The sequence below is a fragment of the Sphingomonas sp. GW821-FHT10F11 genome (assembly GCF_058809095.1).
The window spans coordinates 1-57671 of the sequence record NZ_JBXASH010000015.1; the positions used below are offsets into that span (position 1 = coordinate 1).

The window sequence follows — 57671 nt, forward strand, 5'->3', positions numbered from 1 at the left end:
TCGGCAAGCTGCCGAAGCTTCGCCGCAGGAAGGGCCCTCAGATCGGCGGGCGTGTGCACCGTGTCCAGCAACGGCGTCTTGAAATCGGGATTCATGTAAAACCGGATCTCCTCTTGCTCCTTTCCTAGTCGAAGCGATTGCAGACGCAACGCAAGAGGTCGTTCCCGGACAACGATCGAGCGCAGCGGCTGCTCCCGGCATCGCGTCCCCTTGCCGAATTTGGCGACTCCACCCTAACCTTTGGCATTGACAACCCGGACAGATTTCGGAGTTCGCACATAAGTGGTCCGGCGCGGCGACTCGGTCGCCAGCGCGCCTGACCGTGACCGGATGCTTGCGGAGTAAGAACGATGTTGCGCTGGGAGCGAGAGCAAAGCCTCGACAATGCCGAACGGGCATTCAGCGGCGATCTCTGCGTCGGGATGATCGGCCCATTGAGCCACGCGCCCGGCGCATGGTGGTACACGCTCGATGGTGTCGTCATGAACCGGCTGGCACGATGCGACGGTCACGTCACAAGCGCGGTTGAAGCCCGAACCGAAGTGGAAAAAGGGTGGAGCAGATGGTGCGCAGCAGCCTCCCTCGCCCCGCGCCCCGGGTCGCCCAGCGGCTGAGCCGCAGCGCTATTCGGCTGGCTTCACGAAACCCGGATCGTAGCGTTCGTGACAGCTGTCGCAAGCAACGTCGAGATCGCCTCCCGCCTTGAGAAAGGCGGCCTGATCGTGCTTCTCGGCGGCGGCCGCCGCCTCCAGGGCGACGTTCCGTACGCGCTTGACCGCACCGTCCCACGCCGGTTCTTCCACCCGCCTGCCCGGGACCAGCAGCACATTGGTGATCTCGGCCATGGTCAGGCTCGCGCTTTCCGCTTCCTCCCATTCGGCGTCGTTCTTGGGGAAGAGCGAGTGTTCGCCGCCTTCATTGCTGACCCAGCCCTGACGTTTCCAGATCCCATCTCCCGAATATTGCATGACGTGGAGCATGAACTCCTTGGTCGGCAGGGAGGTGTGAAAGGGCGCCGAAATGGTCGAAGCAGCGACCTTCGGCTCCTGTTGCCGAGACTCCTCACTCCCCGAACAGCCTGAAAGAAAGATCGTGAGCAGAGCTGCGCGTGAAAGCCGGGCTTTCTTGCGATACATTTCTTTCAATCCCGCTCTCGTGCTGCACGCAATATTTTGACTCCGCGTGTCAGCATCTTCAACATGGGAAAGATGGAATACAATATATTTATTAGATTATCATAATATAGCAAAGATCACTTTGCTGTTTCATTCAAACTCTGTTGCATTCGAGCTCTCCGGAAAAGCAGGGCGATCGGCATTCGGCGAACGGGTATCGCGCGTCGATTCAACCTGACGGTGGACCATGGCAGGGTGGGATCGGACGGCGCTCTCGCTGGGTGACGCCCCGCTCTTTCTCAGCCTGAAGATGCAGGACGATCAACGCTGGTTGTTTTTCCGGCAGAACAGCCAGCTAGCTGGCTGTTACCTGGCTGTTATTCGATAACAGCCAGCATGGCTGCAAACGTTTGAAATCCGGCCGTAAATCCCGACGCGAAATCCAACATAACAGCCAGCAAAAAATAATCGGCCAGGAACAGCCATGGCCGCTGCCTGCGGCATCCGCCTTTTCAAGCTGGATAGAGACCGCGGACCCGAGCAAATAGACGGCTAAGACCTAGCAAAGCCTGCAGATTTTCCGCCCGCAGCTCCAACAGTTCTCCGATCTCGATCGGCGCCGACAATAGCTGATCGATCTCCAGCGGCCTGCCGGCCTCGGCATCCTGCAACATCGAGGTCTTGAACGCGCCCAGTTGACGCGTGACCGCGCTACGGTCCTCGCCGCGCTCGGCGATCTCGCAGCCGATACGCGCGCCGATCGCCTGGGCTTCGGCCATTGCCCGCAGGACGAAGGCGCTGACCAGCGGATCGTCGAGCACGCGATCACAGGTCGCCCCCGTCATCGCCGAGATGGGGTTCATCGTCATGTTGCCCCAGAGTTTGTACCAGATGTCGCGCCGGATGGCCGGGCTGCGTTCGACATCGAATCCGGCGCCGGCGAACAATTCGGCCACCAGGTCGAGCCGCGGCGAGAGCGACCCGTCCGGCTCGCCCAGGATCAACCGGTTGCCCGCCTTGTGCACGACGTCACCGGGGCCGCGAACGAAGACCGATGCGTGGACGACGCAGCCGAGCACCGCCGCGAACGGGATCGCCCCCGCGATCGCCCCGTCCGGATCGACCGACGGCAACGCGGTCGGCGCCAGCTCGCCGCCGCCGCCCAGCAGGAACCACCAGGGAACGCCGTTCATCGCCGGCAGGACGATCGTATCCGGCCCGATCAGCGGCCGGAGCGACGGCGCCAGCGCGGGCAGCGCCGGCCCCTTCAGCGCGATGACGACGAGATCCTGCACGCCCAGGGCAGCGGCATCGTCGCTGGCCTCGACCCAGGCCTCGAGCGCCTGTTCTCCCACCTCGAGCCGCCAGGGCACCTCCCGTAGCGCGCCGAGCGTCGCGCCCCGCGCCAGGACGCCGACATCATGGCCCGCAGCCGCCAGGCGCACGCCTATCCAGCCGCCTATAGCGCCTGCTCCAACGATCGTTATCTTCATGGCCGACCTTCTCAATATCCATTGCCGACGGCAGGTACGTGCCGCGCATCCGCGCCCGCCGACCGGGCCAGATCGGATGCGCCGGTCGAGAGCAACGCGACGTCGGTGCCCACCGCCAGGAAGCTGCATCCCAGATCCAGGCGCCGGCGCGCCACCGCAGGATCGGTCGCGAGCGTGCCGACCGCTTTTCCCGTGGCGGTCACCCGCTCGATCATCGTCTCTATCACGGCGGTCATCTCCGGATCACCCGGGCGTCCGCGATGACCCAGAGCTGCGGACAGGTCGGCCGGGCCGATAAAGATGCCGTCGATTCCCTCCACCGCGGCGATCGCATCGAGCGCGGCGAGGCCCGCTTCGCTTTCGATCTGAACCAGCAGGCAGATCTCGTCATCGGCGCGGTCGAGATAGGACGGTATCCGATTCCATCGCGCCGCCCGCGCCAGCCCGACGCCGATACCGCGCACGCCATCGGGGGGATAGCGCGTAGCCCGTACCAGCGCGCGGGCCTGTTCGACGGATTCGACAAAGGGAATCAACAATGTCTGGAAACCGATATCGAGATATTGCTTGATGATATGGGTGTCGCCGACCGGGGGACGCGCCACCGCCGCGACGGGATAGGGCGCAACGGCCTGAAGCTGGGCGAGCAGGGTCGGAATCGTGTTGGGCGCGTGCTCGCCGTCGAACAACAGCCAGTCGAAGCCGGCGCCGGCGCAGATCTCCGCGGTGATTGGACTGGCGAGTGCCTGCCACAGCCCGATCTGGCGGCGACCGGCGCGGAGTGCCGCCTTGAACGGATTGGCCAGGGCAAAGGGATCCCCGGTCACGCGAAACGCACCGCGATGCTGCCGAGCGGACCATATTCGGCGTGAAACGTATCGCCGCGCGCGATGGCGACCGGCGCGGTAAAGGAGCCGCCCAGGACGATCTCGCCCGGTTCAAGGCACACCTCGAAGGCGTGGAGCTTGCGGGCCAGCCACGCCGCACCGTTCGCCGGATGGTTGAGCACGGCAGCGGCGACGCCGGATTCCTCGATCACGCCGTTGCGATACAGAAGCGCGGCCGCCCAGCGCATGTCGAAGGCGTCGGGCTTCATCGGGCGTCCGCCGAGGATGATCGCGGCATTCGCGGCATTGTCGGCAATCGTATCCAGGACCTTGCGCGGTGCGCCCGTTTCGGGGTCGCTCCGCGCGATGCGCGCGTCGATCACTTCAAGGGCGGGAACGACATGATCGATCGCGTCGAGGACCTGGAAGATCGTCACGTCGGGGCCCTCCAGCCGCTTGCCGAGAATGAACGCGAGTTCGACCTCCACCCTCGGCTCGATGAACCGATCGAACGGCACATCCCCGCCATCGGCGAACAGCATGTCGTCGAGCAGCGTGCCATAATCCGGTTCGGTGATATTGGCGGCGCGCTGCATCGCGCGGCTGGTCAGCCCGATCTTGTGGCCGATGGGGCGGCGGCCGGCCGCGATCTTGGTCTCGACCCAGGCGCTCTGGATCGCATAGGCATCGGCAATGGTCATGTCGGGCAAGGCCCGCGAGACATGACCGATCTGCGTGCGGGAGCGTTCCGCCTGGTCGAGCCGTTCAGCCCAGTTCCAGATGTGCGCAATGTCGATCGTCATGCCGTGCCTCCCGCATCGATAGGGTCGGATTCCGCCTTCATGGCAGAAGCTTTCCGGGATTCATCAGGCCCAGCGGGTCGAGCGCCTGCTTGACGACACGCATCAGGGCCGTTTCGACAGGCGACCTGTAGCGCGCCGCCTCGTGATGGCGCAGCTGGCCGAGACCGTGTTCGGCGGAGAGCGTCCCGCCGTGCCGGGCGACAATATCATGGGTGACACGGTTGATCGCCTCCTGCTCAGCCAGGAACGCCTGCTGATCGCCGCCGCGCGGGGGCGAAAAATTATAATGGATGTTGCCGTCCCCGAGATGGCCGAAGGTGACGAAGCGGATCTCCGGCCAACGCTCGGCAATCGCCGCGTCGGCCTCAGTCAGAAAGGCGGGGATGCGGGACAGCGGCACTGCGATATCATGCTTGATCGTCTTGCCGATCGCGCCCTGCGCCTCCGAGATGCCCTCGCGCAATGCCCAGAAAGCGCGGCTCTGTGCGACCGACCCGGCGATCGCTGCATCGATCACGTCCCCCCGCTCGAACGCCGCGGCGAGCAGATCTTCCAGTGCCGCGCGAGCATGTGCTTCCTCTTCCAGGGCGCTCAGTTCGATCAGGACATACCAGGGCGCCGTCTCCGTCAACGGCCGGCGCAGATCGGGCCGATGGTCGAGCAGGAGAGCAAGGCACTCCTCCGACAGGAACTCGCACGCCGTCAGGGCGGTATCGAGCTTGGCGCGGGCGCGATCGAACAGCGCCAGCGCCGACTCGACCGATGACAGGGCGACAAAGGCCGCGACACGGCCCGCCGGTTTCGGGAAAAGCCGCATCACCGCGCCGGTGATGATCCCCAGCGTACCTTCCGATCCGATAAAGAGATCGCGCAGGTCATAGCCGCTATTGTCCTTCCGCAACCGCCTCAGCCCGTCCCACACCTCAGCCTGCGCGGTGACGACCTCGATCCCGATGCACAGGTCGCGGGCATTGCCATAGCGCAGCACCCCGGTCCCGCCGGCATTGGTCGCCAGATTGCCGCCGATTGTGCAGGACCCTTCCGCCCCGAGGCTGAGCGGGAACAGGCGATCGACGCCGTCGGCCGCCTCCTGCACGGCCTGCAGGATGCAGCCGGCATCGACGACGACGACATTGTCCAGGGGATCGACGGCGCGGATCCGGTTCATCCGCGCAAGCGAGAGGATTATCGCATCCCCCGCCGCCTCCGGCGTCGCGCCGCCGGACATGCCGGTGTTGCCGCCCTGAGGCACGATCGCGATGCGGTGTTCGGCGCACCAGCGCACGATCGAGGCGACATCCTCCGTGCCGTCGGGCTGGACCACCGCCTTCGCCGAACCGCGCCACAGGTTGCGCCAATCGACGAGGAAGGGCGCCATGTCGTCGGGATCGGTCAACAACCGACCGGAGAAGCGGCCGGCCAGATCTCCGATCGGCGCCACGGCGCTCATTCCCTCGACGCGGCGCGGTAATTGGCCTTCAGATCCTCGCGCACCCGTTCGTCGAAGCCGAGTGCGACGCGCCGCACCTCGGGCGTATCCATCGGCGGATGGCCGATCCCGTCCGCGCGGGGCCGCGGACCAGCCACGACAGTGTTGCGTAGTCGCCCGATATTGGTGATTTCCACCTCGATCGTGTCGCCGGGGTCGAGCGACCGCGAATGGGCCGGGGTACCGGTGCACACGATGTCGCCCGGCAGCAACGTGATATAGCGGGCGATGTCGGCGATCATATAGTCGGGACCCCAGACCATCTCGTCGCCGATCGCCGCTTCCTGCACCAGCAGTCCGTTGCGGTAGGTGCGCAACATTTCCTTGCGCGGGTCGACGCCCGAGACCACGCCCGGCCCGATCGGGCAGAAGCCGTCCATTCCCTTGACCCGCAGCATCGATCCCTGGTCCGTGTCGCGGAAATCCTGCGCGCCCATGTCGAGCACCGGCGCGAAGCCGGCGATATGGTCCCAGGCCTCGTCGGGCGTGATGTTGCGCGCGAGCTTGCCGATGATCGCCGCGAATTCGCCCTCGTAATTGAGGTAGCGGATACCGGCGGGCTTGATGAGTTGGCCGTTATGGCCGTTGAGCGCGGTATAGGGCTTGGTGAAATAGGTCGGCGTTTCGGTCGGCTTGGGATTGTTGCGCGTCTCCACCCCGCGCGACGCATAGCTCAGATGAACCGCGATGATCTTGCTCGGCTGAATCGCGCAGGGCGGCAGGTGGACGAGCGCCGTCGGATCCACCGAACGCCCGTCGTCGAGCCGCAGTGCGACCGGATCGACCATCGTGCCCCAGCAGGCCGATCCGTCGACGATGACCCGCCGCCGTTCGATGCGCGGCCCGTCCAGCACGCTCATTGCGCCAGCTCCCCGCAATCGAACCAAATGTCGATATTGCCGGTGCCGCGCGCATTCTCATAGTCCGACACGGGCTCGCCCCTGGCGCGGCACGCTGCACCGCCCATGGCGCCGATCATCTGCAGATAATGGCCGCCCAGCCCCTCCCAGGGGATTTTGGCATAGACCGACGGAAAGCGCTCGACGATCACGTCGTGGCGGCCCTCGCGCAGCAATGCGACAGCCTCCAGGTCGCTTTCGACATTCGCCGCGCTCGACACATTCTCCGGATGGTAGATGCGCGGGTTCTTCTGCTCCCAGTTGATGCCGTTGAACTTGTGACTCAGCGCGCCGGAGGCGAGCAGGACGACGCGCAGATCGCTGCGCCGGATCGCCTCCCCCACGACCTCGCCCGATTCCAGGAAATTCTCGCTCTCGCAATTCTGGCAGTTGCTGACGGTCATGATCCGCTCCCGCGCGCGGAGCAGGTTGACGACGTTGATCGTGGCATAGTGGCGCGGCAGGGTCGGCTCGGCGATGGCGCGCCCCATGACTCCCTTTTCTTCGGCAATCTGTCCGCACAGCCGGGCCAGTTCGGGCGCGCCGTGATAATCATATTTCTGGCCGTGCAGGTACCAGGGCATCTCGTCCGAGATATAGTTGCCGGCATAATGCTCGCCGGCGTCGTAGAGATGATAGCCGGTGGTGAACCAGTGCGTGTCGAAGATCACCAGCACGTCCGGGCTAACCGCGTCGATCTTCTCGCGCAGCCGCGCCGCGCCAGCGATCAGGTCCGAATCCGCGCCGGCGCCCATTTCTACGCGGAAATCGTCATCCTGCATCAGCCCAGGATGATGTGACACGATTGCCGCGCCCACGATCTTGCCCATGTCGATCCTCCTGTCGGTCAGCGGTGGCTGAAGCTTGGCTTGAACGGCTGTTTCGGTACGATCACGTCCTTGACGTTGCTGAAGAATTCGAAGCTCCAGTCGCCGCCCTCCCGGCCGATGCCGCTGTTACGGCAGCCGCCAAAGGGCGCCGCGAGATCGCGGATGCCGAAGCTGTTGACCCAGATGAAGCCGGTCTGCACCTGCTCGGCGACCGCCTTCGCGTGCGATTCCTCGCCATAACAGACCCCGCCAAGCCCATAGGCGGTGTCGTTGGCGAGGCGCACGGCATCGGCATCGTCAGCGAAGGTCTGAAGGACCAGCACCGGCCCGAACACCTCCTCCTGGACGATCTCCGACTCCTGCGCGACGTCAGTGAGCATCGTCGGCTTGTAGTAGAGCGCCCCAAAGGGGTCCGGCTCGCCGCCCCACAGGATGGTCGCGCCGGCCTGCCTGGCCCGTTCGACATAGCCGGTGATCCGCTCGACCTGGCGCGGGTGGATGATCGGTCCCACCTCGGTCGCCTCGTCGCGCGGATCGCCCACGACCAGCTGCTCGACGATGGCGCGCATCGCCGCGACGAAGCGGTCGCGCACGCGCTCATGGACGAGGAACCGCGTTCCGGCGAGGCACACCTGGGTGGCGTTGCGATACATGAGCGCACCGGTCGCAGCCGCCGCATCGATATCGGCATCCTCGAGCACGATGAACGGCGATTTCCCGCCAAGCTCCAGGCTGCAGGGCACCAGGTTCGCGCCGGCCGTCTGCGCGATCTTCCGCGCCGTCGTGACCGAGCCAGTGAAGGAAATCCGTGCGATGCGCGGGTCGCGCACCAACAGGTTCCCGGTCACCGCACCGCTGCCCTGCACCACGTTGAACACGCCCGCCGGCAGGCCGGCCGCATCGGCGGCATCGGCCAGGATCGAGCATGTGAGCGGCGCCCATTCGGGCGGCTTGATGACGATGCTGTTCCCCGCGGCAAGCGCCGGGCCGGCCTTCCAGGTGCTCAACATCAGCGGCGCGTTCCACGGCGTGATGATCGCGCACACGCCGGCCGGATCGTGGCGGACATGATGGGCCGCCTGTGCCGTCTCGATCGTCCGGTCCTGCAGCGTCAAAGCCGCCTCGGCGAAGAAGGTGATGTTGAGCATCGCCCGCGGCACGATGCCGTGGCGCATCCGCGACAGGAGAACCCCCGCGTCGTTCGCTTCGGCCTCGCACAGCAGGTCTGCACGCTTGCCGATCTCTTCGGCGAAGCGGCGTAGATAGGGCAGACGCCCCTCGGCGCCGAGCGCCGCCCAACCCGGAAAGGCGCGTACGGCCGCCGTCACGGCGGCATCGACATGCTCTGCCAGGCCCTGGGCGATCGCGCCCAGCGGATGCTGATCGATCGGCGAGAACAGATCGAACTGCTCGGCCGAGGCGACTCGCTCGCCGTCGATATAGTGCGATGGGGAAACCGCGCCGCCGCCGATGATGATGTCTTGCATATCCTGCCCTCTCCTATGGACAGTCGTAGCAAAGCCCGTTGATTCAAATTAGCGAAACCTTCTGGCCTATTATCAATAGAAATTGTATAATTAGGTCATGACCACGCGGTTCACCCCTCGCCAGATCGAGGCGTTCGTTGCCGCTGCCGAACTCCACAGCTTCAGGCAGGCGGCGGGGCGCATCCACCTTACCCCGTCCGCCGTCAGCAATCTCATCGCCGAGCTGGAAGGATCGGTGGGATTTGCCCTGTTCGACCGGACGACCCGCAAGACAGCGCTGACGCCTGAAGGGCGCAGGTTTCTTCCCGCCGCACTCGCCGTCCAGCGCCAGATCGGGCGCGCCGCAGCCGCAGCGGACGACATCCGCGACAGCGCGGTGGCCGTCGTTCGTGTGGCCGCGCCCCTCGTGGTCGCATCGACCCTGCTTCCCCGGCTGATCGCGATGCGGCTGGAAGACCCGCGTTTCACCATCAGGGTGATCGACACCCCGGTCGTCTGGCTGGCCGATCGTGTCGCGATCGGTGAAGCCGATCTCGCAATCGGACCTGACCGGGAGGTGCCGGCCGCGATCGTCCAGACCCGGCTGTTCCCGACGCCTTGGGTGCTGTGGTGCAGACCGGACCACGCACTGGCAATGTCGAAGTCCCTCGGATGGCGCGACCTGGCCGATATCGAGTTGTTCGCCGCGGGGCGCGATCATGAGGAGAGCATCTGGCCGCAACTGACAGAGCGCGATCCCGCCTGCGTGCCCAGACGGGTGCAGATCGTCGATCATATCTCGACATCGCTGGGGATGGCAGCGGCCGGTCTCGGCGCGACGTTCTCTCCCGATTATGTCGCGCCGCTCGCCCGGTCCTTCGGCCTTGTGCAGCGCAGGCTGATCGACCCGGAAATCGCGCGGCACCTGTCGCTCTATGAAAGAGCGGGGCATGAATCGACCGCGGTTGCCGCCGTCCGCGATTATATCGTCGATACCGCCGCACAGATCGCCACCACTCTATCCGCGTTACCCGCTCCCGGGGCGCTCGACCCCAGGCAGGTGCCGGGGTGAAGGAGCAGACGTCAGCTCTCCGTCATGCCTTCAACCTCGAGATCCGACACGATTTGATCGATGCGCCGGAGCATCGACTCGAACCGGACGATATCCTCCCGCGGGAATTCGCTGAACATGCGTCTCTCGAGGTCGAGCGCCTTGGGCACGACGGTTCCATAGAGCTCCCTGCCTGCGACGGTAAGATGAAGCAGGTGTGACCGGCGATCGCCGCTGATCGGCTGCCTCGTGAGCAGTCCGCGTTCGATGAGCCCGACCGCCGCCCGGCTGACCGTCACCTTGTCCATCCGCGTCTTCAGGCCGATCTCCTGCTGCGTGATGCCGTCCGGATTCTCGGCAGTGACGGCGATCAATCGCCAGTCCGGAATCCGCAGGGCGAAGAGCGTTTCATAGGCACCGGCGATGACGTCGCTGACGCGATTCGAGGTGAAGGAGAGTCGATAGGGGAGAAAGCTGTCGAGCAGCAGCAAGGGCTTGGCCATGGCAGATGGTATCATTTGACACCAGTTTCACAACCGGCATATGTAGTTTCAATTGATACTATATTGGAGATTCGCATGAACGTCCCGGCCAATCCGCTCGGCCTCGACCAGATCTGCCGCGGCGCGGTCACCGTCGACGCTTGATGAGCTGGCAGGGGAAAAACATGACCGCCCATAGGTCCGTTTCGGGCGCCGCCGCGGCCATCGACCGCGAGACAGCGACGATGCCCGGCTTTGCCAACCATTTCTCGACCGAGGCCGTCGCCGGCGCGCTGCCGGTGGGGCGCAATTCACCGCAGCATGTGCCCTATGGGCTCTACGCCGAACAGCTATCGGGCACCGCCTTCACGGCGCCGCGGGCTGAGAACCGGCGCAGCTGGCTCTATCGCCTGCGCCCGACCGCCAATCATCCGGCCTATCGGCCTTTTGAACGGCCGACCCTGCTTCGGTCCGGCCCGTTCGGCGAAGTCCCGCCGTCGCCCAACCGGTTGCGCTGGGATCCGCTCCCGCTGCCGGACGAGCCGACCGACTTCGTCGACGGCCTCGTCACCTATGGCGGCAATGGCGATGTCGCGGCGGGTGTCGGGCTCGGCGTCCACCTCTATGCCTGCAACCTCTCCATGGCCGGGCGGGCCTTTTACAATGCCGATGGCGAGCTGCTGATCGTCCCTCAGCAGGGCACGCTCCGGCTGGTGACCGAGCTGGGCGTGCTGACGGTCGAACCGCAGCAGATCGCGATCATCCCGCGCGGCCTGCGCTTCCGGGTGGAGCTGACGGACGGCGCCGCAAGGGGCTATGTCTGCGAGAATTACGGCGCCCTGTTCAGGCTGCCCGACCTGGGGCCGATCGGTTCCAACGGCCTCGCCAATCCCCGCGACTTCGAAACCCCCGTCGCCTGGTTCGAGGACAGCGACGAACCGGTAGAGATCGTCCAGAAATTCCAGGGCGGCCTCTGGACTACGACGCTCGATCACTCCCCCTTCGACGTGGTCGCCTGGCACGGCAACCTCGCGCCCTGCCGGTATGACCTGCGCCGCTTCAACACGATCAACACAGTGAGCTACGACCATCCCGACCCGTCGATCTTCACCGTGCTGACCAGCCCGACCGACACCCCCGGCACGGCGAATTGCGACTTCGTGATCTTTCCGCCGCGCTGGATGGTCGCGGAAGGCACCTTCCGTCCACCATGGTTCCACCGCAACGTCATGAGCGAGTTCATGGGGCTGGTCACCGGTGCCTATGATGCGAAGGCGGGCGGCTTCGCGCCTGGCGGCGCGTCCCTGCACAACCAGATGGCCGGGCATGGCCCCGACCAGGCCAGCTATGAGGGCGCGGTAGCGGCAGAGCTCACGCCGCACAGGCTCGAGAACACCATGGCCTTCATGTTCGAAAGCCGGCTGGTGCTGCGCCCCACCCGTTTTGCGACCGACGCGCCGATCGCGCAGCTCGACTATGACGATTGCTGGACTGGATTCCACAAGGCGCAGGTTTCGACCGGAGACGACGCATGACGCTTTCGACAATCGACGAGACCCATCGTCCGGAGCGGGCGAGCTGGGTCGCGGATGCCAATGGCCATGCCGAATTCCCCATCCAGAACCTTCCGTTCGGCATCTTCTCACCGCCTGGCGGCGAACCGCGCCCGGGGATCGCGATCGGCGAGAGCATCCTCGACCTGGGCGCGATTTCGGCCTTGTTGTCGCCGGGCATCACGCCCGCGTTGAGCGGGAAGACGCTCAACGCGCTGTTCGGGCTGCCCGGCGTCAAACGAGTCGCCCTTCGCCGGCAGGTGTCGTTGCTGCTGTCCGACGACCGCTACCGCGATGTGGTGGAGCCGGCGCTCCACCGCGCGACGGACTGCGCGCTTCACCTGCCCGCGGCGATCGGCGACTATACCGATTTCTATGTCGGCATCCACCACGCGACCAATGTCGGCACCCTGTTCCGGCCCGACAATCCGCTCCTGCCCAACTACAAGCACGTACCGATCGGCTATCATGGTCGGGCCTCATCGGTCCGTCCGTCGGGCGTGCCGGTCGTCCGGCCAAGCGGCCAGTACAAGACGCCCGATTCACCAGAACCAAGCTTCGGACCGTCGCAGCGGATCGACTATGAACTCGAGCTGGGCGTCTGGATCGGCGAGGGCAATGCGCTCGGCACCACCATCCCGATCGGGTCGGCCGCCGAGCATATCGCGGGCTTCTGCCTGCTGAACGACTGGTCGGCGCGCGACTTCCAGGCCTGGGAATATCAGCCGCTCGGCCCGTTCCTGGCCAAGAATTTCCAGACCACGATCTCGCCCTGGGTGGTCACCGCCGAGGCACTGGCGCCATTCCGGATCGCGCAACCGCCCCGGTCGGAGGGCGACCCACGCCCCCTGCCCTATCTCTGGGATCAGGCCGACCAGGGGGCTGGCGCGCTCGCGCTGGAGCTGGAGGTGTTCCTGCTGACGGAAAAGATGCGCGCCAAGGGCCTCGCCCCCCATCGGCTGAGCCGGGGGCCGGCGTCGAACATGTATTGGACGGTCGCCCAGATCGTCACCCACCACGCCTCGAACGGGTGCAATCTCAATCCCGGCGACCTGCTCGGTACCGGAACGATCTCGGGGCCGGGCAAGGAGGGTTTCGGAAGCCTGCTCGAACTTACCCGGGGAGGAGCCGAACCGATCGCACTGCCCAACGGCGAACTGCGCCGCTTCGCCGAGGATGGCGACGAGATCCTGCTGTCAGCCCATGCCCGGGCTGATGGCTATGTGCCGATCGGCTTCGGCGGTTGCCGTGCCGTGATCCTGCCGGCGACACTCGATCCGGCCGTGGACGCATGGTGAGCGCCGACACGCGGGTCTATGCGACGCCGGCCGGCGTCACCCTCGGCCCCATCGACCTGATCCCGCCGGATACCGCCCGCAACTTCGTCGTTCAGCTCCGGGCAGGCCGCTTCCACGGATTCGTCGTGCGGCGGGATGATGCGGTGTTCGGCTATGTCGATCGCTGCCCGCACATGGGCCTGCCGCTCGCCCGGACGCTCGACGATTATCTGAGCCCCGCCGGCGATCTCGTGGTGTGCGGCTGGCATTCCGCATTGTTCGAGATCGAAACCGGCAAATGCATCGGCGGGCCCTGCAACGGCGCGCGGCTCACCACCTGGCCGGTGCATGTACGCGACGGATCGATCGTGACGGGCGAAGCCGCCTAGCTCATCTCGCGCATGACGAACGGCGCGTCCTGGCCTGCGGGATGCGGGACGATGCCGCGGTAAAGGGTCAGCACGGCCTCGAGCCCGCCCTCGGGATGATTGCGCAGGATCAGTGTCGCACCGTTCTTCTCGGCCAGGGTCCTGGCGATCGCCAGGCCGAGCCCGATGCCGTCGCCCGGCAGCGAGGGCGGAGTCTCGAGCCGAACAAAGGGCTCGAAGACATGATCGAGTTTATCTTCGGGAATGCCGGGACCGCGGTCCCGAATATGGATGACGACCGAATTGTCCACATGGTCAGCCGAGACGTCGGCCGACCCGCCATATTTGATCGCATTGTCGATCAGGTTGGCGAGGCAGCGCTGCAGTGCGCGCGGACGTGCCTCGATGTCGCAGCCGCTCCGCGCGATGAAGTGCACCAGGGCCCCGCCTTCGGAAGCATCCTCGACCACCAGATCCAGCAGCTGATCGATCGCCAGGCTGGCAAAGGGCTCGGTCGTCTGGTTGCTGCGGGCATAGTCGAGACCCTCGCGGATGAGCGCCTGCATCGTGCCGAGATCATCGATCAGGCGGCTGCGCAGCGCTGAATCGCTGACTTTTTCCAGGCGCAGCCTCAATCGGGTCATCGGCGTCTGGAGATCATGGGTGATCGAGGCAAGCAGCTGGGTCCGCTCCACGACATAGCTTCGCAGCCGGGTCTGCATCGTGTTGAAGGCGCGCGCCGCGTCGCGCACTTCACGGGGACCGCGTTCCGGAAGAGGCAGACGGTCGAGGTCCCCGCCGAGCGCGGTCGCCGCGCGCGCGAGATTGCCAAGGGGAGCCGCCGCCATACGCGCCGCGATGAAGGCGAGCGTCGCCATCAGGGCGGCCAGGACAAGTACCACGACGGGATTGAGCGCCAGCCGGTCGGCCTGCACATGGCCGCGCAGCTGGAGCCTGATCAGGCCCCCGTCCGACAAACGTGCCGTTACCACCCAGCAATCGAAGCGGTCCCCTGCCCCACCCAGCGACGACGGCGCGAAACAGGAACTCCGGATCGCCCGCTCCGCGCGCACCGGCTTTTTCCACCGCACCGCAAGACCCCTGGTCAGACCGGTGTCGCGCTGCTCGATGCGTTCATTTCCCGTCGCACGCCGGATTCCGGTGACGCCATTGGCGAGGAGTTCCGCGCGCAACGGCTCCGACGCCGTGTCGGCAACCGAAAGGAAATCACTCATGCGATCGACGAGGCGCTCGAACCGGATGCGGTATAGATCGGACTGTCGTTGCCGGTCGGCGAGCGCCAGCGCGAGCGCCGCCGATCCGACGACCCCGATCAGCAGGAACACGAACAGGCGCCCCGCCATCGTCGTGAAGAAGTGCGGCAGCCTCATTCGAAGGTGACGGCGGCTGCCAGCACATAGCCTTGTCCGCGCACGGTCATGATGAGGTCGGACGCGCGGGCATTGTCGTTGAGCTTCTGGCGCAAGCGGCTGATTTGCAGATCAGCGATACGTTGTGCCGCATGAGCACCTTGTTCATCCCCGTCATGATCGGTGGCGAGCGTCAGGATATGCTCGCGGGTGAGGACCTCGTTCGCATTCTCGAGCAGGAACTTCAAAAGGCTGTACTCGCTGCCCGACAGCATGACGACCCGGCCATCGGCCTTGAACAGCCGCCGGCTCTCGAAATCGAGCGTCCAGTCGCGGAACGTCGCGCGCTTCGCCGGTGGCGGCTCGGGCGCCTTCATCGGGTTGTAGGCCCGCCGGATGACGCTTCGGACACGTGCGGTAAGCTCGCGTGGATCGAACGGCTTTGCGATATAATCGTCGGCTCCGACTTCCAGTCCGATGACCCGATCGATGGACTCGCCCCGCGCCGTGAGCATGATGATCGGCGTGTTTCGTTTGGTGCGGGTTTCGCGGCACAGCGAAAGGCCGTCTTCGCCCGGCAGGTTCAGGTCGAGGATGATGAGATCCACCTCATGGGCGGCAAGCGCTGCGCGCATGGTCGGCCCGTCGCATGCGGTCACCACGGCATAGCCGGCCTGACGCAGCTGCTCGGCGACGAGCGTCGAGATGTCCGTGTCGTCATCGACCACCAGCAACGTCTGCTGATGCACCTGTGCGACGCTACCTTCCGGCGCGTCAGCCTTTCGAAGGCCGTGCGTTGTCATACCTCTCCCCCACGAGCCATTCGCCCTGGATGCATTGTTGTCGTGCAATCCTAGCATGAATTGCCGGCTCGCGAAACATCGAGCGTCGAGATCGTCGATTGCAGTGATCAGCCATCGCCATCTCCCTGAATTGTGTCAAAGTGTTTCAAAGTTTATCGAAACTATTCTTTCAGATAACCTTCGATATCCGGGATAGAAATAATAAATAACTTTTGCAAGTCTATGTCTGCACGTAGGGATAATAGACCTATTACTGCGAATGACTCAGGCAAGCCGTTCGCGCAATGATGGAGAGATCAATGAAGAGCATGGGAAAGGGCCCGAGCCTCGGCGCGGCAGTCGCCGGCCTGATGATGATGGCCGGCACAGCGACCGTCGCGACGACGATCGCTGTGCCGGCGTTTGCACATCACTCGTTCGCGGGCTTCGACAAGAACCGCAAAGTGACGATCTCGGGCACGGTCAAGCAGTGGCAGTTCACCAACCCGCATAGCTGGCTGCAGCTCAACGTCGTCGAGAACGGCCGCGAGGTCGAGTACAGCATCGAGGGCGCGAGCGTGAACACGCTGATCCGCCGCGGATGGGGCCGCACGACCTTCAAGGCCGGCGATAAGATCACGGTCGTCATGTACCCGCTCACGAACGGCAAGAAGGGCGGCGCCTTCCTCACTGCGACCTTCGCCAATGGCAAGACGATCAGTTCGGGCATCACGCCCAACTGACACGAAAACGGACGCGTGCGGGCGGCGGTGCCGCCCGTAGCAGTGAAGGGAGGAAGTCTTGAAACCACGTAATCATGCGCGCGCATTGAGCGGCGCGCTCCTGGGTCTCTCCGTTGCGGCAGGGGCGCTGATCGCCGCGCCCGCTTCGGCCCAGACCGCCACCTATCCAAACGGCGCGCCCGAGGTCCCCGATCTTGCCAGCCTGCCCGACTGGGACGGCCTGTGGGAACGCGACCAGGACAATGTCTGGGACAACCGGATCCCGGTCGGCCAGCCCCAGGAACCGCCCTACAACGACGAATACAAGGCGCTGGCCAAGGACGGCCCTCCCGGACGGCGCGGCTCGGCGTTCAACTCGATGCCGGGTTTCCTGAGCATGCTGTTCCCGATGGAGATCCAGGTCAGCCGCATGCAGATGACCATCATGTCGGAGAACAAGGAGAATTACCGGCGTATCTATACCGATGGCCGGGTCCATACCGAGGACACGCTGCCGAGTTCGAACGGCCATTCGGTGGGCAAATGGGTCAATGGCGAGTTGCACGTCGATACCTGCTGCATCCGCGAGGACACCCGCTTGCCGGGCAACGGGCCGCACAGCGATGCGCTCCGCATCACCGAGCGCTGGTATCTGCGCGATTACAAGACGCTCGTGACCGAGGTCACCGTCGAAGATCCCAAGGCGCTCACCAAACCCTGGACGACCGAGAAGATCTGGCATCGCCGTCCCGACTGGGAACCGGTCGAATATGACCGCGAGGAGAATGATCGCGATCGTCCCGCCCCGGGTGCGGGCCGGCCCGCACCGGCCGAATAGCCGCATCCACGAAATATCCCAGGAGTCACTCGAATGGCATTCCTTCCTCTCGGCACGGCGATGCTCTCCGCGCTGCTCCTTGTCCCACAGGCGACCGGCCCGGTCACCAGCGACCGCCGCATGTTCTTCAGGCCCCACACTCCCGACCAGACCGAATTGCTGCAGCGCGCGACCAGCCTCGCCATCGGCAATCTGGCCTGGGAAAGCGTGACGGTCGCTGAAGTCCAGAAGAGCAAGACCGGCTTCAAATGGACCGCCACCACGCGTTCCAACAAATATTTCTGCACCGCCGATACCGACGGCGGAAACCCATCCTGCGATCGGCCCTGACGGCCTTTCGGACATCAACGATCGTATCAAGGAGAAGCCGGTGTCTATCTTCACGAGCCTTCAAGTGCGCCGATCGCGCAAGGCCAGCCTCGCGCGCATGAGCATGACCGCGGCCCTCGGGCTGGCGCTCGCTACTCCTCTCTTTATCGGCATGCCGACCCAGGCGGTCGCGACGGAAGCCGCGCCGTTCCTGCGCAACATGGTCAGCGTCAATGGACGTGACCGTTCCTATCTCTACCATGTCCCGGCCAATTACCGCCGCGATGGCTACAACTTCGTGGTCTATGTGCTGCCCGACAACGGCCAGAGCGCGGAGGCGTTCGACCGACAATCGGGCTGGCGCAAGCTGGCCGACGAACAGAATTTCGTGGTCGTGTTCCTTCAGCCCGAGGGCGAAGGCTGGGCGCAGAACAGCGGCGGCGAAGATGCCTATGTGAAGGCGGTTTACGACCACGCGATCGGGCACCTGACAGTTGGTGCTCCTGCCGGCCGCGGCGCGGGTGGCGCCCCTGGTGGCGCACCGCGCGGCGAGGGCACCGGGGCGGCCGCTGAAGGCGGCCCGCCTGCCGGCGCGCCACGGCCCGAGGGCGGTCGCGGCGGTCAACCGGCGGCCGCGGGCGAAGGCGCTCCGGGCGGCCGAGCGCCGCGAGCCCAGACCTGGGTCCCGTTTCATTTCGTTACGGGCGTGGGCGCCGGTGCCACCGTCGCCCAGGAATTCGTGATCAACAATCCCGGCGTGTTCGCCGCGCTCGCGACCCTGGACGGCGCGCCGTTCGACGCCGCCTATGTCAGAGGCAATGAACCCGCCCAGGGCTATTTTCAGAATATGCGCGCAGGCAAGAATGCCGCGCCGGTCTGGAAGCAGCTGAAAAAGGACGTGCCGGTCGCGGCCTGGCTGTTCACCACCGGGGAGCCGACTCCGGCCGAAGCGAAGCTCGTCGATTATTGGAAGCGTAGCAGCGCAGTGGCTCCCGCGGCTCAGTCCGCGACCATCGGCGGGTTGCCGGTGAGCGCATTCCGCAATGCGGCCAATCCCGCTCAGCAGATCCGGACCACGCGACTCGGCGAAGTCGCCACATATAATGAGGCGATGACATCGGCGATCTGGAAAGATTTCTTCGCGCATACCGCGCGCTGGACGTCATCCCCGAACGGCGATCTGGGTACCATGCTGACCGAGGCCGAGACGCGCGCCCTCTTCGATGCGCGCACCCTCACCGTCGAGGGCAAGGCATATCAATATTACGTCAAGACACCTTCGACCTATCAGAAGGGCCAGTCGCTCCCGCTGGTGATCGCTGCACATGGCGCCTTCTTTCCGGCATGGCTCTATGCCAGCCAGATCCGGATGCACGATGTCGGCGAGAAGGAGGGCTTCATCACGGTCTATGTGAACGGCCAGCAGAACCGCTGGGATTTCACCAATCCCGATGGCCCCGACGCCAAGTTCATCGAGGGCGTGATCGGAGAGCTGGCGGGAAGCTACGGGATCGATCGCACCCGCGTCTATATGCAGGGTTTCTCACTCGGCAGCGGCATCAGCTACATGATGGGGATCACCCATCCCATGCTGTTCGCCGCAGTCTCACCCAATAACGGCATCGGGCCGATGGCACCGCCGGTCAAGGCGCGTGTCGCCGAGTTCAAGGCGCAGGGCGACGTCCGCCTCCCGATGATGATCGTCTATGGCGATGTGGACAGTGCCGGATCGGTCGATGCCAGGATTCCGGCGCAAGGCGTGCTGCGTGGCGCGATCGACGAGATGAAGGCCTATAACAACATCAAGGTCCCGGATCAGGTCGTCAGCTACAACAGCCCCAATGCGCTGACCTATGAAGTGCTGGTGCCCGGCGCCAAGCTGGTCAAGCAGGGCGTCGACAAGCGCTACAAGGACGGCCGCTTCCAGATCAGCGCCTATTCGAGCGCCGATCCCAGGCCGCTCAATCTGTTCAGCTTCGTCTGGGTGACCGACATGTCGCACGGGCAGGATCCGCGCACGGCGCAGCTCGAATGGGATTATTTCAAGCAGTGGCGCCGCAATGCCGATGGCACGCTGACCTATAGCGGTCGCTGAGCAGATGATGAGCGCACTCGAAGCCGGAGTCCCGCTTGCGGGCCCCGGTGCCGCCGCCCGCCTCAGCGGGTTCCAGATTGCGACCTTCCTGCTTTGCGCGAGCGTGGCGATGATCGATGGTTTCGACACTCAGGCCATCGCGCTCGCCGCTCCGGAGATCGCGGCGGCGTGGGAGGTCGAACCGTCGATGTTCGGCGGCGTGTTCGCGGCCGGTCTGTTCGGCGCGCTGTTCGGCGCGCTCGGCTTCGGGATCGCGGCCGACCGTTTCGGCCGCAAGCCGAGCCTCCTCGTCGCGATATTGTTGTTCGGCGCGGTGACCCTGCTCACCCCCTTTGCCACATCGCTGACCGACCTCGTCATCGTCCGGTTCGTGACCGGCCTCGGGCTTGGCGGGGCCCTACCCGGCGTGATCGCGGTGACATCGGAATATTCGCCGCCCAATCGCCGCGCCACGATCGTCTCGCTGATGTTCTGCGGCTTTCCGCTCGGCGCCGTCATCGGGGGCGTGGCCGCCGCACAGCTCATCCCCGCTCATGGCTGGGAGATTCTTTTCCATATCGGCGGGATCGTCCCGCTTCTGTTGCTGCCCGTGATCGCAGTCCTCATGCCGGAATCGATCCGCTTCCTCGCCTTGAGGGGCGAGCACGGCGCGATCGAGAAGATCCGCCAGCGGATGAATTTCAACGACCCTGTCGAGACGCCGCAGCGCAACGACGCGCCCCGCAACTCGATCCTGGCCCTGTTCGATGCGAACAAGGCGCTGGGCACCTGGATCCTCACGATCACCTTCCTGCTGAGCCTCATGCTCGCCTATTTCCTGGTGAACTGGCTCCCGCTACTCGCGCGCCAGGCGGGCGTCGGGATGCAGGGCGCGGTGCTCGGCGTCGCGGCGCTCAATCTCGGCGCGATCCTGGGCTGCCTGATCATCGGCCGCCTTGCCGACCGGATCGGCCCTGCCCGTCCCATCGGCATTGGCTATGCGCTCGGCGCCGTCGCGATCGCGTTGATCGGCGTGAGCGCGCATTCGGCACCGCTCCTGCTGTTCATGTGCTTCGTTGCCGGCGCGCTCAGCATCGGCGCGCAGATGTGCGTCGTGGCGCTCGGCGCGATATTCTATGAAACGGCGATCCGCGCGACCGGCGTGGGCTGGCTGATGGGGACCGGGCGCATCGGGGCTATCCTCGGTCCCATCCTCGGCGGCGTGCTGATCGCGCGGGGGGTTTCGGCATCGAGCCTGTTCGTCATTGCCGGCGGCGTATCGCTGCTCGCCGCGACCGGCGTGTTCGCGATGGGTGCGTTCGTCTTGCGGAAGTCGTCGACATCGGAGATCTGAATATGGCCAGCGTATCTGTGCAGTGGCGGGATGCCCCGTCGGGTTACGGACGGGTCACCCGCCTCCTCCACTGGTCGATGGCGGGTCTGTTCGTCTGGCAGTTCGCGACGGCCGCCTTTCACCTGATCGACGAGGATTCGGCCCTGGTCGATGCCGTGTTCTGGAGCCACCGCACGACAGGATTCCTGCTCCTCCTCCTCGTGTTCCTGCGCGGTGGCTGGAGTATCGCCAATCTGCGCCAACGGCCCGGCCGCCAGGCCGGCGCACTCGGTCGCGCCGCCAATCTCGGGCATCTCACCATCTACGCGCTGATGATCCTGGTGCCCGCCCTTGCGCTTGCCCGCTCCTATGCGAATGGCCGCGGTTTCACTTGGCTCGGCATGGAGATCATTGCCGCGACCGGTGTCGAAATGGCCTTGCTGCGGGCTGTCGCAAGCGCCCTGCATGGCCCGCTCGGCTGGCTCCTGCTTGCCCTGATCGTCGGCCATGTCGCGATGTCCATGGTGCATCAATTCATCTTCCGCGACGGGACGCTGCGGCGTATGGTGCGCGGCAGCGACTGAGCCGTCGCGCACCCTTCCTCCCTACAAGCTGATGCGCACCCCGACCCGTATCGTTCGCGGCTCGACCACCCGGCTCAGCCGGCCCTCGACAGGGCCGGTATCGACGCTGGGAACATAGGATTCGTAATAATAGGCGATATCCTTGTCGCGGCTGTCGAACACATTGAGTATCTCGGCATAGACCTGGAAGCGGCCTGGCTTGTACCCGCCGCGCAGATTGACGACGTTGCTGCCCTTGTCGCGCTGGCTGTTGTCCTCGATCAGGGGATAGGGGCCGAGATGGCGGAAGCGGGCACTCGCTTCCCATCGGTCCTGAACGATCGAGACGCCCATCTGTCCGGCATTCTCGAAAGCATTGGGGATATAGTCGCCATTGTCGTAGCGGGCATGGCTCGCGGTGTAGTTGGCGTCGAACGCCAGCCAGGACAGGGGCCGCCAGAAAGCCACTATCTCATAGCCGTGCCGCCGGCTCGCCCCGGTGGGCTCGACGGCGTTCGAATCGCCGACGAAGCGCAACTCGCTTCCGACATCGAGCCACCAATAGGTAGCGGTCGCCGTGAATTTCCCCAGCTGCAACCTTGCCCCGAGTTCCTTTCCCGTGCCGTCCACCAGAACGGGCACGGGGGTCGCGGTCACTGCCCCACGGACGTCGTTCGAATGGAACCCCCGCCCCCAATTCGCGTAGAATTCGAGATGGGGCGACAGCTGATACGCGATCGCCGCCTTGGGCGAAACGAGGCTGGCGTCGCCACTTCCCTGGCCGAGCGCTGCGGCCTCGGCGTCCTTCGCCACGACATCATAGTGATAATGGTCGCCGCGCAGGCCGCCAGTTAGACGCAGGCCTTCCAGCGGCTTCCACATCGCCTCGCCATAGGCGGAAACCGATGCCTCCCGCACACCATAGGCGCCGAAGCTGCTCACGAAGGTGCGGGCATCGGTGTGGTACACCCCGACCTTGCCGATATCGTCATAGCGGTTCTCAGTCCCGACAACCAAACTGAGGGTGGGTGCGATCTGCCAGGTCTTCTCGCCCTTCAGGCCGAAGATCCAGCGCTTGTCGAACTGATAGATCTGCGCGCTCGAGCCGTCCGGATTGGCGTAGGTCGGGTTGGAATACATGTTCCAATCGTAATATTGGGCATAGACATTGGCCCGATAGCTGTTCCCGGTGACCGCGGCATTCGCGACGAAGCGCGTCGTCTTGCCGCGCGCCGTCGGGTCCGGCGAGCAGAACACATCGGCGCAGGCGGCAGTCCCGACGATCCGCTCGGGGATCTGTTCGGTCGGGCTCCAGGTGGCGTTATAGGCCTGGAAGGTGAAATCCAGCCGGTCGCCGCCGAGCGGGTGCGCATATTTGAGAAAGCCCGAATAGTGCCGGAGATGTTCCGGCTCCTCCCATGGGCCATTGTAGATCTTGGTCTGGCCGACCAGGGTCAGATCGCCGCCGCCGAGATCCTTGACGGTTCCTCCCGCCGCCAGCCTGCCCCAGCCATAGGAGCCGGCCTCCACGGAGGCCCAGGGACGGTCATAGCGTTCGATCGTGCGCATATAGGCGGCGCCGGCGAGTGCGAAATCGCCGCCATCGGCCCGATACGGCCCCTTGCGATAATCCTCGCGCTCCACGATTTCCGGGATCAGGCCGTTGAGGTCGAGATAGCCCTGGCCATGGCCATGGGTGCGGAAGTTCATCTGGACGTCGTCGATATAGGTGGTGAAGTCGGACCCATGGTCCAGGTTGAAGCCGCGCAGGAAATATTGGTTGGCCTTCCCGCTGCCGGAATGCTGCGCCGCGACCATTCCGGGAACGGCTTCGAGCAGCTCGGCCACGCGCAGCAGCGGGCGGACGAGCAGATCCGCCCCGGCGACCGTTCCTTCGCTCGCCGCTGTCGCGACACCGATCTTACTCTCCCCGCGTCCGAACACGACGATATCGCCATTACTGTCCGGCTCGACCGCATTTTTCTCCTGCGCAACCGATGGCTGCGCGATCGCGAGCAGCGATACGCCCGTCAGCCAGCCAAAATATTTCCCTTTCATCATCCTATCTTCCCTTTTTTCTTGTCGTTCGGCCACAGCCCCGCAGGCCGGGCACGCGCAGACTCAGCCACGACCGGGCGCGCAGCCGATGCATCCTGCTCTTCACGATCCTGGCGCGCTTCTCCGCTTTCCCGCCGTCCAGACGGTGAGACGCAAGGGTTTCACCGACCAGCGCTCAGGCGGAGACGAACCGTCTATCGTACGGAAACATGTGGCATTTCGGGCCTTTCTTCGTGAAATGACGGCGCATTGGCGGGCGCCTCCACGGCCTGCGAACGGTCGGCCTCGCGATACGGGGCCATCATCCTGTCGAACGAGCCGTCGCGATCGACGGCAATGTGCTTGATTGCGGCCAGCGCATGAAAGAGCGTCCCCCAGCCAAGTATCGATGCCGCAGTGACATGACCGGCATGCATCACCTCGAAGAGCCAGGGCGATGGTTCGAACGGGGAAGGTATCTCGAGCGAGAACAGCCGAAGGGGCAGCCCCCCGGCCCACGCCATCAACGGCCCGGTCACGAGCATCGCCGCGATGGCGATCAGCAGCATCCAGTGGAAGGGCTTGCCGATCGCATAGAATCTGCGGTTCTGCCGCGGCAGGCGATCGGGGTGGCGCTTGACGACCCGCCACATGATGCGGACCCATAGCAGCGCATAGGCGGACAGCGCCACGCTGGTGTGCAGCCTGAGCGCCGCGTCGCCATCGACACCCTTGGCGGCATGGATCGAATTTCCGACGAACAACAGAGTCAGGATCACCGCCGCGCCGGCCCAGTGCAACAGGATCGAGGTCCAGCCGAAGCTGCGCCGCCCGTCCTGCCATGAAGAGGCCGAAGTGACGCGGCGGCCGGTCATCAGGGCTCAGCCACCACGCGATTCTCGATATGACCCAGGCCTTCGATCTCGACGCGGACCGTCTGTCCTTCGGTCAGGAAACGGGGTGGCTCGAAACCCTGCCCCACGCCGGCCGGTGTCCCCGTGGACAATATGTCCCCGGGCTCAAGCGTGAAGACACTCGACAGTTCCTCGATCATCTGGCCGAAGGTCCAGATCATCTCGCTGGTATTGCCGTCCTGGCGCAACTCGCCATCGACCCAGGTCCGGACCGAGAGGTGACGCGGGTCGGATACTTCATCGATGGTCGTGAGCCAGGGTCCGACGGGGCCATGCGTGTCGAACGACTTTCCGAGCGTTCCGGTCGGCGATCGTCGTTGCCAATCGCGAACCGACACGTCGTTGCAGATCATGAACCCGGCCACCACCGACAAGCCGTCGGCCGCCTTCACATGACGTGCCCGCTTCCCGACGACCATCGCGAGTTCGCCCTCGTAATCGAGCTCCGACGAGACGCGCGGCAGATGGATCGGGTCATAGGGCCCGTTCAGGGCCGTGACCTGCTTGTTGAACCACATCTGATGCTCGGGGATCGGCATGCCCCGGCGCTCCATCTCGCGCGCGTGCGAGCCGTAGCACAGGCCGAGCCCGAGAAACTTGCGCGGGCTGATCGGCGGCCCCAGGCGCACATCCGACAGCGGCATGCGACGGCCGGAACACGCCGCGCGCCGGGCCACATCGAGCGCGTCCGGCCCCGCAGCGACCAGTTCGGTCACCGATGGCGGCAATGCCTCTCCGCCGGTCGCGAGGTCGATGATCTCGTCGCCTTCGACCGCGCCAATGCGCCAGGCCGCGCCATCGTGGAATTGGGCCAGTTTCATTCAAAGGCTCCTGCAAGCGATCAATGCGTGCCGCCGACATCGGGCGTCAGCCCCGCCCGGTCGATGCCAAACACCGCGCAGGCCTCGTCCTTGTCCGGCATGTCGCCGCTGATCCCGACGGCACCGATCACGTCGCCATTCACGCCGCGGATCAGGACTCCGCCGGGGACTGGAATGACGCGTCCGTCCGATGCGCCGACCAACGCAGTGTAGAAGGCCGGCGCCATCTCGCTGCGTTGCGCGAGCGCCCGTCCGCCAAGACCCATGCCCAGCGTGCCCCAAGCCTTGCCGATCGCGATATTCGGCCGCAGTATCCCTGCGGTGTCCTGTCGCTTGAACGCGACCAGATGCCCCCCTGCGTCGAGAACGCCGACGGTGAGCGGGTTGAGGTCGAGCGTTGCCGCGTGAGAGAGCGCCTCATCGACGATGATCGCCGCTTTTTCGAGGGTGAGTTCGGCCATGAGGTGATCCTTATCGAGTTGGGACGGCATCGAGCGGCAGGCTGGTCGTGAAGGCCCGCTGATAGAGGTGCTCGGCAAACCGCCAAACGCCCTGCCGATCGCGCACCAGACGGCAATCGACATTGCCAATCCGCATCTGCAGCGCAGCTTCCGAGACCAGTGGCTCGAAGGCATAGTTTGTCAGCAGCGCCGTTACACGCACGGCGTCCGTGTCGATCTCGGACATGGAAATGTTCGCCCAGACATGCCGGGTCATGCGCCGGGAATCGGCAAGCCGCTCGCTGTAGAACTGCCCGATAGCCTTCGCGCCGACGATCGTCTTGTCGCCCGGGCGGAAAAGGCCGTCCTTCGTGAAGCAGTCGGCGATGGCGTGGAGGCGACGTTGATCGACGGCCTCGGTGAAACGGACAAGCAGATGAGCGGGGTCAGTCTGGGATATCGGCGTCATCAGATGAACCCTCCGACGCCTTCCCAATCGGGCAGCAGACGGCCGATGATCAGGATCGTGAACCACAAGGTGAGCGAGGCGGCGCCGACGAACTTCGTGCCGAGCGGCGTGTCTGCGCCGACGGGAAGCGCGAGAATGCGCTTGCGGGCGCCGAGTTCGAACCAGGCGATATTGGCGAACGCGAAGAAGAGGAGCAGCACCTTGATCTGGAAGGCTGGGTTCGACCAGTAATTGAACGGATCCGCCGTGAAAAAGCCGATGCCGCTCACCAGATTGATTGCCAGCCCACCCGCCGCGACGTGGCTGAATTTCAGGACGCTGCTTGGCGGAACGTCGCGAAACCGGCCGAGCAGGCGCAGATCGACGATCAGCATCGCCCCGAGCAGGATGCACAATCCGATGAAGTGCAGCGTCTCGAACGTCGGAAAGAGCCAGGGGATGTCGCGGGTCGCGACGCCAAGCCAAGTGCCCTTGATCCAGGCAAGAATGTCATGCTCGCTCATCATTCGAATCCCGGTGCAAGCGTGTAGGCGATCATCCGGCCGGCGATGATCGCACTGATCCAGAAAAGGGCGGTGATAACGGCGGCAATGCGCGCTCTGGTGCTGAAGGTCTCGGCCTGCACGGCAGCGCCTGGCCCGACGGCCCCGCCGGCAATGGCACTAGTGCCGTCCTCGGCGGCCATCGTCGCGGCCCTCGCCCCGCCCTCCTCCAGGAGAATCCGCCACAGAAACCAGGTTGCGACGCCGGCAAGGAGGATGAAGCCGATCTTCAACTGGAAGGTCCAGTTGCCGATGTAGCGGTCCCCATCCGACATGAAGAGCAACAGGCCGGAGATCGCGTTGAGGGCGACGCCTGCCCAGGCGAAGGCGATCAAGCGCTCGAACAGGCTCAACGGCACCGAGCGCGCATAACCCAGGATGCGCAAGCTGGTCATCAGGCCGCAACCGACGACCAGCGCCATGCCGCTGGCATGCATGCACAGCAGGATGGGGTTCGCCCAGGGCGAGTAGAGCACCCATTCGGCGAGCGACGTGCCCTTCAGCCAGATCAGGAAATCCACGCACTCCCCCCCCTATCGACAGCGCCTTTAACGGCATTGCCGGAGGCCGTGATCGGACGGCCGCCGGACCAGGGAATGCCCTGGCAATGGCGCTTTTCCGCCCACCCAGAATACGAGTCAAGTTAAAATCAACTATAATTCTTGCATTCTCGAAGTAATGCAAGACTAACTTCAAACATATTGGAATATATCAAAATCCAATCTCCGATAAACTTTGATACAATAAACTAAAAAACAAAATATATTGCGAGATGGTATCATTTGTAACAATGTGCGCTGGCAATGTGCCGGATATTTGCTGATCGCATCAGTTTGAGATGCAGGCCGGGCTCCGAGCACACCAGAAAATGGACTAAGGGAGGGGATTATGAGGATTTTCGCGACTCTGAACGCCGGTGTGTGCCTGTTGGCGCTTGCGCCTTCGGCCTGGGCCCAAGCCAGCGCGGCGCCCGACTCGTCACCGCAATCAGCGCCGCGGACGGCTGAGCCGGAGGGGCCGGAACCGACCGAGGCCGAGGTCATCGTGACCGGCTCGCGCGTCATCCGCGACGGCCGCGACGCCCCGACGCCGGTGACCGTCACGTCCGTCGAACAGATGCAGCTCACGCCGTCCAACATTCCCGAGGCGCTGAACAAGCTGCCCCAGTTCGCCGGTTCCACCACCAGCGTCGGCGCGGGCAATGGCGCGGGCAGCGGCCGATCGAATATCTTCACCGGCAATTATATCAACCTGCGCTCCTTTGGGGCGATCCGCACGCTCGTGCTCCAGGACGGCCACCGGGTCCCCCCGACGGCGATCAACGGCCAGGTCGACACCAATACGATCCCCCAGATGCTGGTCGAGCGCGTTGAGGTCGTGACCGGCGGCGCGTCCGCCGTCTATGGTTCGGACGCAGTGACGGGCGTCGTCAACTTCGTCCTCGACAAGGATTTCACCGGCCTCAAGGCGAATTTGCAGACCGGCATTTCATCGCGGGGCGATGCGCCTTCCTGGAAAGCGGGCATTGCCGCCGGCTTCAATATCACCGAGCGCGGCCATTTCGAATTCAGCGCGGAGCATTATGACAATAAGGGCCTGGAATCGCAGGCCGACCGGAGCTACTCCGCCAATGCGCCGGTCTATGTCGGCGCGGGGACGGCGGCCAATCCCTATTACATGATCAACAATGGCCGGCTCTCCAATACCGCGCCGGGCGGCCTCGCGACGAGCGGCCCCTTCGCCAACCAGCAATTCGTCGGCACCGGCGTGCTGGCGCCCTTCGATCGCGGTACGAGCACCCCGACGAACAATGTCGCGAGCGGCGGCGACGGCGGCTATTTCGGGGGTACGCTGGTCAACAGCCTGGAGACCAACCAGCTCTTCGGCCGCTTCGACTATGACATCGCGGACAATATGAAATTCTATGTCGAGGCCACCTATGCCGATGCCTCGACCGCGCCGCACAACCTCAACGAGCGCGTCGCCAGCTATACGATCTTCAGCGGCAACGCCTTCCTGCCGGCGAACGCGCAGGCGCTTCTGACGGGTGCCAATGCGCCGTCCTTCACCTTGGGCCGAGTCAATAGCGATCTAGCCGCCGATGCGGTGACGCGGCAGAAGACGACGGTTTTCCGGGTCACCACCGGCGTCGACGGCAAGCTCGGCACGTTCGACTGGGGTGTCTATTACACCCATGGCCAATCGAAGGTCACCTCGGTCACCGAGAACAACATCAACTATCCGCACCTCTATGCGGCGCTCGACGCGGTGCGCGATCCGAGCGGCAATACGGTATGCCGGATCACACTGACCAATCCGACCAGCCCGCTGGCCGCCGGCTGCGCGCCGATCAACATGTTCGGCACGAACAATCAGAGCGATGCCGCCCTCAATTACATCTATGGCGACACCTCCTGGCAGGCCGTCAGCAAGATGGACGATGTCGGCGGCAGCATTTCCGGCAATCTGTTCAATAACTGGGCCGGCCCGGTCACGGCGTCGATCAACGCGGAATATCGCAAACAAAGCCTCGACCAGACGACCAGCGACGATCCCAACTATCTTCCGGCGGGCATCTATACGGGCGTCCGGGGCGTGTCGGCCTCAGCATTGCCGCCGCTCTGGGCCTATCTGACGGAGCCACCGCGCAGCGGCGAAAACGAGGTGTGGGAAGTCGGCACCGAAGTCCTCTTCCCCCTGCTGGCGAACGCCCCGCTGGCGCGGAAGCTCGATTTCAACGGCGCGGTACGGTTCACCCACTACGGCAATAGCGGCTCCGTCGTGACCTATAAGCTTGGCCTCACCTATGAGCCGATCGACGGACTTCGCTTTCGCGCCGCGAGATCTCGCGACATCCGGGCGCCTACCCTGGCGGACCTGTCGCCCAACAAGGGCCTGAGCTTCACCCGGATCGTCGATCCGCTGACCGGGGTGACGGGCAACGTCAACGTCCAGACCAGCGGCAATCCCGATCTGGTACCCGAGGTGGCGCGGACTTACACGGCCGGCGTGGTCTATCAGCCGAGCTGGCTGCCGCGGCTGACGCTGTCGTTCGATTATTACAATATCCTCATCGACAACGCGATCAGCTCGCTCGCCGGATCGAACGCCGCGGTTCTGCAGCAATGCGCCGCGTCCGGCGGGTCATCCCCGCTCTGCAGCCTGATCAGCCGGCCTTTGCCCTATAGCAACACCACGGCCGCGAACTTCCCGACTTTGACGATGACGCAGAGCCTCAATATCGCCGAAGCCTATACCGAGGGCTTCGACGTGGAGGCGAGCTACGGTTTCGATCTCGGCCGGCCGGGGCAGGTGAATCTGCGGCTGCTCTACAGCTACCAGCCGATCCTGAAGACGCGGTCCTATCCCGACGCAATCCTGGACAATGACGCGGGGCAGGTCGGCCTGTCCAAGCACCGCGTGACGGGCTTTGTCGGCTACAAGAACGGTCCGTTCGCCCTCGATGTGCAGATGCGCTATTCGAGCAAGCAATTGCGGCAGGAAACGGTCGGCGTCGTCTACACCGATCCGTATCTGCCCTCGCAATTCTACACCGACCTCAACCTTGCCTATGATGTCCGCTTCGGCACGAACAGCAATATGCAGCTGTTCATGAATATTGGTAATCTGTTTGACCAGCAGCCGCGCGTTTCGCCGGCCCTGTTGCGGACGAGTTCGCCGGGCACTGCGTCTCCCGCAGTGCTCGGCGACGACCCGATCGGGCGCTATTATACGGTTGGCGTTCGCTTCAAGTTGTAAGGCTGAAACAGGCTGGAGCGCCGGGATGCGGCGCTCCAGCATCGTCCGGCCGGGCCCGGACAATGTGCCCCGGCCATGCCGTCAGGCCGGTTCGTTCGCCGCCCCTACATCGTTGATGAGGGTGAGCACGTCCCCGATCAGGCTGCGCATCGCGGCACGCGCCGCATCCGGGTCGTGCGCCTCGATCGCATCACGCACCGCGGTATGGTCCGACACGCTGGCGGTCCGTCCCTTGATCCGGTTGGTGAAGCGGATCGAGGTCCTGAGCGCCGTGCCGACCATGTCGCGGAACTGGACGTAGAACGGATTACCCGACGCCCGGAGGATGGCGACGTGGAAAGCGATGTCCGCGTCCAGCGTGTCTTCCAGCCCTTGTTCCGCCGCTGCCATCCGCTCGAGCCCGCGGGTGATGCGCTGGAGCTGTTCGGGGCCGGCGAATTGCGCCGCCAGCGCGGCGGCTTCGGGCTCGATCGCGATGCGAAGCTGGGTGAACTGCCTGAGCAGCTCGACCGAGAATTGCCGCTCGAGCAACCAGCGGAGCACATCGGTGTCGAACAGGTTCCAGGACGTGGTGGGCTGAACGACGGTGCCCTGACGCGGACGGGCGCTCAGCAGGCCCTTGGCGGTAAGCATCTTGACCGCTTCGCGCGTCACCGAACGGCTTACCCCGTGTTGCCTGGCCAGCTCGACTTCAGTCGGAAATGCCTCGTGCTCGTAATGGCCGGTCACGATCGCCCGCCCGAGACTGTCGAGCAAACCATAGGTCAAATTGCGGCCGAGCTGGGGAGGCACGTCGTCCAGCGACAATGTTGATGGTGCAATCGACACGCGTTCAGGCCTTCCTTTTCCACCGCCTTTCGAAGGTGCGCCGGTATGTTAGGCTGAACGAGGCGCTCGACAAGGCTTATTAATACGATAAATGGACAGCGACGCCGCTGGAGCCTCTGTCCCGCAGGCAAAGGAGGGGAACAGCATGACGAGTCTGTCGCAGATCGATGTCATCGTCGTCATTGCCTATTCCATCGGCATTTTCGGCCTGGCGCAGTGGGTGAGCCGCGAAAAGGCCGGCCATGCGAAGGATACGTCCGACTATTTCCTCGCCTCGAAATCGCTTCCCTGGTGGGCGATCGGCGCGTCACTGATCGCGGCGAACATCTCCGCCGAACAGATCGTCGGCATGTCGGGTTCGGGCTATGCGCTTGGGCTGGCGATCGCGTCCTATGAATGGATGGCGGCGCTGACCCTGCTGATCGTCGGCAAATATTTCCTGCCGATCTTCCTGAAGAACCACATCTACACGATGCCCCAGTTCCTGGAGCAGCGCTATGGACGCGTCCTGCCGGTGCTGATGGCGGTGTTCTGGCTGGCGCTCTACGTCTTCGTCAACCTGACCTCGATCATCTGGCTCGGTTCGATCGCGGTGAACAAGGTCGCGGGGATCGACCAGGACACGGCGCTGATCGCGCTCGGCGCCTTTGCGCTGCTCTACCAACTCTATGGCGGGCTCAAGGCCGTGGCGCTGACCGATATCGTCCAGGTCACCCTGCTGGTGTTCGGCGGCCTCGTCATTTCCTATCTGACGCTCGACCAGGTCGGCGGCGGGCACGGGGCGATCGCCGGCTTCGCGACGCTCACCGAGCGCGTGCCCGGCCATTTCGACATGATCCTCAGCCCCGATCACCCCTTCTACAAGGATCTGCCCGGTATCGCGGTGCTGGTCGGCGGCATGTGGATCGCCAATCTGAGCTATTGGGGCTTCAACCAATATATCATCCAGCGCGCACTGGCCGCGAAGAACATTGCCGAAGCGCAGAAGGGCGTGATGTTCGCCGCGTATCTGAAGCTGCTGATGCCGGTGATCATCGTGCTGCCGGGCATCGCCGCGGTGGTGCTCGCCCCCGATCTGGTCAAGCCCGACGAAGCCTATCCGACGATGATGAAGCTGCTGCCCTCGGGCTTGCTCGGCCTGGTCTTCGCGGCGCTGATTGCGGCGATCATCGCGTCGACCGCCTCGAAGATCAATTCGATCGCAACGATCTTCACGCTGGATCTCTATGCCAAGGCGCGCGGCATCAGGACCCGTGGCGAGGACGGCCAGGCCGAAACCGGCGGCCAGGAAAAGCATCTCGTGCTGGTCGGCCGAATCGTCGCCGCGCTCGCCGTGGTGATCGCGCTGATCGCGGCCCGGCCGCTGCTCGGCAATTCGGACCAGGCGTTCCAGTTCATCCAGGAATTCTCCGGCTTCTTCACGCCCGGCATCACCGTCATCTTCCTGCTCGGCCTGTTCTGGAAGCCGGCGACCGAGGCTGGCGCGATCGTCGCGGCGATCACCTCGGTCCTGCTTTCCTACATTCTCAAGATGGGCATCCCCTCTCCCTGGCTGCCCGAGGCGCTCAATGCCTATCTCTTCCCGTTCATGAACCGCATGATGTTCGTATTCGTGGTCAGCCTGTTCCTTGCGATAGCGATATCGCTGCTCGTGAAGGGCCGCGGCGACGCCAACCGGGTCACGATGGAAGGCGTCAGCTTCCGCACGACCAATGCGTTCAATATCGGCGGCGTGGGCGTTGTCCTGATCCTGATCGCGCTTTACGCGACCTGGTGGTGAGCTTTGAAGATCGCTTCCTTGCCGTCGATTGGGGGACGACCAACCGGCGCATCTTCCTGATCGAGGGCGGCGCGGTCGTGCATAGCGAACGCGACGGCAGGGGCGTGACGGCGATCGAGGATTTCGAACGCGAGGCGGCGGCAATCCGCGCCGGATTCGGCGACCTGCCGCTGGTGATGGCCGGGATGGTCGGGTCGAACATCGGCTGGCGGACCGCGCGCTATGTTCCGGCACCGGCCGGGATCGGCGAACTTGCGGCCAATTTGTTGTGGATCGCCCCGCGCACAGCGATCGTGCCCGGGGTTTCGACCACCGACCCGGCCGATGTGATGCGCGGCGAGGAGGTCCAGCTGCTTGGCGCAGCCGAAGCCGGGCTGGTCCCGGCCGATGCGCTGCTGGTGCAGCCCGGCACGCATTGCAAATGGGTCGAGATGGTGGACGGCCGCATCGCCGGCTTCACCACGGCAATGACCGGGGAGCTGTTCGCTTTGCTGCGGACGCACGGCCTGCTCGCGGCGCAGCTCGGTGGGGAGGTGACCCAAGGCTCCGCCTTCCTCGCGGGGGTCGAAGAGGGTCGCAAGTGCGATCTGGCCGCCTCGCTGTTCGGCATCCGTGCCGCCAAGTTGCTCGGCGAGCGTGACGACAAGGATGCGGCGAGCTTCGCCAGCGGGCTGCTGATCGGCAGCGATGTCGCGGTACGGCTCCAGACGCAGGGCCACGACATTGTCCATATCCTCGCCGACCCGGTGCTCGGCGGCCTTTATGCCGCGGCAATCGAAGCGCATGGCCGTACGGCGCGCCTGGTCGACAGCCACGCCGCGTTCAGCGCGGGAATCATCGCCATCGGAGCAAGAGCAACACCATGAGCCCTGTCGCCGCCTTCGACGCCGCCTTTGCGCGGTGCCCGTTGATCGCAATCCTGCGCGGCGTGACGCCGGCCGAAGTCGAGGAGATCGGCGAGGCGCTGGTCGAGGCGGGTTTCACCCTGATCGAAGTCCCGATGAACTCGCCCGATCCGCTCGACAGCGTGGCGCGGCTCGCGACACGTTTCGCGGGCCGGGCGATCATTGGCGCGGGCACGGTGCTGCGCGTGGATCAGGTCGCCGCGGTGGCCGCGGCGGGCGGCACGATGATCATCTCGCCCAACACCAATCTCCGCGTGATCGCGGCGAGCGCGGCGGCGGCGCTCGTCTCGCTGCCGGGCATCGCCACGCCGAGCGAGGCCTTTGCCGCGCTCGAAGCGGGCGCAACCGCGCTCAAACTGTTCCCGGCCGAGGCCGCCAGCCCCGCCGTGGTCAAGGCAATGCGCGCCGTGCTGCCCAAGGAGGCGCGCCTGCTCCCGGTCGGCGGCATCGCGCCCGACACGATGGGACCATGGACCGCAGCCGGCGCCGCAGGCTTCGGGCTTGGATCGGCGCTCTACAAGCCCGGCATGAGCGCTGCCGAGGTCGGCGCCAATGCGCGCGCCTTCGTCCTGGCGCTGTCCGTATAGAAAGGTGCCGCTCGACCCTGGTCGAGCGGCAGACAGACGGGCGATATGAAGAGGTCGCTCGTCAAAAGGCGCAAGACTCCGTCGCTCGGCGGCATGCCGGCCTGGAACGTCTCTTCGTCCTATTCCGGTCTCGGTTTGCCGACGTGCGCGAGCAGCTTGTCCGAAAGCACGCGGATGCCCAGCCCCGGATTGTCGGGCGCGGAAAGCTCTCCGTTGCTCAGCTCGATCGGCTGCTCGATCACGGCATTGCCGATCGGGTTGCTGCCGATCCAATATTCGCAGACCATGGCATTCGGCATCGCCACGGCGAGATGCGCGCTGGCGGCGACATGGATCGCCGAGCCGATGCTGACATGGGGCTGATAGGCAAGGCCGAAGCAATCCGCCAGTTCGGCGATCCGGCGGCATTCGGTGATCCCGCCGGCGCGGCAGACATCGGGCTGGACCACGTCGATCGCGCGATTGCGGATCAGCTCAACCGTCTCGTGCCGGCTCATGATCGAATCGAGCGCGATGGGGATGGCGAGCTTCTGCGCGAGTTCGGCATAACCCTCGACGTCCTCCGGCGGGATCGGCATCTCGAAGAAACCAACGTCAAGCTCTTCGAGTGCCTGGCCCAGGCGGAGCGCGTCGGCGCGCGAATAGACGCCGGCTGCGTCGGCATAGATGGCGAAGTCCTCACCCATCGCATCGCGCAGCGCCCGGATCACGCGCAGATCGCCGCGCACGCCGCGACCGATCGCGACCTTGACGCCGGTATAGCCCGCCGCGTTGAGCGACTTCGCCTCCGCGACCAGCTCGGCGATCGCATCGTCGGGCGCTTCGAGCGGGAGCGAGGGAATGCCCGATGCATAGACGCGCACGGACTCGCGCATGCGCCCGCCCAGCAAGGTGCAGATCGGCGCGCCCGCCGCCTGGCCAGCGATATCCCAGAGCGCGATATCGACGCCCGCGATCGCCTCGAGATAGAAGCCCGCACGGTGGCCGCGCACCCGCATGCCTGCGTACATCCGCTCCCACAGCACCGTCACGTCGCGGGGATCGGCGCCGATCAGGACCTGGGTGAGCAGCAGGTCGATGATCGTCGCGGTCGCCTGTGGGGCGACCGGCGCCTTGGCCTCGCCCCAGCCGACATGGCCGGTGTCGGCCTCGATCCGCACCACCACCGTGTCGATCGTGCGCGAATAAAGGAAACGGCGGCGCAGCGGCACGGGATATTCGGTCGAAAGCTCGGCCTGGCCCGCCGCGCGCTCGGTTCCCCAGGCACGGCTGCCCCAATAGGGACGCGTGTCGGTCGGCTCGGCCTGGATGGGGAAGGCCTGGACCCTGACGATCTTCATAAGAACTCCTGGCACAAGGCGAGCAACAGGGGTCCTTGCCCCCAGGGGAACATGCCGAATGGGCGCGTGGCGTAGGTGCCGAGCGCACCGACCGGCGTGGCGTCGCTGACCAGCGACAGCGTGCCGTCGGGTGCAACCTGCGCATGCATCGCGGCGCGCGCGCGGCGCTCCATGTCGCCATAAGCCGCCGCGTCGAGCACGCCATGCGCGAACCCTTCATGGAGCGCATAGGCCGCCATCGCGGCAAGGGTGGATTCGAGATAGGTCGAGGGCTCATCCAGCACGGTATGCCACAGGCCGCTCTCGTCCTGCGCGTGGGCGAGCGCGTCGACCAGCGCGATCGTGCGCTGGTGCAGCTCAGCCCAGGCCGCGTGCTCGCGCGGCAGCATCGCCAGCGTGTCGACCAGCCCCATGAGCGCCCAGCCATTGCCGCGCGCCCAGAGCCGGCCGTTCCGGCCGCAGTCACGCTCGAAACCGTGCGTGAGCAACCCGTTTTCGACCTGGAGCGCGCGGGCATAGCCGAGCAGTTCTTCCACTGCCTGGTCGAAATAGGCCTGCTCCCCGGTCTCACGCGCAAGCTCCGCGAGGAACGGGCCGTCCACATCCATGCAGTCGACCCAGATCTGCCAGCGCCAGCCGGGCGTATCGCCGCGATGATAGCGCGCGCCGGTCGGCCCCTTCGGAAAGCCGGCGTTGAGCGCGGCGAGCGCCCGCGCGGCATCGAGGAATCGGGCATCGCCGGTGCGGCGATAACAGTCGACCAGTTCGCGACCGGCACCGACATGATCCTCGTTGCTGCGCGCGACGCCCCGGCCGAGCCAGCCGCGCAGGATGCCGTGGACGAAACCGAAGGGCTCCGGATCGCCGAGCAGGTCGCCGGCGCGCAACAGCCCGCGCAGCGCGATCGCCTCGCCAAAGCCCCAGACGCGGAAATTCCACCGCATCGTCGTGGCCATCACCGCTCGCAGGTGCTCTGTCTTGGCGTCCGTCACACGCCCTCCAGGTCGATCGCGAAGAGGCCGCCCGAACCCGGATGATCGACGAGCTGCTGCGGAGTCAGCCGCATGCGCGAGGTGGTGACGAATAGCGTCGAGCCCGCAAGACAGATGCTGCTCACCTGCGGTGCCGGGACGGCTATCGTGCGCTGTAGCGCGCCGTCGCGGCCGATCTGGGCGATGCAGGAGCCGCCCCACATCGCGACCCAGAAACTGCCATCGGGACCGGATGTCATTCCATCGGGCTTACCCGGAACATTCATGAAATCGGTAACGATCACCGGCTCGCCCAGCGCCCCGCCCGTCACCGGAAAGGAGAGCAGCGTCCGTGCCAGCGTGTCGATCACGAACAGGGTGTGGCCGTCCGCCGAAAACGCCATGCCGTTCGGCACGCCGAGGCCCTGGACGACGCATTGCGGCTCAGCATCGGCCGTGCACGCATGGAAGATCGCGCCGCGCCCTGCGAGCACGCCCTTGTGCATGGCGCCCGCCCAAAGCCCGCCTGCGGGATCGACCGCCATGTCGTTGAACCGGCTCCCCGATGCCACCGCCGCCACAGGCCCCGGCTGAATGCCGCTATCTGGGTCGAGCGTGCAGAAGCTGTTCTCAAGCGTCCCGACCAGTGGCCCCGACGGCGTGGCGGCAAGCGACCATATCGGCCGGGCCAGCGATGTTTCGTCGAGCCTTCCGTCGACAAGGCGCAGCAGCCGCGACGTGATCGGATCGGCCCAGGCGATCGACCCGTCCCTTTCGGCGACCGGCGATTCGCCGATCCCAGCCTCCGGGTTGCAGACGAGCCGCGCAACGGACCCCGCCCCGGCCAGCACCGCCATCAGCGATGTCGCGCGCGCGCCGACATCGGCCGCGGTGCGGCCCGGGCTGTAGAGGTCCGATCCGATCCCGAAAGCATCGACCCCGGCCTTGCGGAGGCCGGGGATGGTCGCCGGGGTCACGCCCCCCACGGCCAGCAGCCGCACCCCGGCCGGCAGCACGGTGCGCAGCGCGGCGATATCGCCCGCATGCCCGGCCGTGGGAAAATATTTCAGATGCCGCGCACCCGCCGCCAGCGCGGCAAAGGCTTCGGTCGGGGTCGCGCAGCCCGGCACCGGCACCAACCCGAGCCGCAGCGCCTCGGCAATCACGGCCATATTGCTGTCGGGCGATACGCACAGCGCAGCGCCACAATCGGCGATGTGCCGGACCTGCTCCACATCGGTCACCGTGCCGGCACCGATCATCATACGATCGCCGAGCCGCGCGGCGAGCAAGGCGATCGTGTCGAACGGGTTGGGCGAGTTGAGCGGCACCTCCGCCACGCGGATGCCGGCGTCGTACAGTGCCTCGACCACGGCCAACGCTTCGCTGCTGCGCACTCCGCGCAGGATCGCAACGACGGGCATTTCGTCGAGCAGCGCATCGAGCCTCGCCGCTGCACCGCCGACGATCATGCCGCCCGCGCCTCGTGCAGCGCGCGGAAACCGGCCAGGCACGCTTCGCGGGAATCGACGATCCTGCTCGAAACGCCGATCGAGGCGAGCGCGCTCGCATAGAGCCGGCAGAGCGGGCCATTGCCGACCAGCGGCACGCGCGCCCCCGCAAGGCCGGGGTTGACCGCGATCGCATCGGCTATCTCCGATCCGATCAACAGCCCGCGAATGTGGGACGCGGCGTCGGCGCGGCGCAGGTCGCCCCGGATCACGCGTGCCCGAGCGCCGAACAACAGGGTGCCGAGGCCAAGACCGCCCGCCCCGCCCGCCGCGACGCCATCCAGAAAGGCAGCGCCATCCACCGCCTCGCCCTCGACGATCGAGGCGAGCAGGCCCTGGGCGGTCAGCCGATCGAATATCTCGCCCGACATGCTGGTGAAGAAGTCGAGGATCCGTCCCGCCTCCAGCCGCGCCCATTTGGTATGCGTGCCCGGCAGGGCGACCAGGCCATCGGCCCCGGCCAGGGTGGAGAGCCCGAGCAGTTCGATCTCCTCGCCGCGCATGATGTCCGGCGCCCCGTCGAACGCCCGACGGCAGGCGATGCCCGGCACGATCCGCACCGTCGCCGATCCGATCTCGGCAAGCGTCGCCGCGCCGGCCAGTTCGCGCAGCCCGGCAGGCGCCTCGGCATAGGCTATCTCGCTCCAGCCGATGTTCGATCCGATCATGCCCGACGCATAGATCGGCCCGTGATCGGGCCAGCGCGCGACCAGCGCGTCTATCTGCGCCGCCATGCCGAGGCGGTCGAGCGCGGCGACGCCGGCGGGCGCGGCATAGTCGTCGAGCACCGATCCGTCCGCCGCGATACGATAGGCGCGAAAGTTCGAGCTGCCCCAATTGACCCCGACGATCTCGCCGCCTTCACCGCCGCGTGACACGCGCGCCTCCGTCGATCGGATGGATGGCGCCAGTGATCCACGAGGCGCGATCGGACGCCAGGAACAGCGCGAGTTCGGCCACTTCTTCCGGCGTGCCCAGCCGGGCGAGTGGATGGCGCAGGGCATTTTCGGCCCGGGCACGCTCGGGATCGGATTGCAGCTCGAACGATCCCCGCAACAACGGCGTGTCGATCGAGGCGGGCGCGATCGCATTCACCCGGATACGGTCCGGCGCGAATTCAAGCGCGGCCGTCCGCGTCAGACTGTCGAGCGCGGCTTTCGACGCCGCATAGGCCGCCAGCGTGGGCGTGGCGAAGTCGGCGTTGATCGAGGAGAGAAATATGATCGCTCCTTTTCCCACCGCTCGCATCGGCGGCACGCACAGCCGCAACAGCCGCACCGCGCCGATCACATTCACGTCATAGATGTCGGCGAACGCCGCCGGATCGGTGTCGATGGTGCCGCCGGGGACCGAGGCGGCCGCAGCATGAACGAGAATGCCGGGCGCGCCGAGTGTCGCGGTCATTCGCGCGAACGCCCCGGCCAGTGCCGTATCGGACCGGAGATCGGCAACGAGGTCGAGGTCGCAGCCGATGGACGGCACCACATCCAGCCCAGCGACCCTGGCGCCCTCGGCGCGGAACCGGGCGGCGATCGCCGCACCGATACCGCTTGCCGCACCCGTCACGAGCGCGATCTGCCCGTCAAGTTCACCGGCCACTCGTCTCTCCCTCAACCCGCTCCGCGAACGCCTCAGAACTTGGCGCTGATGCTCGCCTTGAACATGCGCCCGAAGAACAGATTGGTCCGCAGCGCCTCCGAGCTTCCGTCATAGGTACGCTGCTTCTCGTTGAGGAGGTTGTTTACTTCGAGGCCGAGCGAAAGGTTCGGTGTGAAATCGTACCGGAAAGTCGCCGACAGATCGGTATAGGTATCGTTGTAGATACCGGTGTTGGCGGCCGACAGGCTGACCAGATAGTCGTCGCGCCAATTATAGGCGACGCGCAGGCTCACCGGTCCCTTCTCGTAATAGCCGATCAGGTTGACGTTGTTCTTCGACAGCCCCGGAAAAGGCAGCACGCGCCCGACACCGTCGCGCATCGGCGTGGTCGAGTCGATGTACGAATAGGTGGCGACCATACCGAAGCCGTCGAGCGCCCCTGGCAGGAAGTAGAAGGGCAGCTGCAACAGCCCTTCGATACCCTTTACCTTGGCACCGGCGCCGTTGATGCGGCGATTGATCAGATAGTTGACCCCGGCATAGGTCTCGGCGCTCTGCTGCGAGACGATAAAGGTCGAGACATCCTTGTAGAACAGGCCGACCGACACGAGCGCCTGCTTGCCGAAATAATATTCGAGCGAGGCGTCGATCTGGTTCGCCTTGTAGGGGTTGAGGTTAGGCGCGCCGCCATTGCCGGTGCCGGGCGTCACCTGAACGCCCCCAACGAATACCGCCGTGTTGAACAGGGTGAGGCCGTTGTTGAGGTCGGCGGTGTTGGGGAAAGCGACGACCTTGGCCGCGCCGAGGCGGAACAGCATGCCGCCGCTCAGGTCGAGCTTCATCGTCGCCGAGGGTAGCCATTCATCGTCGGTGCGCTTGAAGACGGTCGGCGTCGCGGCGCCGGAGGTGCTGATCAGATTGCCGATCGAGTCCATGTCGCGGTGCAGATACCGCACGCCGACATTGCCGCTCAGGTCCATGCCGCCGAGCGCGGTCCCGAAATCCACCTTGCCATAGCCTTCGAGGAACTTCTCCTTGATCTCATAGGTGCCGGCAAGCGCGTTGGTCGTGCCCGTCGGGTTGAGGCAGGCCGCCGATTGCGACACCGCCGGGAAGGCGGTGAACACGCTGCAACCCGGAGAGACGGCTTCGCTCGAAGTCAGGAACGAGCGCGGCAGGCCTTGGAAATCGCCCGATGCGAAATCCGGGTTCGAGTGGAGCGTCAGGAACGAGGCAAGCTGGGTCGCCGGGATTCCGCCAGCCGGGCGGATGTCCGCCAGCGATGGCCGGGTCTGCGTGTCGAGATTCTGATAGCGTGCGCCAAAGCCCAGATTCTTCAGGAAACCGCCACCCAGGTCGACATCCCAATCGGAGCGCGCGGCCGTCGCCTTGGTCTCCGCGCGGTAGAGATTCTGGAAGAAGATCGTGAAGCGCAGTTGCGCCGGATCGGTCAGGTCGATCCCGCTGATGTTGTACGACCCGAAATCGCCCTGCGAGAGATCGAACTGCACGGTCGGCGTGATCGACGCGATCGGCTGGAGGCGGAAATAGATCTGGCGATAGCTTGACGAGGACCGGTTATACGAAACCTCCGCGCTCGCTTTCACGCCATCCGCCACGTCGAACTTGCCGCGCAGGGCCGAAGACCAGGTATCCGCCTTGGTGTCGGCGAATTCGGTGTTGGTCAGCACCGGCGTCGCCGCGGTGCCCGAGAGCAGCACATTGTTCGGCGAATATTTGGCGTTGCTGAGCCCGGTGAGCGGATTGAACGACAGCCAGTAGCGGTTGCGGTCGGAGGTGAGCTTCGAATAGAAGCTGTCGAGCGTGAACTCGACGCCCTGCGAAGGTTTCCACTGGATCACGCCGTCGAGGCCGATTTTGCTGCGACGCTCGTCGATCTCCTCAGGGCGGACGTCCGAATTGCCGAAATGGGCGACACCGCCACCATCGGTGAAGCGGGTATAGCCGGCGAAAGTATCGAGGCCCTGCTGCGACAACCGCCGGCGGCCCCAGGACGCCGAGAGCAGCACGCCCAGCGTATCATTGGCGAATTTGTGGGAGGCAAGGCCGAACAGCTCGTAGCTCGGCTTCTCGGTCAGGTCGTCATAGGTGACGCCGACCTTCGCCGCGAGCTGGTTGGGGCCGTCGAGCGGCTTGCGGGTCTCGATGTCGATGATGCCGCCAAGCGCGCCGGCGATCTGGTCGGCGCCCGCCAGCTTGGTCACCTCCAGGCGCGAGATGAGTTCGGACGGAACGAGCGCGAGGATGCCGTAGGTCGAGCTGCCGAGCTGGTCGAGGCCCGTGCCGCCGCGGCCGGTCGCATCGACGATCTCACGGCCGTTGAACAGATAGACATTCTGGCGAAGGCCGCGCACCGACACGTTGGTGCCCTCCGCGATGCCGCGGTCGACCTGGATGCCGGAGACGCGGGCGAGCGATTCGGCCACGTTGCGGTCGGGCAGCTTGCCGATGTCGTCGGCGACGATCGCATCGACGAATTGTGACGAGTCACGCTTGATGTCGCGTGCCGCCCCCAGGCTCTGGCGGATTCCGGTCACGACGATGTCGGGGCCTTCCTGACCAGCCGAAGCCGCATCGGACGGCGCGCTGGCGGTCTGGGCCACTGCCGGCCCGGCAACAACAAAGGCCGATGCCAATATGGTGGACACCAGCAGACCCTGAACGGCGCGATTCTTCATGCCTCTCCCCTTTCATCCTCTCATGAAGGGCGCGGCGCTGTTACGCCCTGGCGCCCTCAATACGTCTCTATTAAAGCAACAGATGATAGCGCGCAATACCCTCGATACCCTTCAACCCTTATGTGCGATTATCGCAACACTGCAATTGACAGAGCACCGCAATCGCGCAAAGATTACAAATATAGCAACACAATGCTGAGGAGTGGACGTGGCCGAGCTGAAGGGTGTGCTACCGATTCTGCCGACGATCTTCACCGCCAGCGGCGCGGTGGACGAGGCCGGTATGCGCCGCGTGCTCGACTATATCGTCGCGGCCGGCGCGCAGGGGGTGGTCTTCCCGGGCCTTGCCAGCGAATATGATACGCTCGCCGTCGACGAACGTCTGCACCTGACCGCGCGGATCGGCGAATGGCTCGACGGGCGCCTGCCGTTCGTGGTCGGCGCGAGCACGGGCGATACGAAGGAAGCCATCGCCTTTGCCGAGGCCGGGGCTCGGGCGGGCGCGGTGGCGGCGATGATCCTCACCCCGAAGACTTTCGCCGGCGATCTCGACGCCATGGCCGGATTCTTCCAGGCGGCGCACCAGGGCTCGGGCATCGCGATCATGCTGCAAAACGCGCCGCCGCCCATGGGCATCGGCCTGCCGCTCGATCAGGTCGCCGATCTGGCGCACCGCGTCGACGGCATCCGCTTCGTCAAGGAGGAGGCACCCCCTTCCGGCCAGCGCATCACGCGCCTCACCGAGCTTGCCGGCGACTCGCTCGATGCTGTGTTCGGCGGCGCGGGTGCGCGCCATGTGATCGATGAGCTGGCGCGCGGCGCGCGCGGGACCATGCCGGCCTGCGAGATCACCGAGCTCCATGTTCTGATGCTCGACGCCTTCGCCGCAGGCGAGCATGAGTCGGCGCGCGACCTGTTCGAGCGCACGCTGCCGCTGCTCAACATGCAGGCGATCTTCCGCTGGCGATTGACCAAGGCGGTGCTCCAGCGGCGCGGCCTCATCGACAGCACCTATGTCCGTGCGCCCGGCCCGGAACTCGACCGCCATGATCGCGCTGAGCTGGACGCCTTGCTGGCGCGGCTGGCAGACCTGCTCCCGTCCGAAGCCCCGCAGGGAGCCCTTGCCTGACCATGCGTATCGCCGCGATCGACACCTTCATCGTCACCGTCCCGCGCGACACGCCCTATCTAGGGCCGCTCGGGCCGGATGAGAGCGTCAATGCGCGCGGCTATATCGTGCGGCGGGGCAATGGCACGATCTACCCGACCGTCGACCGCTCGATCGTGGTGCGCGTCACGGCCGAAGACGGCAGCATCGGCTGGGGCGAGACCTACGGGATCTGCGCGCCGCGCGCGACCTGCGAGATCATCAACGACCTGCTCGTCCCCGTGCTGATCGGGCATGATGCCGGCGATATCGGCGCGACCTGGGATATGCTGTACGGCCTGATGCGCGTGCGCGGTTGCTGGGGCGGTTTCCATGTCGACGCCATCGCCGCGATCGACATCGCTTTATGGGACCTCAAGGGCAAGGGCGCGGGCGTTCCGGTCCGCGATCTGCTCGGCCCGCCGGCGCATGCAACGATCCCCAGCTATCTTTCCGGGCTCCCGGCCGCCACGCTCGAAGAGCGCGTCGCGCTTGCCTGCGACTGGCAGGTGCGCGGCATCGACGCGGTCAAGTTCGCCGCGGTGGTGAGCCATGAGGGGGTGGTCGAGGAAATGGCCGCGCTGCGCGCCGCGCTCGGCGACGATGCCGAGATCCTGGTCGATCTCCATTGGAAGTTCGACATGGCGGCGGCGCTGGCCCTGCTCGCGCGCTTGGCCCCCTTGCGCCCCCATTTCGCCGAGGCGCCGGTCAAGCCCGAAGACATGGCCGGTCTCGCCCGGCTGGCATCGGAGAGCCCGGTCCCCATCGCTGCCGGCGAGGAATGGTACACCGATTATGAGGCGGCGAACCGGCTCGCCGCCGGACCGCTGGCCTATATCCAGCCCGAAATGGGCCATACCGGCATCACCCAGTTCATGCGGATCGCGACGATCGCCGCCGGGCGCGGCGCAGCGGTCGCGCCACATGCGACGGTCGGCACGGGCATCTTCCTCGCCGCGAGCCTCAACGCGTCGGCAACGATCCCGCAGCTCTGGAAGCACGAATGGCAGCATTCGGTATTCGAGCGGAACCTGGTGCTGCTCGATACCGACATGGGCCATGGCGCGGCGGGCTATATACTCCCCACCGGACCTGGTCTGGGCGTCGAGCCCAGCGCCCGCTTCTGGCACCATGCCGAGCAGGTCGCATGAGCGCCGCCGCGCTTCGTTTGGCGGCAGCCGCGGCTTGGTGCATAGGATGCGACCGTGCGCCCTAAACTCAACGCCCAGCCCAATCAGAGCCTGATCGACGGCATCACCACGCTCCAGGCGCTCGCGACCTCGCCCGAGCCGGTCGGGTGCCGCGAGCTGGCGCGGCGGCTCAATGCCGATCCGACCAAGATCAACCGGCTGCTCAAGACATTGGCCTATCTCGGCATCGCCCGGCAGACCGCCAACCGCAAATATACCGCGGGCCCGGGGATGCACGTGCTCGCCGCGCAGAGCCTGTTCGCATCCGGCCTTATTCGCCGGGCGTTGCCGGTCCTCGAAGGGTTGCGCCGCTTCGGCCATACGGTCGCGCTGGGCGTGCTGTGGGGCGACAGCGTGAGTTATCTGTTCCACGCGCCGCCGGGCATCGAGGCGTCGCGCGGGCTCGGCCGCATCGGCCTGTTGCCGGCGACGACGAGCGGCATCGGCATCGTTCTGCTCTCCGAACTCGAGGACGATGAGGTGTGCGAACTCTACAAGGATCGCGAGATTCCGATGTTCCCCCAGGGCATCGACCAGCTCCTCGCCAAGCTCGCCGAGGTGCGGCGCCTCGGCTATGCCCGAGTCCATGTCGCCGACGAGCGCGACCATCATGTCGTCGCCGTCTCGACCGGCGATCCCGCGCATGCCGGCATCGCGCTCTCGGGCTGGATACCCGAATCGGGAACCGAACAGCTCGTCGCCGCCCTGCGTGAGGCCACCCCCGAGATTGGCGGCTGAAAGTGGCTGAACAGGCCGCGCAACCGGTTGGAGCGGCCGATGAGGTCGAGGCGCCCGGCACGGCACCGCACGGCGTGAGCCGGATGCGCTGGGCGATCCTCGCCCTGCTCTTCGCCTCGACCGTGCTCAACTATGTCGACCGGCAGACGCTCTCGATCCTCGCGCCGCTCGTGCAGCGCGATCTCCACATCTCCGATCTCGGCTATGCCCGGATCGTCCAGTTCTTCCTGATCGCCTATACGCTCGCCTATCTTGGCGCCGGCTGGGTGACCGACCGGCTCGGCACGCGGCTGTCGCTCGCCTTGTTCGTCGGCTGGTGGTCGCTGGCCAATATGGCGACCGGCCTGGTGCGGAGCGCCGCGGCCCTTGGCGGCGCGCGCGCGATGCTGGGGCTCGGCGAGGCCGGCAACTATACCGCCGGCCCCAAGGCGATCTCCGAACATTTCCCGCCGCACGAGCGCGGTTTCGCCTTCGGCGCCTATACGGCGGGCGCCATGGTCGGCGCGACGATCTCGCCGCCACTGATCGGCTGGCTGGCGCTGACCCATGGCTGGCGCACCGCCTTCGTCGCGACCGGTGCGCTCGGCTTCGTATGGCTGGCCGCGTGGCTCGCCATCTACCCGCGCGACCGGCAAGCCCGTATAACGGCGCGCGAGCCGACACCCTGGGGCGCCATCCTGCGCGAGCGGCCACTCTGGGGTTTCGCCCTGGCGCGGCTGATCGCCGACCCGGTCTGGTATTTCTACCTGTTCTGGTTCCCCAAATATCTCGCCGACGAACGCGGCATGGACCTGGCCGGAGTCGCCGCCACCGCCTGGATCGTCTATCTAGCCGCGGATTTCGGCAGCATCGGCGGCGGGCTCTTTTCCGGCTGGCTCATCCGCCGCGGCATGACGCCCGTCCGCAGCCGCATCACCGCGGTCGGGATCGCCGCGCTGCTGGCACCGCTGGGCATGCTGATCTCGACCTCGCCCGCCATTCCGCTGACGCTCGCCGTCGCCGCGCTGGTCGCGTTTGCGCACCTGATCTTCCAGATCAACCTGGGAACGCTGATCGTCGATCTCTATCCGACGCGTGTGGTGGCCACCGTGTTCGGCTTCGTCGCGGCGGGCAGCGGGCTGGGCGGCATCTTCTCGACCCAACTGGTTGGCCAATTGGTCCAGTCGGGAAATTATCCGCAGATATTTCTGCTGATGGGCTTGCTCCACCCGCTCGCGGCGCTCGTCGCCTGGGGCGCACTGCGCAGCCAGCCGCGCTCGCGGCTACGGCCCGCCTAGGCCGCGTCAGGCGAGACTGTTTCGCACCAGCCATTGCCGCGCGAGGGTCGGCCAATTCGACATCGGCCAGGCCGGATCACCGCGAAAACCCAGCCCATGCGCCCCTTCATCGAACAGGTGCATGTCGATGGCGCCGCCCGAGGCGCGCACCGCCGCGAACAACGCCAGCGAATGATCGACCGGCAGGACCCGGTCGTGCACCGCATGAACCAGAAAGATCGGCGGCGTGATGCCCGGCAGCGCGCCATCGAGCGACCATGCGGCGATGTCGCTCGTTGAAGGACTGGGTCCAAGCAGGGCCAGCCGCGTACCAGCATGGCCGGACGGGCCCATCGACACCACCGGATAGAGCAGGATTGCCCCGTCGGGTCGAGTCAGCAGGCGGTCCGCCTCGTCGATCGGCGCATAGGTACGGTCATAGACCTTGACGCACAGGCTTCCGGCAAGATGCCCCCCTGCCGAGCCGCCCATCACAAACACCCGCTTGGGATCGACGCGCCAGCGCCCCGCCCCGCCCGCGCGGATCAGCCGCATCGCGCGCTGCGCGTCCTGCAGCGCCACCGCCGGCCCGGCACCCCAGCGATCGCCGGGGAGCCGGTAGCGCAACACGAAGGCCGCAATGCCGAGCGAAGCGAACCAGCGCCCGCATTCATAACCTTCGCGGTCGATTCCCACGCGCGAATAACCGCCGCCGGGACAAATCAGCACCGCCGCGCCGCTTGGGTTGGCCGGCGCGAAATAGGCGATGGTCGGTCGCGTGACATGCACGCCGACGCGGTAGCGCAGGCCCGCGGTGTCCCATTGATCGTCAATCGTCTCGGTAATGGCCGGGACTGGCCCGCCCGGCATTTTCCCCTCGGGCCAGAGCGGCACGACCAAGTCCGGTTCGCGCGGATCGATCGAGAAGGCAGTGAAGGGCGAGACGGGCGGCGCCTCCTGTGCTTCCGCCCGGCCCGCGATCGCAACAAGCGGCAGCGCCCCCGCTCCCGTCAGGAAACGCCGCCTCGATCCGCTCATGTCGTTCGTCATTCCCTTGTTCGTCCTTTCGTTCAGATGGCCGGCAGCACGCCGAGATCGGCATAATTCGGCGCGTTTGCCTCTCGCGGAGCCGGCGGATCGACTCCCGAACTATAGCGGTTTCCGGCCTCTGCCGGCTCCAGAGGCGTCGGGGACGCCGCCGGAACCGGCGTGATAACCGCCGCGGGGTAGCGCGCAGGCGCCGCGACGACACGGATGGCATCCTGCTCCACGATCCTTTCGGAACGAGAGACTAGAAGGCTAACCGCCACCCCTAGAACAACCACCATGGTTCCCAGGGCAATCCCGCGCCGCATGGTCGTCGCCATGGCTTACACGCGGACGAACTTGACCGCCCCGGCGCGCTGACAGCCGGCATGGACGGTGTTGGTTACGCCGATCGCAGGGTTGGTCGTGCCCGCATTGAAGCTATGGATGCCCAGATCCACCCAACCCGAGGTGCCGGTCGCGAAGTTGATAGTCGTGGTGGTGTTTCCCGACGCCGCCTGGACGCGGACTTCGGCTTGTGTGTCGGCGTTCGCGTTGACCGTCTTCCAGATATAGACGTGATAGTCGCCCGACTGGTTGAACCCCGGCGCAAAGATCGCCTTGGCGCCGGCGGTGCACGAATAGCGCTGCGGCATCAGGCCGAAACCAGCCAGCGTGCTGTCAAGCCAGCCCGTGCCGCTCTCGCTATAGCCGTAGCGGCCGTTCATCACATATTGGTCGCGTTTGTAGAACCTGACCGTGTCGTAATATTGCGGCGTACCACCGACCGAGACCGGCGTGCGATAGGCAATGGCGGTCAGCCAGATGTTCACCGGATCCTGGCGATACTGAGTCGTCGAATAGGCCAGCGTGCAATATTTCGTACCGTCGAGATAGAAGTCGACCGCACCCTCGCGCCAATCGGCGCCATAGGTGTGATAGGCGGCCGTCAGGTTCACGCCGGGTGCGTAGGTCGCGCAGCGCGGGCCGCCGATATTGGCGCCCGACCCCGCCTGGCCGTTCCAGATCTGCAGCCCGCTCGGGACATGAGTCTGGTCCGCCGTTTCGATCTCCGCCTGGTCGATCTCGAGATAGCGGCCCGCGGCGAAGGTGTCGCTGCCGTCGCCCGCCATCATCCAGAAGCTGTTATGCCAGCCGGTGTTGGTGGTGTTCTTGGCGCGGACCTCGAAATAGCCATAGCCGAACAGTTGCTTGCTGATGACGCCGGCACCCGTATACGCTTTGCCGCTCACACTCTCCTGCTTCATCAACAGGCTGAGCTGGCCGTTGTCGATGACCGCATTGGCGGCAAGCTGCGCGCTCAACGCCTTCACATCGGTGCGGAAATTCCAGCGGCTGGTGTCGACCGACGTCCCGCTGAAGGTCTCCTCCCAGGCAAGCCCGTAGAGCGTCGAGGGCGGGTCGGCCAGGCTGGCGGTCGGCGCGATCGCCGCAGCGGCGGCTCCCAAAGCAAGCAATGACCGCCGGGCGCGGCGGGCACAGGACGCGAAGATGGTGTTCATGTCGCTTCTCCTCTCCTGCCGGCTTTTATCGTCGGTGCCGGCTTCCCGATCTCGTTGCGTGGAGATCGAACAGCTAGACGCGACCGGGCAGTCATGCCCTCCGCGCGATCGCCTCGCAAATGGAGGTGGAAATTCGTGCGCACCGGTTGCCGCCATGCGGGAGACATTGCCCACCACCCATGCCGGAACTGGAAGGAGCCATCAAAGGCCGGTCGCTGGCGCTGCCCCTCTCCTATGCCTATTCTACCATAGCCATAAATATAGCTAATTAAGCAACAGTGCAAGCGCAGTTTCTGACAATATGCCGACAAAACCGAGGGTGAAGTGACCATCTAAAGCAGTAATGTTGCTATACACGATACATTTCTATGGTGGCCTGCTTCCAACGCTGCGCCAAGCAGGAAAATGGGGACCGCCGATTCCCGCGCGCCGGTGCGCAGACGCATGCGGCCTAGCGAGCGCACAGCGACTGTGAGCAGCGAACTGACCGGTGAGATCACAACCTGTCGCCGACGCGGCAAAGGCTGGGCCTGACAGGCTCTGCCTGCCTAACGTTGCAGCTTCAACGCATCCGCCACTGCGGTCCATGGTACCAACTTGAAATTCTGATGCTCCGGCGGCGAGACGTTGCGCCCGTCCTGCGCGACCATCAGGCCGTGCGCGAACGCGTCGCCGGCCGACGCGCTGGTCACGTCCAGTCCGTCGGTCTCCGAGATGCCGTCGATGCCGAGCGCCGGGTTTGCACCGACCACGAACGATCCGACATAGGCATTATCGCCCTCGCGCCGGAACACGGCATAGCTGTCATTGCCCTGGCTCGACACGATCAGATAGCCGCGCGTTGCATCGAGCTTGTACAGGCCCATGCCCTCCATATCGTCCTTGAGCGCGGGATTGTCCTTCACCGCCGCGAGCATCGTCCGCGGCGCACCCCCGCTCGGCTCAGCCCCCTGGCGCCAGATGCCGAGATCCTCCTCGCCGATATAGAGCATGCCCGTCTCGTCATCCGCGACGCAGCCCTCCACCTGGGTGGCGAAGGGCAGGTCGCGGACCAGCCTGGTGCGGACCTTGCCGGCGGGCGTCGCGATCAATTCCCATTGCCGCATCGCGCCATCGCCCTGGTTGACGAAAACATAGGTCCTGGCCGTGCGGGCGCTGCGATACATGCACAGCCCATAGGGATCGTCGAAGCCGGTCGCCTGCACCCCGTCGGCGACGCTGGCGAGGCGGCGGCTGGCGGGATCGAGCGTGTAAATGGCGATGCTCTTGTGCGTGCGGTCGCTCGCGGTGACGAGCGTCACGGTCTTGCCGCCGAGCCTGAAGCCGCCGCGCAGATCGACATTGTTCATCCGCCCGTCGGGCAGGAACTGGAGCACCTGACCCGACAGGTCATAGACATAGAGGCCCGACTGTTTCTGCGTGCCGATGATCACGCTGCGCGAGGGATCGGCCGGATCAATCCAGATCGCGGGATCGTCCGCTGCATCGCCGCCAGTCTCGACCGGCCTGGTCTCGACCGTGGCCAACGCCAGCGCGATGGCAGCGGGCGGCGTCGGCGCCGCTTTGGCCGGCAGCTTCGCCGCGTCGAGCAGCGCCTGCCACCGCACCAGCTTGAAATTGGGCGTCTGGGGCGCATTGTCGTCATCGGCCAGGATCAGCATGCCGCCGGCCGCCGTCAGGCTACCCGCATCCTCGACCCCGTCGATGCCGCCCGCGACCGCCCCCACGGCAACCGAACCCAGATAAGCATAGTCCTTTTCGGGATCGTAGAAATTGAGGCGATTGGCCGACGCGTCGGAGACCACCAGCCGGCCGTCCGGCCCGATCGCCACGCCCTTGGCTTCCTCGGTCAGGTGACCGAGGCGAACGATATCGACGATCTCCGGCTTGATCTCCGCCTCGGGCTCGACCGAGAAGCGCCAGACGCCGACGATCTCCTGGGAGATATAGACGGTGCCGCGATCGTCCGCGGCGCAATGTCCGGTCTCCGATCCCAGCGCCATGCGGCGGGCGAGCCGGCCGTCGATGCCGCCGGCCGCATTGGGAGCGAGCGACCATTGCTCGATCGCACCTTCGTCGCCGAGCAGGAAGAGATAGGTCGTGCCGTCGCGGTGGCTGCGCGCGAAGCACAGGCCGGCGATCGTCATGTCCGTCTTCACGCCGTTCAGCGCGACCGGCGTGAGCGCCGCCCCGGCCGATACGCTGAACAGGGCAGGGCGATTGATGGCCCCGTCCAGCGCCACGAGCAGCGCACCGCCGCCCGGCGCCACGCCTGGCCGCAGGTCGAGCGCACGGATGTTGCCGACCTTGTGCGCGGCGACTCGTTTACCCTTGAGGTCGAACACCTCGATCCCGCCGGATTCCGCCCCGGCCAGGATCAGGCCGTTCGACGGGTTGGCCGCATCGGACAAGAGGACCGCGCCGTCCGCGCCGGAGCCAAGCGTCGGCTCGGTCTCGACGGTGGCAGTAACCGGGGCAGTGGCGGCAACGGGGGCAGTCGGCGTCGCAGTCTGCGCCAGAGCGCACGGCGCCGCGCCGGCCATCAATGCCGCGACCGACAGGCCGCGCAGATAGACCCTCATCTCGTTCTCTCCCGGAACATGATCATTCTTGTTGCGCTACGAATGTGACAAGCTTAGTGCGAATGCAAGCAATTTTCTATTCTCGTATATTTTGGAACATATGTTCCCTAAGAGTATGCGGGACCGGCCAAGAAGGAATCGCCATGTCCCCTCTCCTCTCCGCGATGATCGCGGCCGCCGTCAGCGCCGGCGAAGGGCTGATCGCCGATCAGGCGCAGATCGCCTCGCTCCATATTCAAAGCAAGCTGGGCGCCGCCGACATGTTCAGCGAGGCCGATCTGCGTGCCGAGGAGACGGTCCGCAACGCGCTGGCGGCGTACAACGCGGATTACGGGTTCCTGGGCGAAGAAGGCGGGCTGCGGGCCGGTTCGGATGCGGAGCATGTCTGGATCGTCGATCCGCTCGACGGCACGACCAACTTCCTCACCGGATCGCCGCTGTTCGCGGTCAATATCGCCCTGACGAGGAACGGCCAGGCGATCGCCGGCGTCACCCATGTCCCGGTGCTGCACGAGACCTTCTGGGCCGAGCAGGGCCAGGGCGCCTGGCTCGACGGCAAGCAGATCCGCGTCTCCCCGCGCGCGACCCTGGGCGAGGCGGTGCTAGGGGTGGGCATTCCCTTCGCGACCAAACCCAACCACGCGCAATTCCATGCGGAGATGGAGCGGCTGACCTCGCAGGTCACCGGCATCAGGCGGTTGGGCGCGGGGGCGATCGACATGGCCTGGGTCGCCTGCGGCCGGCACGACGCCTATTGGGAACAGAGCGTCAGCGCCTGGGACATGGCGGCGGGCGTGGTCATCGTGCAGGAAGCGGGCGGGCTTGTCACCGATACGCTGGGCGGGGAGCTGGACCTGATGGGTGGCAGCGTGCTCGCCTCGACCCCCGCGATCCAGGCAGACCTGCTCCGGGCCCTCGCCCGAATCTAGCGCGACATTCAACGACTTGATTCAACCTCTCCGCGGATGACGGCAATATGCGCCGCGCGCCCTGGCAGCCGTCCTGGCTGAACGTCATCCGCCCTGGACGGGAATTTCGACCCAGCGCCGCTCGCGGTGCGAGATGCGGATGCTCTCCGCCACCCGCTCGACCTGCAACGCGTCGCGGAAATCCTTCGCCGCTGACGGCCGGCCGAGCGCCGCATCGAGCGCCGCCTTCACCTCGATGGTCTTGAGGTCGTTATAACCGATCTGATGGCCCGACGCCGGACAGAACGCGCCGTAATCGCCATGGCCGGGCCCGGCCATGATCGTGGTGAAACCGTTCATCAGGCCATGATCCGCGCGGTAGAGCTGAAGCTCGTTGAAGCGCTCCTGCGTGAAGAACAAGGACCCCCTGGTGCCGCTGACCTCGAAGCCCAGGCCCATCTTGCGGCCGGTGGCGACCCAGCTTGCCGAGAGCGTGCCGGTCGCGCCGCCGGCGAAGCGGATCAGCGCGTCCATCTGGTCGTCCACCAGCACCGGGCATACGGCGCCGGCCGCATCCCGCCGGACCGGGTGGGCGGTATGCAGCCGGCCCGAGACCTCGGCGATCTCCCCGACCAGATGCCGCGCCATGGCGATGATGTGGCTGCCGATATCGGCGAGCGCCCCGCCCGCCTGCGCCGCCTCGCAACGCCAGTTGAACGGCGCGTCGGCGGAGGCCATGAAATCCTCGGCATGGATGCCGCGAAAGGCGGTGACCTCGCCGATCTCGCCCGAGGCGATCAGGTCGCGCGCGACCGCGATCATCGGATTGTAGAGATAGGTGAAGCCCACCGCCGTCGGCAGGCCTGAGGCCGTGGCGGCGTCGGCCATCGCCTCCGCCTCGGCCAGCGTGGCGGCCAGCGGTTTCTCGCAATAGACCGGCTTGCCCGCGGCGATGGCAGCAAGCGCGATCGGCGCGTGCAGGATGTTGGGCGTGGTGATCGCAACCATGTCGATCGACGGGTCGGTCACCGCCGCCCGCCAGTCGCCGGTGGAGCGGGGAAAGCCGAGCGCGGCCGCTGCACTGGCCGCGGTCTCGGCATCGCGGTCGGCAAGGATTTCGAGCACCGGCACGAGCGGCAGATCGAAGGTACGGCCCACCGCCGCGAAGGCCATCGCATGAGCGCGGCCCATGAAGCCGCTGCCGATCAGGGCGATACGAAACGGAGTCTTGTTCATTTACCGGCCTCGTAATAGCTGCCGCCCTGCTCGACGCTGGTGCGGCGTTTCATTTCCCTGGGGTCGATCGCGCCCTTCCAGCTCTGGCGCCCGTTCACCAGATCCGCGCCGCGAACCGTGATCGGGTCCCATACGGCATCGCCGATCACGTTGCGCACGCTCAGCTCGACCTTCGGCTCGGGATCGAAGCTGAAATCGAGAATGCCGAAATTGGCGCTGCCCACCCAGGGCGCGCGCAAGCGGACCTCGGGCGACTGATCGACGAATTTGGGGCTGAGCAACTGTGCCAGCCCCGAACTGACCAGATCGTAGAAATCATAACCGCCCTTGTCCGACCAGGGCACGCAATTGGCCTCGCCCATATGGACGTCGCCCGAGATGCCCAGGCAGCCGGTGATGCGGTTGTCGCGGATGAAATCGAGCAGCTCGTTGCGTTCGTCGAGATACATCGCCCAGCTGTCGCCGCCACGTTCCGAACTCGACCAACCGGTGCCAGAGGCGAGCAGCTTGAAGCTGGCCTTGCTCGCCTTCAGCTCGCGCTTGAGCCAGGCCTTTTGCGCGGCGCCCAGCATGGATTTTTGCGGGCCGTTCGGCATGGAAGGCGGGTCGCGATGATAGCGCCCATCCAGCATGAAGATATCCACGGGGCCGAAGCTGTGGCGAAAGAACACGCCCGGCGTATCGGGCAACCCGGCATCGGGGTTGGCCCACCAGCGCCTGAACAGCTTGAGCGTCATCGCCTTGGCGGGATTGCCGCCGTCGGAATCATTATAGCCGAAATCGTGATCGTCCCAGATCGCGAGTTGCGGCACCGACCGCAGCAGGTGCTGCAGGCTCGGCACGGCGCGTTGCCGGGCGTAATTGTCGGCATAGGCGACCTCGGCGACGCTGTCGGCGTAGATATTGTCGCCAAGCCACAGGAACAGGTCCGGCTCCATATCGGCGATGGCATCGAACACCGGTTGCTCGGGATAGAGCTGGACGCGCGCGCATGATCCGAAGGCGATACGGATCGGCCGCGCCCTGGCCGGCGCGGTACGGGTCTTGAACGGCAGCGGCTGGTGGCGATCGGCGATGCCGTCGGTCTTGATCCGGTAATAATAGGTCGTGTCGGGCTGAAGGCCGGTGACCTGGACCCGCGTCACCATATCATCCTCCGGCCTGGCCGGCACGGCGGCGGTTGTCCGGGCGTCGCTGAAGCTCCGGTCGCTCGCGACCTCCACCGCCACGTCGAACGCGCCGCTGGCCCTGCTCCATACCGTGAAGCCATCGGTGGTCGAGGCACCGATCATCGGCCCTTCGAGCAGGCGGGCATAGCCCGGCAACGCGGCGATCAGCCGGCGCGGCAGGCCAGCGATCAGGGTGAGCGCACTTGCGCTCCACAGGAAATTGCGGCGGTTCATGATATCCTCAGTCGCGCAGGCGGGTTCGCCACAGGGTGGATGCGAGCAATGTCGCGAGCACCGACGACCCGATCCAGAACCAGATCGCCGGGCCGAAATCATAGAGGCGGTGGCCATCGACGATCTTCATGCCGCCGTCGATCAGCGCGCCCGACACCTGTTCCTGGATCGCCGCGCCGACATAACTGAACACCCCGACCAGCCCGAGCGCCGCGCCCGCGACGCGTTTCGGGCAGATGTCGATCGCGAACAGCCCGCCGAGCGAGGTGACCAGCCCCGTCATGCCCAGCCCGAACAGGACGATGCCGAGCAAGGTGCTCGCCGTGTCGCCGGGGCCAAAGAAGAACAGCATCAGCCCGATCAGCTCGACCAGGCCGAACAGCAGGTTCACCGGCGGCCGACGCGCGCCGAAGAACTTGTCCGAAATGAAACCAAAGGCCAACGCCCCCGCGACGCCTGCGAGGGTGCTTGCCGTCAACATGCTCCCCGCCGCCGGCAGCGAATAGCCCCGCGCCTCCTGCAGATAGAGGATGCCCCAGCTGTTGATGGCGTAGCGCGTGACATAGGTGGCGGCGCTGGAGAGCGCGAGGATCCAGATCGCCGGGATCTTGAGGATCGACAGCTGGGTGGCGAACACGCCGCGTTCCGCGGGAGCGGCCGCGTCGGGCACATAGCGGTCGTTCTTCCAGTCGGCTACGGTCGGCAGGCCCATCGTCCGGGGCCGATCGGCCATGGCGAAATAGCAACCGATGCCAGCCAGGATTGTGGCGATCCCCGGCCCCCAATAACCGAAGCGCCAGCCGCCCAGTGCAACCAGCGCCGTGACGAAGGAAAAGGTCAGCCCCTCCCCCAGCGAATGCGCGGTCGACCAGATGCCGTAATAGCGCCCGCGCTCCTTGTTCGAGAACCAGCTCGCCAGCGCAACCACACAGGACGGCGCGCCATAGCTCTGGAACCAGCCATTCGCGCCCCACAGCAGCACGGTCGCCCAGAACAGGGTCGAGAAGCCCATCGCGATATTGCACAGCGCGGAGAGGATCAGGCCGAACGCGAAGAAGCGCTTCACATTGCTGTGATCGGCAACGAAGCCGTTGACCAGCTTGCCGGCCGCATAGGTGTAGAACAACGCCGACCCGATCATGCCGAGCTCGAGCGGGGTGAAGATGCCGCCGTCGATCAGCGGTTTCTTGACCACGCTGATCGCCAGCCGGCACATGTACGAGATGGCATAGCCCAGCGTGATCGCGACGATGATCCGCATGCGATAGCGCCGGAAGACGCTGTCGACATCGGCATCATGGCGTTCGGGCAGGTCCGGGCCGGTGGCCAGTGCGCGAAACATGTGCCTCTCCCCCGGGGCTCGATCAGTCGCCGGCCCCTTTCGATCGTCATATTCCAAATTTCATACGTGTGAAAGAAATGTTTCGCGTTACCCCATGGTGGGGATGACGAAGGCATTCCCCTCGTCGGGCGACCCATCGGGCCAGCGCTGGGTGACGGTCTTGACCCTGGTCCAGAACTTCACGCCCTCGGTGCCATACTGGTTGGTGTCGCCGAAACCCGAGCGCTTCCAGCCGCCGAAGCTGTGATAGGCGACCGGCACGGGGATCGGCACGTTGATGCCGACCATACCGACATTGACGCGGGCGGCGAACTCCCGCGCGGCATGGCCGTTGCGGGTGAAAATCGCGACGCCATTGCCGTACTGATGATCGCTCGGCAGCCGCAGCGCATGCTCGAAATCGTCGGCGCGGACGATCTGCAGCACGGGGCCGAAAATCTCTTCCTTGTAGGACTGCATATCGGTGGTGACATG

The 57671-nt window shown here is 65.5% G+C and carries 51 protein-coding genes (1 of these 51 running past the window's edge); 19 read left to right on the top strand and 32 right to left on the bottom strand.

Translation table 11 applies throughout. From position 1 onward, the window contains the following. Positions 1-623: 623 nt before the first annotated feature. From AC1RT8_RS24125 to AC1RT8_RS24160, 8 genes are all read right to left on the bottom strand, one after another. A complete protein-coding gene (locus AC1RT8_RS24125; protein WP_493079048.1) occupies positions 624-1136 on the bottom strand; it encodes a hypothetical protein in 513 nt (170 codons plus the stop codon). Between the two features lie 491 nt (positions 1137-1627). Continuing rightward, positions 1628-2737: a 2-dehydropantoate 2-reductase gene (locus AC1RT8_RS24130; protein WP_493079050.1), complete on the bottom strand. Its 1110-nt coding sequence runs from the start codon at positions 2735-2737 to the stop codon at positions 1628-1630. Then, positions 2620-3435 carry an aldolase/citrate lyase family protein gene (locus AC1RT8_RS24135; RefSeq protein ID WP_493079052.1) on the bottom strand — a complete coding sequence of 272 codons (816 nt, stop codon included), beginning with the start codon at positions 3433-3435 and terminating at the stop codon, positions 2620-2622. Before AC1RT8_RS24135 ends, AC1RT8_RS24130 begins: the two co-directional genes overlap by 118 nt. Beyond that, entirely contained in the window at positions 3432-4238 is an 807-nt protein-coding gene (gene hpaH, locus AC1RT8_RS24140) for a 2-oxo-hept-4-ene-1,7-dioate hydratase (protein ID WP_493079054.1), read from the bottom strand. Before hpaH ends, AC1RT8_RS24135 begins: the two co-directional genes overlap by 4 nt. Positions 4239-4275: 37 nt before the next feature. Further along, positions 4276-5679 (bottom strand): FAD-binding oxidoreductase, encoded by a 1404-nt coding sequence (locus AC1RT8_RS24145; RefSeq protein ID WP_493079056.1) that lies wholly within the window; start codon positions 5677-5679, stop codon positions 4276-4278. Between the two features lie 5 nt (positions 5680-5684). Continuing rightward, complete coding sequence (locus AC1RT8_RS24150; protein ID WP_493079058.1) at positions 5685-6587, bottom strand: fumarylacetoacetate hydrolase family protein; 903 nt, start codon at positions 6585-6587, stop codon at positions 5685-5687. Then, entirely contained in the window at positions 6584-7456 is an 873-nt protein-coding gene (locus tag AC1RT8_RS24155) for a DODA-type extradiol aromatic ring-opening family dioxygenase (RefSeq protein WP_493079059.1), read from the bottom strand. The genes AC1RT8_RS24150 and AC1RT8_RS24155 overlap by 4 nt, the downstream gene beginning before the upstream one ends. Before the next feature lie 17 nt (positions 7457-7473). Next, positions 7474-8943, bottom strand: coding sequence for an aldehyde dehydrogenase family protein (locus AC1RT8_RS24160; protein WP_493079060.1), 1470 nt, complete (start codon positions 8941-8943; stop codon positions 7474-7476). Positions 8944-9040: 97 nt separating this feature from the next. Here AC1RT8_RS24160 and AC1RT8_RS24165 point away from each other — a divergent pair, with 97 nt between their 5' ends. Next, positions 9041-9994 (top strand): LysR family transcriptional regulator, encoded by a 954-nt coding sequence (locus AC1RT8_RS24165; RefSeq protein ID WP_493079062.1) that lies wholly within the window; start codon positions 9041-9043, stop codon positions 9992-9994. 11 nt (positions 9995-10005) lie between these two features. Here the strand turns inward: AC1RT8_RS24165 and AC1RT8_RS24170 are convergent, their stop codons facing one another. Beyond that, positions 10006-10491 (bottom strand): MarR family winged helix-turn-helix transcriptional regulator, encoded by a 486-nt coding sequence (locus AC1RT8_RS24170; RefSeq protein ID WP_493079063.1) that lies wholly within the window; start codon positions 10489-10491, stop codon positions 10006-10008. 209 nt (positions 10492-10700) lie between these two features. Between AC1RT8_RS24170 and hmgA the strand changes: the two genes are divergently transcribed. From hmgA to AC1RT8_RS24185, 3 genes are read left to right on the top strand one after another with little or no spacing between them, the layout of a single operon-like run. Further along, positions 10701-11990 (top strand): homogentisate 1,2-dioxygenase, encoded by a 1290-nt coding sequence (gene hmgA / locus AC1RT8_RS24175; protein ID WP_493079142.1) that lies wholly within the window; start codon positions 10701-10703, stop codon positions 11988-11990. Next, the gene (fahA, locus tag AC1RT8_RS24180) at positions 11987-13306 is read left to right on the top strand and encodes a fumarylacetoacetase (RefSeq protein WP_493079064.1); all 1320 of its coding nucleotides are present in this window, start codon (positions 11987-11989) and stop codon (positions 13304-13306) included. The genes hmgA and fahA overlap by 4 nt, the downstream gene beginning before the upstream one ends. After that, a complete protein-coding gene (locus tag AC1RT8_RS24185) occupies positions 13300-13674 on the top strand; it encodes a Rieske (2Fe-2S) protein (RefSeq protein ID WP_493079065.1) in 375 nt (124 codons plus the stop codon). The genes fahA and AC1RT8_RS24185 overlap by 7 nt, the downstream gene beginning before the upstream one ends. On the opposite strand, the gene AC1RT8_RS24190 is transcribed toward AC1RT8_RS24185, so the two are convergent. Both AC1RT8_RS24190 and AC1RT8_RS24195 read right to left on the bottom strand, forming a co-directional pair. After that, positions 13671-15044 (bottom strand): ATP-binding protein, encoded by a 1374-nt coding sequence (locus AC1RT8_RS24190; RefSeq protein ID WP_493079066.1) that lies wholly within the window; start codon positions 15042-15044, stop codon positions 13671-13673. The two genes, AC1RT8_RS24185 and AC1RT8_RS24190, sit on opposite strands and share 4 nt — an antisense overlap. Then, the gene (locus tag AC1RT8_RS24195; protein ID WP_493079067.1) at positions 15041-15874 is read right to left on the bottom strand and encodes a response regulator; all 834 of its coding nucleotides are present in this window, start codon (positions 15872-15874) and stop codon (positions 15041-15043) included. Before AC1RT8_RS24195 ends, AC1RT8_RS24190 begins: the two co-directional genes overlap by 4 nt. A 251-nt stretch (positions 15875-16125) precedes the next feature. Here AC1RT8_RS24195 and AC1RT8_RS24200 point away from each other — a divergent pair, with 251 nt between their 5' ends. Genes AC1RT8_RS24200 through AC1RT8_RS24225 form a run of 6 tightly spaced genes read left to right on the top strand, consistent with a single transcriptional unit; the run spans position 16126 to position 21665 of the window. Next, positions 16126-16548, top strand: coding sequence for a DUF6152 family protein (locus tag AC1RT8_RS24200; RefSeq protein ID WP_493079068.1), 423 nt, complete (start codon positions 16126-16128; stop codon positions 16546-16548). A 58-nt stretch (positions 16549-16606) separates the two neighbouring features. Continuing rightward, a complete protein-coding gene (locus tag AC1RT8_RS24205) occupies positions 16607-17365 on the top strand; it encodes a hypothetical protein (RefSeq protein ID WP_493079069.1) in 759 nt (252 codons plus the stop codon). A gap of 33 nt (positions 17366-17398) precedes the next feature. Then, positions 17399-17695: a hypothetical protein gene (locus AC1RT8_RS24210; protein ID WP_493079070.1), complete on the top strand. Its 297-nt coding sequence runs from the start codon at positions 17399-17401 to the stop codon at positions 17693-17695. Positions 17696-17735: 40 nt separating this feature from the next. Further along, a complete protein-coding gene (locus AC1RT8_RS24215; RefSeq protein ID WP_493079072.1) occupies positions 17736-19769 on the top strand; it encodes a hypothetical protein in 2034 nt (677 codons plus the stop codon). Between the two features lie 7 nt (positions 19770-19776). Beyond that, complete coding sequence (locus AC1RT8_RS24220; protein ID WP_493079074.1) at positions 19777-21102, top strand: MFS transporter; 1326 nt, start codon at positions 19777-19779, stop codon at positions 21100-21102. A gap of 2 nt (positions 21103-21104) precedes the next feature. After that, positions 21105-21665, top strand: a complete 561-nt coding sequence (locus tag AC1RT8_RS24225) for a cytochrome b (protein WP_493079076.1) — start codon at positions 21105-21107, stop codon at positions 21663-21665. A gap of 21 nt (positions 21666-21686) precedes the next feature. Here the strand turns inward: AC1RT8_RS24225 and AC1RT8_RS24230 are convergent, their stop codons facing one another. The 7 genes from AC1RT8_RS24230 to AC1RT8_RS24260 form a co-directional block, all read right to left on the bottom strand. Beyond that, complete coding sequence (locus AC1RT8_RS24230; RefSeq protein WP_493079078.1) at positions 21687-23705, bottom strand: TonB-dependent receptor; 2019 nt, start codon at positions 23703-23705, stop codon at positions 21687-21689. Positions 23706-23896: 191 nt separating this feature from the next. Then, positions 23897-24556: a cytochrome b gene (locus AC1RT8_RS24235; RefSeq protein ID WP_493079080.1), complete on the bottom strand. Its 660-nt coding sequence runs from the start codon at positions 24554-24556 to the stop codon at positions 23897-23899. After that, complete coding sequence (locus AC1RT8_RS24240; protein WP_493079082.1) at positions 24556-25416, bottom strand: fumarylacetoacetate hydrolase family protein; 861 nt, start codon at positions 25414-25416, stop codon at positions 24556-24558. The genes AC1RT8_RS24235 and AC1RT8_RS24240 overlap by 1 nt, the downstream gene beginning before the upstream one ends. A gap of 20 nt (positions 25417-25436) precedes the next feature. Then, entirely contained in the window at positions 25437-25877 is a 441-nt protein-coding gene (locus AC1RT8_RS24245) for a GlcG/HbpS family heme-binding protein (protein WP_493079084.1), read from the bottom strand. 10 nt (positions 25878-25887) lie between these two features. After that, on the bottom strand, positions 25888-26325 hold the full coding sequence (locus tag AC1RT8_RS24250) for a nuclear transport factor 2 family protein (RefSeq protein WP_493079085.1): 438 nt from the start codon (positions 26323-26325) through the stop codon (positions 25888-25890). Further along, entirely contained in the window at positions 26325-26828 is a 504-nt protein-coding gene (locus AC1RT8_RS24255) for a DUF6644 family protein (RefSeq protein WP_493079087.1), read from the bottom strand. The genes AC1RT8_RS24250 and AC1RT8_RS24255 overlap by 1 nt, the downstream gene beginning before the upstream one ends. After that, entirely contained in the window at positions 26828-27388 is a 561-nt protein-coding gene (locus AC1RT8_RS24260; protein WP_493079088.1) for a hypothetical protein, read from the bottom strand. Before AC1RT8_RS24260 ends, AC1RT8_RS24255 begins: the two co-directional genes overlap by 1 nt. A gap of 367 nt (positions 27389-27755) precedes the next feature. On the opposite strand from AC1RT8_RS24260, the gene AC1RT8_RS24265 reads away from it, so the two are divergent. Beyond that, the gene (locus AC1RT8_RS24265) at positions 27756-30626 is read left to right on the top strand and encodes a TonB-dependent receptor domain-containing protein (protein ID WP_493079090.1); all 2871 of its coding nucleotides are present in this window, start codon (positions 27756-27758) and stop codon (positions 30624-30626) included. An 81-nt stretch (positions 30627-30707) separates the two neighbouring features. Here the strand turns inward: AC1RT8_RS24265 and AC1RT8_RS24270 are convergent, their stop codons facing one another. Further along, positions 30708-31454, bottom strand: coding sequence for a FadR/GntR family transcriptional regulator (locus tag AC1RT8_RS24270; RefSeq protein WP_493079092.1), 747 nt, complete (start codon positions 31452-31454; stop codon positions 30708-30710). 145 nt (positions 31455-31599) lie between these two features. Between AC1RT8_RS24270 and AC1RT8_RS24275 the strand changes: the two genes are divergently transcribed. The 3 genes from AC1RT8_RS24275 to AC1RT8_RS24285 are packed head-to-tail and all read left to right on the top strand — an operon-like array spanning position 31600 to position 34726. Further along, on the top strand, positions 31600-33234 hold the full coding sequence (locus AC1RT8_RS24275) for a sodium/sugar symporter (protein ID WP_493079094.1): 1635 nt from the start codon (positions 31600-31602) through the stop codon (positions 33232-33234). Next, positions 33225-34100, top strand: coding sequence for a 2-dehydro-3-deoxygalactonokinase (locus AC1RT8_RS24280; RefSeq protein ID WP_493079144.1), 876 nt, complete (start codon positions 33225-33227; stop codon positions 34098-34100). The genes AC1RT8_RS24275 and AC1RT8_RS24280 overlap by 10 nt, the downstream gene beginning before the upstream one ends. Next, positions 34097-34726 (top strand): 2-dehydro-3-deoxy-6-phosphogalactonate aldolase, encoded by a 630-nt coding sequence (locus tag AC1RT8_RS24285; RefSeq protein ID WP_493079096.1) that lies wholly within the window; start codon positions 34097-34099, stop codon positions 34724-34726. The genes AC1RT8_RS24280 and AC1RT8_RS24285 overlap by 4 nt, the downstream gene beginning before the upstream one ends. A gap of 119 nt (positions 34727-34845) precedes the next feature. Here AC1RT8_RS24285 and AC1RT8_RS24290 read toward each other — a convergent pair whose 3' ends face one another. The 6 genes from AC1RT8_RS24290 to AC1RT8_RS24315 are packed head-to-tail and all read right to left on the bottom strand — an operon-like array spanning position 34846 to position 42846. Then, positions 34846-36066 carry a mandelate racemase/muconate lactonizing enzyme family protein gene (locus AC1RT8_RS24290; RefSeq protein ID WP_493079098.1) on the bottom strand — a complete coding sequence of 407 codons (1221 nt, stop codon included), beginning with the start codon at positions 36064-36066 and terminating at the stop codon, positions 34846-34848. Continuing rightward, on the bottom strand, positions 36063-37022 hold the full coding sequence (locus AC1RT8_RS24295; protein ID WP_493079099.1) for a glycoside hydrolase family 88 protein: 960 nt from the start codon (positions 37020-37022) through the stop codon (positions 36063-36065). Before AC1RT8_RS24295 ends, AC1RT8_RS24290 begins: the two co-directional genes overlap by 4 nt. A gap of 32 nt (positions 37023-37054) precedes the next feature. Continuing rightward, positions 37055-38551, bottom strand: a complete 1497-nt coding sequence (locus AC1RT8_RS24300; RefSeq protein WP_493079101.1) for a 2-dehydro-3-deoxy-6-phosphogalactonate aldolase — start codon at positions 38549-38551, stop codon at positions 37055-37057. Next, on the bottom strand, positions 38506-39426 hold the full coding sequence (locus tag AC1RT8_RS24305; RefSeq protein WP_493079103.1) for a 2-dehydro-3-deoxygalactonokinase: 921 nt from the start codon (positions 39424-39426) through the stop codon (positions 38506-38508). The genes AC1RT8_RS24300 and AC1RT8_RS24305 overlap by 46 nt, the downstream gene beginning before the upstream one ends. Then, the gene (locus AC1RT8_RS24310; protein WP_493079104.1) at positions 39410-40147 is read right to left on the bottom strand and encodes an SDR family NAD(P)-dependent oxidoreductase; all 738 of its coding nucleotides are present in this window, start codon (positions 40145-40147) and stop codon (positions 39410-39412) included. Before AC1RT8_RS24310 ends, AC1RT8_RS24305 begins: the two co-directional genes overlap by 17 nt. 32 nt (positions 40148-40179) lie before the next feature. Next, a complete protein-coding gene (locus tag AC1RT8_RS24315; protein WP_493079106.1) occupies positions 40180-42846 on the bottom strand; it encodes a TonB-dependent receptor in 2667 nt (888 codons plus the stop codon). Positions 42847-43054: 208 nt separating this feature from the next. Between AC1RT8_RS24315 and AC1RT8_RS24320 the strand changes: the two genes are divergently transcribed. The 4 genes from AC1RT8_RS24320 to AC1RT8_RS24335 are packed head-to-tail and all read left to right on the top strand — an operon-like array spanning position 43055 to position 47198. Then, positions 43055-43975 carry a dihydrodipicolinate synthase family protein gene (locus tag AC1RT8_RS24320; protein WP_493079108.1) on the top strand — a complete coding sequence of 307 codons (921 nt, stop codon included), beginning with the start codon at positions 43055-43057 and terminating at the stop codon, positions 43973-43975. Between the two features lie 2 nt (positions 43976-43977). Further along, a complete protein-coding gene (locus AC1RT8_RS24325) occupies positions 43978-45144 on the top strand; it encodes a mandelate racemase/muconate lactonizing enzyme family protein (protein ID WP_493079110.1) in 1167 nt (388 codons plus the stop codon). Between the two features lie 54 nt (positions 45145-45198). Next, positions 45199-45921, top strand: coding sequence for an IclR family transcriptional regulator (locus tag AC1RT8_RS24330; RefSeq protein WP_372851073.1), 723 nt, complete (start codon positions 45199-45201; stop codon positions 45919-45921). A gap of 2 nt (positions 45922-45923) precedes the next feature. After that, positions 45924-47198, top strand: a complete 1275-nt coding sequence (locus AC1RT8_RS24335; protein ID WP_493079112.1) for an MFS transporter — start codon at positions 45924-45926, stop codon at positions 47196-47198. A gap of 6 nt (positions 47199-47204) precedes the next feature. Here the strand turns inward: AC1RT8_RS24335 and AC1RT8_RS24340 are convergent, their stop codons facing one another. From AC1RT8_RS24340 to AC1RT8_RS24350, 3 genes are all read right to left on the bottom strand, one after another. Next, positions 47205-48215 (bottom strand): alpha/beta hydrolase, encoded by a 1011-nt coding sequence (locus AC1RT8_RS24340; protein ID WP_493079114.1) that lies wholly within the window; start codon positions 48213-48215, stop codon positions 47205-47207. A 332-nt stretch (positions 48216-48547) separates the two neighbouring features. After that, entirely contained in the window at positions 48548-49726 is a 1179-nt protein-coding gene (locus AC1RT8_RS24345; protein WP_493079116.1) for a family 16 glycosylhydrolase, read from the bottom strand. A 548-nt stretch (positions 49727-50274) separates the two neighbouring features. Next, on the bottom strand, positions 50275-52308 hold the full coding sequence (locus AC1RT8_RS24350; protein WP_493079117.1) for a phytase: 2034 nt from the start codon (positions 52306-52308) through the stop codon (positions 50275-50277). Between the two features lie 143 nt (positions 52309-52451). Between AC1RT8_RS24350 and AC1RT8_RS24355 the strand changes: the two genes are divergently transcribed. Then, positions 52452-53237 (top strand): inositol monophosphatase family protein, encoded by a 786-nt coding sequence (locus AC1RT8_RS24355; RefSeq protein ID WP_493079118.1) that lies wholly within the window; start codon positions 52452-52454, stop codon positions 53235-53237. 84 nt (positions 53238-53321) lie between these two features. Here AC1RT8_RS24355 and AC1RT8_RS24360 read toward each other — a convergent pair whose 3' ends face one another. The 4 genes from AC1RT8_RS24360 to AC1RT8_RS24375 form a co-directional block, all read right to left on the bottom strand. After that, the gene (locus tag AC1RT8_RS24360; RefSeq protein WP_493079119.1) at positions 53322-54452 is read right to left on the bottom strand and encodes a Gfo/Idh/MocA family protein; all 1131 of its coding nucleotides are present in this window, start codon (positions 54450-54452) and stop codon (positions 53322-53324) included. Continuing rightward, positions 54449-55855, bottom strand: a complete 1407-nt coding sequence (locus AC1RT8_RS24365) for an alkaline phosphatase D family protein (RefSeq protein WP_493079120.1) — start codon at positions 55853-55855, stop codon at positions 54449-54451. Before AC1RT8_RS24365 ends, AC1RT8_RS24360 begins: the two co-directional genes overlap by 4 nt. A 7-nt stretch (positions 55856-55862) precedes the next feature. Next, positions 55863-57197, bottom strand: coding sequence for an MFS transporter (locus tag AC1RT8_RS24370; RefSeq protein ID WP_493079122.1), 1335 nt, complete (start codon positions 57195-57197; stop codon positions 55863-55865). Between the two features lie 87 nt (positions 57198-57284). Beyond that, positions 57285-57671, bottom strand: partial view of a CoA-acylating methylmalonate-semialdehyde dehydrogenase gene (locus AC1RT8_RS24375; RefSeq protein WP_493079124.1) — the 3' portion only. Its footprint extends 1110 nt past the window's final position; the window shows 387 of its 1497 coding nt (coding positions 1111-1497); the start codon falls outside the window, past its right edge; its stop codon occupies positions 57285-57287.

Coding starts and splice junctions, on each gene's coding strand:
- AC1RT8_RS24240 (WP_493079082.1), bottom strand. CDS start 25,416: ATGAAACTGGCCCAATTCCACGATGGCGCGGCCTGGCGCATTGGCGCG.
- AC1RT8_RS24245 (WP_493079084.1), bottom strand. CDS start 25,877: ATGGCCGAACTCACCCTCGAAAAAGCGGCGATCATCGTCGATGAGGCG.
- AC1RT8_RS24350 (WP_493079117.1), bottom strand. CDS start 52,308: ATGAGGGTCTATCTGCGCGGCCTGTCGGTCGCGGCATTGATGGCCGGC.
- AC1RT8_RS24290 (WP_493079098.1), bottom strand. CDS start 36,066: ATGAAGATCGTCAGGGTCCAGGCCTTCCCCATCCAGGCCGAGCCGACC.
- AC1RT8_RS24160 (WP_493079060.1), bottom strand. CDS start 8,943: ATGCAAGACATCATCATCGGCGGCGGCGCGGTTTCCCCATCGCACTAT.
- AC1RT8_RS24340 (WP_493079114.1), bottom strand. CDS start 48,215: ATGAGCGGATCGAGGCGGCGTTTCCTGACGGGAGCGGGGGCGCTGCCG.
- AC1RT8_RS24285 (WP_493079096.1), top strand. CDS start 34,097: ATGAGCCCTGTCGCCGCCTTCGACGCCGCCTTTGCGCGGTGCCCGTTG.
- AC1RT8_RS24150 (WP_493079058.1), bottom strand. CDS start 6,587: ATGAGCGTGCTGGACGGGCCGCGCATCGAACGGCGGCGGGTCATCGTC.
- AC1RT8_RS24325 (WP_493079110.1), top strand. CDS start 43,978: ATGCGTATCGCCGCGATCGACACCTTCATCGTCACCGTCCCGCGCGAC.
- AC1RT8_RS24255 (WP_493079087.1), bottom strand. CDS start 26,828: ATGAGCGAGCATGACATTCTTGCCTGGATCAAGGGCACTTGGCTTGGC.
- AC1RT8_RS24275 (WP_493079094.1), top strand. CDS start 31,600: ATGACGAGTCTGTCGCAGATCGATGTCATCGTCGTCATTGCCTATTCC.
- AC1RT8_RS24155 (WP_493079059.1), bottom strand. CDS start 7,456: ATGGGCAAGATCGTGGGCGCGGCAATCGTGTCACATCATCCTGGGCTG.
- AC1RT8_RS24225 (WP_493079076.1), top strand. CDS start 21,105: ATGGCCAGCGTATCTGTGCAGTGGCGGGATGCCCCGTCGGGTTACGGA.
- AC1RT8_RS24345 (WP_493079116.1), bottom strand. CDS start 49,726: ATGAACACCATCTTCGCGTCCTGTGCCCGCCGCGCCCGGCGGTCATTG.
- AC1RT8_RS24370 (WP_493079122.1), bottom strand. CDS start 57,197: ATGTTTCGCGCACTGGCCACCGGCCCGGACCTGCCCGAACGCCATGAT.
- AC1RT8_RS24295 (WP_493079099.1), bottom strand. CDS start 37,022: ATGGCCACGACGATGCGGTGGAATTTCCGCGTCTGGGGCTTTGGCGAG.
- AC1RT8_RS24210 (WP_493079070.1), top strand. CDS start 17,399: ATGGCATTCCTTCCTCTCGGCACGGCGATGCTCTCCGCGCTGCTCCTT.
- AC1RT8_RS24125 (WP_493079048.1), bottom strand. CDS start 1,136: ATGTATCGCAAGAAAGCCCGGCTTTCACGCGCAGCTCTGCTCACGATC.
- AC1RT8_RS24315 (WP_493079106.1), bottom strand. CDS start 42,846: ATGAAGAATCGCGCCGTTCAGGGTCTGCTGGTGTCCACCATATTGGCA.
- AC1RT8_RS24185 (WP_493079065.1), top strand. CDS start 13,300: ATGGTGAGCGCCGACACGCGGGTCTATGCGACGCCGGCCGGCGTCACC.
- hmgA (WP_493079142.1), top strand. CDS start 10,701: ATGCCCGGCTTTGCCAACCATTTCTCGACCGAGGCCGTCGCCGGCGCG.
- AC1RT8_RS24220 (WP_493079074.1), top strand. CDS start 19,777: ATGAGCGCACTCGAAGCCGGAGTCCCGCTTGCGGGCCCCGGTGCCGCC.
- AC1RT8_RS24165 (WP_493079062.1), top strand. CDS start 9,041: ATGACCACGCGGTTCACCCCTCGCCAGATCGAGGCGTTCGTTGCCGCT.
- AC1RT8_RS24230 (WP_493079078.1), bottom strand. CDS start 23,705: ATGATGAAAGGGAAATATTTTGGCTGGCTGACGGGCGTATCGCTGCTC.
- fahA (WP_493079064.1), top strand. CDS start 11,987: ATGACGCTTTCGACAATCGACGAGACCCATCGTCCGGAGCGGGCGAGC.
- AC1RT8_RS24265 (WP_493079090.1), top strand. CDS start 27,756: ATGAGGATTTTCGCGACTCTGAACGCCGGTGTGTGCCTGTTGGCGCTT.
- AC1RT8_RS24200 (WP_493079068.1), top strand. CDS start 16,126: ATGAAGAGCATGGGAAAGGGCCCGAGCCTCGGCGCGGCAGTCGCCGGC.
- hpaH (WP_493079054.1), bottom strand. CDS start 4,238: ATGACGATCGACATTGCGCACATCTGGAACTGGGCTGAACGGCTCGAC.
- AC1RT8_RS24360 (WP_493079119.1), bottom strand. CDS start 54,452: ATGAACAAGACTCCGTTTCGTATCGCCCTGATCGGCAGCGGCTTCATG.
- AC1RT8_RS24365 (WP_493079120.1), bottom strand. CDS start 55,855: ATGAACCGCCGCAATTTCCTGTGGAGCGCAAGTGCGCTCACCCTGATC.
- AC1RT8_RS24170 (WP_493079063.1), bottom strand. CDS start 10,491: ATGATACCATCTGCCATGGCCAAGCCCTTGCTGCTGCTCGACAGCTTT.
- AC1RT8_RS24355 (WP_493079118.1), top strand. CDS start 52,452: ATGTCCCCTCTCCTCTCCGCGATGATCGCGGCCGCCGTCAGCGCCGGC.
- AC1RT8_RS24130 (WP_493079050.1), bottom strand. CDS start 2,737: ATGCAGCTTCCTGGCGGTGGGCACCGACGTCGCGTTGCTCTCGACCGG.
- AC1RT8_RS24235 (WP_493079080.1), bottom strand. CDS start 24,556: ATGACCGGCCGCCGCGTCACTTCGGCCTCTTCATGGCAGGACGGGCGG.
- AC1RT8_RS24190 (WP_493079066.1), bottom strand. CDS start 15,044: ATGAGGCTGCCGCACTTCTTCACGACGATGGCGGGGCGCCTGTTCGTG.
- AC1RT8_RS24250 (WP_493079085.1), bottom strand. CDS start 26,325: ATGACGCCGATATCCCAGACTGACCCCGCTCATCTGCTTGTCCGTTTC.